Origin of the sequence: Citrobacter sp. Cpo074, assembly GCF_030332745.1 — a bacterium.
GTDB classification, from domain to species: Bacteria; Pseudomonadota; Gammaproteobacteria; order Enterobacterales; family Enterobacteriaceae; genus Citrobacter; species Citrobacter portucalensis.
This window is the reverse complement of the sequence record NZ_JAOWHG010000027.1, coordinates 1,495,895-1,553,565: the sequence shown is the minus strand read 5'-3', so window position 1 is coordinate 1,553,565 and position 57,671 is coordinate 1,495,895. Positions and strand designations below refer to the sequence as shown.

Genomic DNA, 57,671 nt, shown 5'->3' with positions numbered 1-57,671 from the left:
GTCCGCACCCGGCACCGCCAGCAGTACACCGGTCATGCCGCCGACTGAGAAGGTGACGATAAAGCCAATCGTCCACAGCATTGCTGAGTGGAATACGATACGGCCCTGATACATGGTGAACAGCCAGTTGAAGATCTTCACCCCGGTCGGGATGGCGATAATCATGGTGGTTATACCGAAGAAGGCGTTTACGTTAGCGCCTGCACCCATGGTGAAGAAGTGGTGCAGCCAAACAACGAACGACAGAACGGTGATACACACGGTTGCCCACACCAGCGAGGTGTAACCAAACAGACGTTTACGTGAGAAGGTTGCCGCGATTTCGGAGAACACACCGAAGACTGGCAGAACCAGAATGTACACTTCCGGATGGCCCCAGGCCCAAATCAGGTTGATGTACATCATCATGTTGCCGCCCATATCGTTGGTAAAGAAATGGGTGCCCAGATAGCGATCCAGGGTCAGCAACGCGACGGTAACCGTCAGGATTGGGAAAGAAGCGATAATCAGGATGTTTGCACACAGAGATGCCCAGCTAAACACCGGCATCTTGAACATGGTCATTCCTGGTGCACGCATCTTAATGATGGTCACAAAGAAGTTGATACCGGTTAGGGTTGTACCAATACCGGACAACTGGACTGCCCATATCCAATAGTCGACCCCGACGCTTGGACTGTACTCTATTCCCGAAAGTGGCGGATACGCCAGCCAACCGGTCTGCGCGAATTCACCCACGCCCAGAGAAAGGTTAACCAGAATTACGCCGACAACGGTGAACCAGAAGCTCAGGTTGTTCAGGAACGGGAATGCAACGTCACGTGCGCCGATCTGCAGTGGAACCACCAGGTTCATCAGACCGATAACAAATGGCATTGCCACGAAGAAGATCATAATCACGCCGTGGGCCGTGAAGATCTGGTCGTAGTGGTGAGGAGGCAGGAAGCCTGCTTCACCTGCAGAAGCCAGCGCTTGCTGACTACGCATCATGATGGCGTCGGCAAAGCCACGAATCAACATGACGATTGCGACGATGACATACATGATGCCAAGGCGTTTGTGGTCAACCGAGGTTAGCCACTCTTTCCACAGGTAGGTCCACTTACCGAAGTAAGTGATAAGGCCCAGTAAGGCCGCACCACCGATGATAATGGCAGCAATCGTAACCATGACAATAGGTTCATGGAACGGAACTGCATCCAGCGTCAATTTTCCGAACATCGTATTCTTCCTCGGCCCCTTAGTGAGCGGATTCCGCGTGGCTCATGTCCATGCCTTCCATTCCTTCGTGTGCGCTGTGCTCACCTTCGGGTTGGGTCATGTCCATGCTCTTACCGTGAGCCATAAATTTGTTAATAACGTCTTTAAACAAATCCGGTTTCACGTTGGAGAAGTATTCCACCTGGTTGTATTCGCTTGGCGCAGCCACTTTCTCGAACGCTGCCATGTCGCTCATGGTGTTCGTGGACTGTTTAGCTTTAGCAACCCATTGGTCGAATTCGGCGCGGTCCTTTGTTGCGATAGCCTTGAACTTCATACCGGAGAAGCCTGGTCCGCTATAACTTGCGGAGATACCATCATAAGTACCGACTTCGTTGGCGATCAGATGCAGTCGAGTCTGCATACCGGCCATGGCATAAATCTGGCTACCCAGACGCGGGATAAAGAAGGAGTTCATCACGGAGTTGGAAGTCACTTTGAATTCAACCGGAGTATTCGCCGGGAAGGCGATTTCATTCACGGTAGCGATACCCTGTTCCGGATAGATGAAGAACCATTTCCAGTCCATGGAAACCACTTCGATGGTAATGGGCTTCTCGTCATGCGCCAGCGGTTTGCTTGGCTCAAGAGCGTGAGTGGTTTTCCAGGTCAGAACGGCAAGGAAAATGATGATTAAGATCGGCACCGTCCAGACCACAGCTTCCACTTTATTGGAGTGTGACCAGTTCGGGCTGTACTTCGCATCTTTATTGCTTGCACGATACTTCCAGGCAAAACCAACAGCCATCAAGATGGCGGGAATAACGACAATCAACATCAGGCCAAATGCCGTCAGTATCAATGACCGTTGTTCCAGTCCAATCTGTCCTTTAGGGTCAAGCAGCGCAGAATTACAGCCACTGAGTAATGCAGTGCCTGCAATTAATGACAACCATCCCAAACTTTTATTGTATTTCCTGAGTCTCATTTAACGACCTCAATTCCACGGGACCGGGTGGCGTTTAAAGTGTGAGGGCATTTTACGGGAAGGTTACATTACTGTAAACATCTCTAGATCTGTGTTACTGGGTTCTGCCGTGCATGTCACATATGTTGCAATATATGTCGCTTTGGCTTTAAGAACCTGTTGCAACATCACGTTATAACGAAAGCGGGCAGGTGGGGGGCGTACTGAGGGCAATTGGTATAACCAATACGAAAATAAAACAATTGCTTAACAATTGATTATCAATAAAAGGACAATTGAGGAACAAAAAATAAATCTTTCTTGGCTGAATCGAGTAAGGAAAATAGTATATATAAAAGGCGTCAATAATTTCCAAATTCTTTGGCGCACAAAATAACAAATATTATTTTTAGCAGTTGTTGCTTATTTCGCCGTTATAATTACGCAGGGTGATTACAACGGCGATATTAATGCGGTTTTTTTACGCCAGACGCGTTTTTCGCAGTGCCAGATAATCCAGCAATCCACCAAAAACGACCCCGCAGACCGCGACTACCACTGAGACTTCAAGCAGTTCCGGCAGGAAGGAGAAGTTGGCGTAATCCAGCGCGTTCATGGTTAACAGCAGCAGCCAAACCAGCAGCAGGCAGCAGCCCGCAACTAGCGTCATTAATGCCAGACTGTATGCTCCACGAAATTCCGTGCGCGGAATGAAGCTTTCATTTTGCCAGCTATGTTCCAGGGTCTGGCGACATACCAGCAGCAGTATCAGGCCGGGGATCGCGGCAAATACGGAGAACAGATAAAACGTCGGCCAGCCGTGTGCTTCGACAAACCAACCCGCTACCGGGCCAACGTAAACGCGACCAACGGCTGAAAGCGCGGAGAGCAGGGCGAACTGGGTCGCTGAGAAGGACTTATTGCACAGCGTCATTAATAAAGCGACAAATGCCGCTGTGCCCATTCCGCCGCACAGGTTTTCAAAGAAGACGGCCGCCGCCATGCTGAACATGTGTTTGTCAGTGATGGACAGTAGCCAGTAGCCCGCATTCGACGCCCCTTGCAGGATGCCGAAAATAAGCAATGCGCGGAACAGAGAGAGGCGCTGCATCAGGATCCCACCGTACAGCGCGCCAACAATGGTCGCCAGTAGCCCCAGCGTCTTATTCACCACGCCAACTTCACCCGCATCAAACCCAACGCCGCGGATTAAAAAGGTGGTGGTCAGGCTCATGGCGAAAGCATCCCCGAGCTTATACAGCACAATAAGCAGCAGGATCAGCCATGCGTTGTTACGACCAAAGAAGTCTCGCAGCGGAGCCGCAACTGCCTGTTCCAGCGTTTTAGGCACCGGAATGGTGTCAGTTGGTTCAGGTGCTAACAGAGTGGCGATGATACAGGGAATCAACAGTGCAGCCATCAGCCAGTACATCCCTTGCCAGCCCAGCCAGCGATCGGCCATCCACAAGGCCAATCCGCCTGAAACCAGCATCCCTAATCGATAGCCCAGCACGCTGATAGCCGCGCCGGTGCCGCGGTCTTCTGCGGGCAATACGTCGGTTTTCCAGGCATCAAAGACGATATCCTGCGATGCCGAGCAAAAAGCGATCACTACTGCGAGTGCGGCCATCCAGCGTAACTGTGTGCCAGGCTCCAGAAAGCCCATCGCAGCGATAGAAATTAACAACAGCACCTGGGTCGCCAGCAGCCAGCCGCGACGTCGACCTAAAAACGGTGGCGTGTAACGGTCCATCAACGGGGACCAGAGAAATTTAAATACGTAGGCCTGACCGACCAGGGAAAAGAAACCGATGGTTTTAAGATCGATATTCTCGACTGTCATCCACGCCTGAAGCGTACCGGAGGTGAGTGCGAGCGGTAAACCGGAGGCGAACCCCAGAATGAGCAGGATAGCTGAACGTGGTTGCTGAAAAATACGTAAGTATTGACTGGACATGGGCTTCTATAGGCCCGACGAACGCCGGGCCATATGGGCAGAAATTAACGAGCGTTCTGCTTGATGAAATCGTGAACGCTGGTGTCCTGAGACATATCAGCGATGGTGTCGGTCAGCACGCTGTTAACGGCATCAGCGATATTTTTGTTAGAGGCTTGCAGTGCACCTTCAACAGAATAGCTTGCGCGGTAGTTTTTGGTCATCTTGTTGCCGTTGGCGGCGGTAGCAATGATGGCGATGTCTGCTTTGGTGGCGATGTTATAGCGCACGCTACCCTGAGACACGTCAGCATACAGCTGGCTAACAATGATTTGCAGGTTGACTGCACCGTTCGGTCCAATCATATAACCGCGTGCGGTCATCTGTTTTTCCAGTACTTCTTGCAGCAGGAAACGCAGGTCGCGGGATGCGGTCAGGGTCACCAACTGGTTGTCGCGGGTGACTTTTGCCAGCGCTTGATCCTGGCGCTGGTCGGCTCCGTTGATGCTAACGGTCACACCCATCAGGCTTGGGTCCTGCTGCGGCAGGGTAATTTTCGGGGAGACTTCAATAGTGGTCGGCGGTGTTGCGCATCCAGCTAACATAAACAGCGCGACAAACGGGACGAGGATTTTTTTAAACATGCCAGGGCTCTCAGCGAATCTAAATTGTATGGTTAGAGAAAATTCCCGCCATCATAACATCGCCAACGATGAGGGGAAGTGGGTAACGCATGTAAATTCATTGTGTTGTCCGTTTTATGACTTTGTGGAGACTATAAACGGACTTTTTGCAATAAATTGGAGTGAGGAATCAGTGAACTTCATCCGTTTGAATGAGAAAATCAGACAAGCGCTAATTTTTTGTTGCTAAGGTGTAATGAAAACGGTAAAAGCGGCTAGTATTTAAAGGGATGGGTGACATCTCAGCGTTGTCGGAGGAAAAATTTCATGATGATTCGTGAGCAAATAGAAGAAAAATTAAGGGCAGCGTTCGAACCCGTGTTCCTCGAAGTTGTGGATGAAAGCTATCGTCACAATGTCCCGGCTGGTTCTGAAAGCCACTTTAAGGTTGTACTGGTTAGCGATCGCTTTACAGGTGAACGTTTTCTTAATCGTCATCGGATGATTTACAGCACGTTAACGGCGGAGCTTTCCACAACCGTTCATGCGCTTGCCCTGCATACCTACACTATTAAGGAGTGGGAAGCGTTGCAGGATACGATTTTTGCATCGCCTCCGTGTCGTGGGGCGGGAAGCATCGCGTAAAAACGGATTTGCAACAACCGACGCTTTTCCAGTATGTTGCTACAGATTATGTGAAAACGGCCTGCGGGCCGTTTTGTTTTGTCTGAATTCTGGGGCAGTCGTACAGTATTCAGACAAAAATTAGCCGGGAATTGTGAAAAAAGCCGCAGCAACGCGCGATAACCGTTCTCGACTCATAAAAGTGATGCCGCTATAATGCGCGTCTTATTTTTCGGAATGTCTTCGGGATGATTCTGACGACAGGGAATGTGATTGCTTATGAGAACATCCCAGTTCCGCGAAGCCAACAACCTGTGCTTGCGGAGAAGAGTTGACCGAGCACTGTGATTTTTTGAGGTAACAAGATGCAAGTTTCAGTTGAAACCACTCAAGGCCTTGGCCGCCGTGTAACGATTACTATCGCTGCTGACAGCATCGAGACCGCTGTGAAAAGCGAGCTGGTCAACGTAGCGAAGAAAGTGCGTATTGACGGTTTCCGCAAAGGAAAAGTACCGATGAATGTTGTTGCTCAGCGTTATGGCGCGTCTGTTCGCCAGGACGTTCTGGGTGACCTGATGAGCCGCAACTTCGTTGACGCGATCATCAAAGAAAAAATCAATCCGGCTGGCGCACCGAACTACGTTCCGGGCGAATACAAACTGGGTGAAGATTTTACTTACGCGGTAGAGTTTGAAGTTTACCCGGAAGTTGAGCTGACTGGCCTGGAAGCAATCGAAGTTGAAAAACCGGTTGTTGAAGTTACCGACGCTGACGTTGACGTAATGCTGGACACCCTGCGCAAGCAGCAGGCTACCTGGAAAGACAAAGACGGCGCTGCTGATGCAGAAGACCGTGTAACCATCGACTTCACCGGTTCTGTAGACGGCGAAGAGTTCGAAGGCGGCAAAGCGTCTGACTTCGTACTGGCGATGGGCCAGGGTCGTATGATCCCGGGCTTTGAAGAAGGCGTTAAAGGCCACAAAGCTGGCGAAGAGTTCACTATCGACGTGACCTTCCCGGAAGAATACCACGCTGAAAACCTGAAAGGTAAAGCTGCGAAGTTCGTTATCAACCTGAAGAAAGTTGAAGAACGCGAACTGCCGGAACTGACTGAAGAATTCATCAAACGTTTCGGCGTTGAAGATGGTTCCGTAGCAGGTCTGCGCGCTGAAGTCCGTAAAAACATGGAACGCGAGCTGAAAGGCGCTGTGCGTAACCGCGTTAAGTCTCAGGCGATCGAAGGTCTGGTAAAAGCTAACGACATCGACGTTCCGGCTGCTCTGATCGACAGCGAAATCGACGTTCTGCGTCGTCAGGCTGCACAACGTTTCGGCGGCAACGAGAAACAAGCTCTGGAACTGCCGCGTGAATTGTTCGAAGAACAGGCTAAGCGTCGCGTAGTTGTTGGTCTGCTGCTGGGCGAAGTGATTCGTACCAACGAACTGAAAGCTGACGAAGATCGCGTTAAAGGCCTGATCGAAGAGATGGCTTCTGCTTACGAAGATCCGAAAGAAGTTGTTGAGTTCTACAGCAAAAACAAAGAGCTGATGGACAACATGCGTAACGTCGCTCTGGAAGAGCAGGCTGTTGAAGCCGTTCTGGCGAAAGCGAAAGTGACTGAAAAAGCCACTTCCTTCAACGAACTGATGAACCAGCAGGCGTAATTCGTCGCTTTTTTAGCTCGAATTTCGTACGCAAGCCCGTCACCTTTTGGTGGCGGGTTTTTTTTTGTCACGCATTTTGCATGGGAAGAGTGCGAAAACAGCGTTTCAGTGTTAGCGTTACAACAAAAGATTGTTATGCTTGAATTATGGCGATGTCGTACCCATTACTGAGGGACTAGCTGATAATCCGTCCATAAGGTTACAATCAGCACAGCAGGTTTTTTCAAATTTTATCCAGGAGACGGAAATGTCATACAGCGGCGAACGAGATAACTTTGCACCCCATATGGCGCTGGTGCCGATGGTCATTGAACAGACCTCACGTGGTGAGCGCTCTTTTGATATCTATTCTCGTCTACTTAAGGAACGCGTCATTTTTCTGACCGGCCAGGTCGAAGACCATATGGCTAACCTGATCGTGGCGCAGATGCTGTTCCTGGAAGCAGAAAACCCAGAAAAAGATATCTACCTGTACATCAACTCCCCTGGTGGAGTGATCACTGCCGGGATGTCTATCTATGACACCATGCAGTTTATTAAGCCGGACGTCAGCACCATTTGTATGGGCCAGGCGGCCTCAATGGGTGCGTTCCTGCTGACCGCCGGGGCGAAAGGCAAACGTTTTTGCCTGCCTAACTCTCGCGTCATGATCCACCAGCCTCTGGGCGGTTACCAGGGCCAGGCAACGGATATTGAAATTCATGCTCGTGAAATCCTGAAGGTAAAAGGGCGCATGAACGAACTTATGGCGCATCATACGGGTCAATCTCTTGAGCAGATTGAACGTGATACCGAGCGCGATCGCTTCCTCTCCGCTTCTGAAGCGGTAGAGTACGGTCTGGTCGACTCGATTTTGACCCATCGTAATTAATGCCCAGTGCGCAGGTGTGCCGCTATAATTACCTGGAGCGGCACAACGCTGACTAGCGTCTTGCGCCTGAGAATGGCATTTGCGTCGTCGTGTGCGGCACAAAGAACAAAGAAGAGGTTTTGACCCATGACAGATAAACGCAAAGATGGCTCGGGCAAATTGTTGTACTGCTCTTTTTGCGGCAAAAGCCAGCATGAAGTGCGTAAGCTGATTGCCGGTCCATCCGTGTATATCTGCGACGAATGTGTTGATTTATGCAACGACATCATTCGCGAAGAGATTAAGGAAGTAGCACCGCACCGTGAACGCAGTGCGCTGCCGACGCCACATGAAATTCGCAACCACCTGGACGACTACGTTATCGGTCAGGAGCAGGCGAAGAAAGTGCTGGCGGTCGCGGTATACAACCATTACAAACGTCTGCGCAACGGCGACACCAGCAATGGCGTCGAGTTGGGCAAAAGTAACATCCTGCTGATTGGCCCGACGGGTTCCGGTAAAACGCTGCTGGCTGAAACGCTGGCGCGCCTGCTGGACGTTCCGTTCACCATGGCTGATGCCACCACGCTGACCGAAGCCGGTTATGTGGGTGAAGATGTTGAAAATATTATTCAGAAGCTGTTGCAGAAGTGCGATTACGACGTGCAGAAAGCACAGCGTGGGATCGTCTATATCGATGAGATCGACAAGATTTCTCGTAAGTCTGATAACCCATCTATTACCCGTGACGTTTCCGGCGAAGGCGTACAGCAGGCGCTGTTGAAACTGATCGAAGGGACGGTTGCTGCCGTTCCGCCACAGGGTGGTCGTAAACATCCTCAGCAGGAATTCCTGCAGGTTGATACCTCCAAGATCCTGTTTATCTGCGGTGGTGCATTTGCCGGTCTGGATAAAGTCATTGCTAACCGTGTTGAAACCGGCTCCGGCATTGGTTTTGGCGCAACGGTAAAAGCACAGTCTGATAAAGCCAGCGAAGGTGAACTGCTGTCGCAGGTCGAACCGGAAGATCTGATCAAATTTGGTCTGATCCCTGAGTTCATCGGTCGTCTGCCGGTTGTGGCAACGCTGAGCGAGCTGAGCGAAGAAGCGTTGATCCAGATCCTCAAAGAGCCGAAAAATGCCCTGACCAAGCAGTACCAGGCGCTGTTCAATCTTGAAGGTGTCGATCTGGAATTCCGTGAAGAAGCGCTGGATGCTATCGCCAAGAAAGCGATGGCGCGTAAAACCGGTGCTCGTGGCCTGCGTTCTATCGTCGAAGCCGCGCTGCTCGACACCATGTACGATCTGCCTTCTATGGAAGACGTCGAAAAAGTGGTGATCGATGAGTCGGTGATTGGCGGTCAGAGCAAGCCATTGCTGATTTACGGTAAGCCGGAAGCGCAGCAGGCATCTGGCGAATAATTCATCAATTCATACAGACATTTAATTAAAAAGGGGGGATTTTATCTCCCCTTTTATTTTTCCGTAAACATGGCGTTGAATGTGTGGGAAACATCCCCATATACTGACATACATGTTAAAGGTGGTGTGAAGCACAGTCGTACCACCTGATTACCTGGCGGAAACTAAACTAAGAGAGAGCTCTATGAATCCTGAGCGTTCTGAACGCATTGAAATCCCCGTATTGCCGTTGCGCGATGTGGTGGTTTATCCGCACATGGTCATACCCTTATTTGTAGGGCGGGAAAAATCTATCCGTTGTCTGGAAGCGGCTATGGACCATGATAAAAAAATCATGCTGGTCGCACAGAAAGAAGCGTCAACGGATGAGCCGGGTGTAAACGATCTTTTCACCGTCGGGACCGTGGCCTCAATTTTGCAGATGCTGAAACTGCCTGACGGCACCGTAAAAGTGCTGGTCGAGGGGTTACAGCGTGCGCGTATTTCTGCGCTGTCTGACAACGGCGAGCATTTCTCTGCGAAAGCAGAGTACCTTGACTCGCCTGCTATTGATGAGCGCGAACAGGAAGTGCTGGTGCGTACCGCTATCAGCCAGTTCGAAGGCTATATCAAGCTGAACAAGAAAATCCCACCAGAAGTGCTGACGTCGCTGAACAGCATTGACGATCCTGCACGTCTGGCGGATACCATCGCTGCACACATGCCGCTGAAGCTGGCTGACAAGCAGTCCGTGCTGGAGATGTCCGACGTTAACGAACGTCTGGAATATCTGATGGCGATGATGGAGTCTGAAATCGATCTGCTGCAGGTTGAGAAACGCATTCGCAACCGTGTGAAAAAGCAGATGGAAAAATCTCAGCGCGAGTACTATCTGAACGAGCAGATGAAAGCTATTCAGAAAGAACTCGGTGAGATGGACGATGCACCGGACGAAAACGAAGCGTTGAAGCGTAAAATCGACGCGGCGAAAATGCCGAAAGAGGCAAAAGAGAAAGCGGAAGCAGAACTGCAGAAGCTGAAAATGATGTCTCCTATGTCGGCGGAAGCGACCGTGGTGCGTGGCTACATCGACTGGATGGTACAGGTGCCGTGGAATGCGCGTAGCAAGGTCAAAAAAGACCTGCGTCAGGCGCAGGAAATCCTCGATACCGACCATTATGGTCTGGAGCGCGTCAAAGACCGTATCCTTGAGTATCTCGCGGTTCAAAGTCGTGTAAATAAAATCAAGGGGCCGATCCTGTGTCTGGTTGGACCGCCGGGGGTAGGTAAAACCTCTCTGGGGCAGTCCATCGCTAAGGCAACTGGGCGTAAATACATCCGTATGGCGCTGGGCGGCGTGCGTGATGAAGCCGAAATTCGTGGTCACCGCCGGACCTATATCGGTTCTATGCCGGGTAAACTGATCCAGAAAATGGCCAAAGTGGGCGTTAAAAACCCGCTGTTCCTGCTTGATGAGATCGACAAAATGTCTTCCGACATGCGTGGCGATCCGGCTTCCGCACTGCTTGAGGTGCTGGATCCAGAGCAGAACGTGGCGTTCAGCGATCACTACCTGGAAGTGGACTACGATCTCAGCGACGTGATGTTTGTTGCGACCTCTAACTCCATGAATATTCCAGCACCGTTGCTGGATCGTATGGAAGTGATCCGTCTGTCCGGTTATACCGAAGACGAAAAGCTGAACATTGCCAAACGTCACCTGTTGCCGAAACAGATTGAGCGTAATGCGCTGAAAAAAGGTGAGCTGACGGTCGACGATAGCGCCATTGTGGGCATTATTCGTTACTACACCCGTGAAGCAGGCGTGCGTAGTCTGGAACGTGAAATCTCTAAACTGTGCCGTAAAGCGGTGAAACAGCTGCTGCTGGATAAATCGCTGAAACATATTGAGATCAATGGCGACAACCTGCACGACTATCTGGGTGTACAGCGCTTTGACTATGGCCGCGCGGACAACGAAAACCGCGTTGGTCAGGTGACGGGTCTGGCGTGGACGGAAGTGGGCGGCGATCTGCTGACTATCGAAACCGCCTGCGTACCGGGTAAAGGTAAGTTGACCTACACCGGTTCTCTGGGTGAAGTCATGCAGGAGTCGATTCAGGCTGCGCTGACCGTGGTGCGTGCGCGTGCGGAAAAACTGGGTATTAACCCGGACTTTTACGAAAAACGCGACATCCACGTTCACGTACCTGAAGGGGCTACGCCGAAAGACGGTCCAAGTGCGGGTATTGCTATGTGTACTGCGCTGGTTTCTTGTCTTACCGGTAACCCAGTTCGCGCCGACGTGGCGATGACGGGTGAGATCACCCTGCGTGGTCAGGTTCTGCCTATCGGTGGTTTGAAAGAAAAACTGCTGGCGGCACACCGTGGCGGCATTAAGACGGTCTTAATTCCCGATGAGAACAAACGTGACCTGGAAGAGATTCCGGACAACGTAATTGCCGATCTTAATATTCACCCGGTGAAACGTATTGAGGAAGTTCTGACTCTTGCATTGCAAAATGAACCCTCTGGAATGCAGGTTGTGACGGCAAAATAGTGACCTCGCGCAAAGAGCATTAATAAAAACAGGGCTGGCAGGCCATTTCGGGCTTGCCAGCCTTTTTTTGTATAGCTAATTTAGATAACGGATTAGGCTTGCCATCATTAACGGGTGTTGTAAGGGCATGGCAGGCCTGATATAACTGCTGCGCGGTCGCACTTTGAAGGATTCAGGTGCGATATAAATTATAAAGAGGAAGAGAAGAGTGAATAAATCTCAACTGATCGACAAAATTGCTGCAGGGGCTGATATCTCTAAAGCTGCGGCTGGACGTGCGTTAGATGCAATTATTGCTTCTGTTACCGAATCTCTGAAAGAAGGTGATGACGTAGCGCTGGTAGGTTTTGGTACTTTTGCCGTTAAAGAGCGTGCTGCCCGTACTGGTCGCAACCCGCAAACAGGTAAAGAGATCACCATCGCCGCGGCTAAAGTACCGGGCTTCCGTGCAGGTAAAGCACTGAAAGACGCGGTAAACTAAGTGATTTCCCCTTTGGGGATGTGACGAAGTACAAGGGCGCATCGACTGATGTGCCTTTTTTATTTGTAATTCCGGTACTTTCTACGCGTTGTGGGCTGACAATTGCCCCTGTTTCTTGTCACAATAGACCTTTGTGCGCAGCGTTCAGGAAACGCTATGCTGCGTGAAGCATATATACTCAAAATCCTTGTTGCCGTTGTTGTCATCAACGCGGGGGCAGCAGAGAGGATTACGCGTATAGTCATCTACAGCGGAGTGTGGTTACACCATGATGGACAGCTTACGCACGGCTGCTAACAGTCTCGTGCTCAAGATTATTTTCGGTATCATTATCGTGTCGTTCATTTTGACCGGCGTGAGTGGTTACCTGATTGGCGGAGGCAATAACTTCGCCGCCAAAGTGAATGGCCAGGAGATCAGCCGCGGGCAGTTCGAGAATGCGTTCAACAGCGAACGTAACCGCATGCAGCAACAGCTGGGCGATCAATACTCCGAGCTGGCCGCGAACGAAGGTTATATGAAAACGCTGCGTCAGCAGGTGCTGAATCGTCTTGTTGACGAAGCACTGCTGGATCAGTATTCCCGCGAGCTTAAGCTCAACATCAGCGACGATCAGGTTAAACAGGCCATTTTCGCCACGCCTGCGTTCCAGGTGGACGGCAAGTTTGATAACAACCGCTACAACGCGATTGTGAATCAAATGGGAATGACTGCAGACCAGTATGCTCAGGCATTACGTAATCAGCTTACGACACAGCAGCTGATTAACGGTGTTGCCGGTACGGACTTCATGCTGAAAGGTGAAACGGACGAACTGGCGGCGCTGGTCGCACAGCAGCGTATCGTGCGCGAGGCGACGATTGACGTTAACGCACTGGCCGCGAAGCAGTCTGTTACCGAGCAGGAAGTTGCCAGCTACTACGAGCAGAATAAAAACAACTTTATGACGCCGGAACAGTTCCGCGTGAGCTACATCAAGCTGGACGCCGCTGCTATGCAGGAGACGGCCAGCGATGCTGATATTCAGTCTTACTATGACCAGCATCAGGATCAGTTCACTCAGCCGCAGCGTAACCGCTACAGCATCATTCAGACCAAAACGGAAGATGAAGCCAAAGCGGTACTGGACGAGCTGAACAAAGGCGGTGATTTTGCTGCGCTGGCGAAAGAAAAATCTGCCGATATCATCTCTGCCCGTAAAGGCGGCGATATGGGATGGCTGGAAGATTCCACCACCCCGGATGAGCTGAAAAATGCTGGTCTGAAAGAAAAAGGCCAACTGTCTGGCGTAATTAAGTCTTCCGTTGGTTTCCTCGTTGCGCGTCTTGACGACGTACAGCCTGCGCAAGTTAAACCGCTGAGCGAAGCCCGTGACGAGATTGCGGCAAAAGTGAAGCAGGAAAAAGCGCTGGATGCGTACTATGCGCTGCAGCAGAAAGTCAGCGACGCGGCCAGCAATGATAACGAATCTCTGGCGGGTGCAGAGCAGGCTGCGGGTATGAAAGCGGTTGAAACGGGCTGGTTTAGCCGTGACAGCTTGCCGGAAGAACTGAATTTCAAACCAGTCGCTGACATCATTTTCAATGGTGGTCTGGTTGGTGAGAACGGTACGCCTGGCAGTAACTCCGATATCATCACCGTGGACGGCGATCGTGCGTTCGTGCTGCGTATTGCAGAGCACAAAGCCGAAGCCGTGAAGCCACTGGCTGAAGTGAAAGAGCAGGTAACTGCGCTCGTTAAGCACAATAAAGCAGAGCAGCAGGCGAAGCTTGATGCCGATAAACTGCTGGCGGATCTGAAAGCCGGTAAAGGCGATGAAGCGATGAAAGCGGCGGGTCTGAGCTTTGGCGAGGCGAAAACGCTGAGCCGTACGGGTCAGGATCCGCTGAGCCAGGCTGCCTTTGGTCTGAGCCTGCCGGCGAAAGACAAACCGAGCTACGGCGTCGCGAACGACATGCAGGGTAACGTTGTTCTGTTGGCGTTGGACGAGGTGAAAGCCGGTTCTATGCCTGAAGCGCAGAAGAAAGCGATGGTTCAGGGGATCACTCAGAACAACGCGCAGATTGTCTTCGAAGCGCTGATGAGCAACCTGCGTAAAGCCGCAAAAATTAAAATCGGGGATGCGCTGGAACAGCAGCAATAACCGAGGCAGTTCGCAAAAAATTGCAAAAAGTTGTATCTACCAAAGGCCGCTTTCGCGGCCTTTTCCATTTCTGATATTTGCCGTTTGTCTGCCGTTCTGCACCTCGCTATCGTGATTCCACTGTTAACAAACAAGGAGAAAACAGTATGAAACATGGAATCAAAGCTCTGCTTATCACTCTTTCATTGACCTGCGCTGGTATGGCCCAAACCGCATTGGCGGCTGAGCCTGTCGCCAAAAGCCAGGCGACTCAAACCAAAGCGGAAAACCCAGGGGCGGCACAAAGCAAAGCCACACAGCCCGCTAAAGCAAGCGACGATGAGGGCACCAGGGTAAGCATCAACAGCGCTTCTGCGGAGGATTTAGCGCGAGTTATGAATGGCGTGGGTCTAAAGAAAGCGCAGGCGATTGTGAGCTATCGTGAGGAGTACGGGCCGTTTAAAACGGTGGACGATTTAAAGCAGGTGCCGGGCATGGGCAGTTCACTGGTTGAGCGTAACCTGGCAGTTTTAACACTTTAATAACTTGCAGAGCGCTGAAAGTTTGCCAGACTGTAGAGGTCATACCAGTTATGACCTCTTTACCCAAAAATCTGTTCCTATAAAAACAACGTAAGGCTCCTGCGCTATGCAAACACAAATCAAAGTTCGTGGTTTTCATCTTGATGTCTATCAGCACGTTAACAATGCCCGCTATCTGGAGTTTCTGGAAGAGGCCCGCTGGGATGGTCTGGAAAACAGCGACAGCTTTCAGTGGATGACAGCACACAACATCGCTTTTGTGGTCGTGAATATTAATATCAACTACCGACGACCTGCGGTGCTGAGCGACCTGCTGACTATCACCAGTCAGGTTCAACAGTTAAATGGCAAAAGTGGTGTGTTAAATCAGACCATTACTCTGGAGCCGGAAGGGCAGGTGGTGGCAGACGCGCTGATTACGTTCGTCTGTATTGATTTGAAAACGCAAAAAGCGTTGCCGCTGGAAGGGGAGTTGCGCGAAAAACTGGAGCAGATGGTGCAGTAGTGGCTGCGACTGCCGGAAGGCGACGCTCAAGCGTCTTATCCGGCCTACAAGAGTTGCTGCAACTGCATGTAGGCCGGATACGCAAAGCGCCATCCGGCAATACAATCATTTTAACCCGGTTTTCTGTTTCATTGCCGCCATCACTGCCGGTTTATCCGCCAGATAATGGTTCAGGCCGTTGGCACGCAGATTACACGCCGCACAGTGACCGCAACCGTCACCTTTGATGCCGTTATAGCAGGTCAGCGTTTCTTCGCGTACCAGGTCCAGCTTGCCCCAATAATCGGCCAGTGCCCAGGTTTCGGCTTTATCGATCCACATCAGTGGGGTTTCAAAGCGAATATCTTTCGCCATCCCCAAGCTTACAGCATGGTTCAGGGCTTTAACGAACTCATCGCGACAGTCCGGATAGCCGGAGAAATCGGTCTCACAAACGCCGGTAATGACCGCCTCTGCCTGCACCTGGTACGCGTAAATTGCTGCCAGCGTTAAGAACAGAATATTGCGTCCAGGCACAAAGGTATTGGGAATGCCGTTCGCATCCGGTTCGTAATCGGGTACCGGAATGTTATCGCGGGTCAGGCTGCTGACAGCCAGTTCACTGAGCAATGTGACATCAAGCACTTTGTGCGCGCGCGCGCCAAGTTTTAAGGCCAGGTCTCGTGCGACATCAATCTCAGCGCGATGGCGCTGACCATAATCAAAGGTCACGCAGTGCACTTCATCATACTGATGCAGCGCTTGCGCCAGACAAGTCGTGGAGTCCTGACCTCCACTGAATACAACAACGGCACGTTTCATGGCTTTTCCTGACAAAATAACGAAGCCCTTATGGTAGCGCCTGGGCGTGCCGTCGACCAGCTTCTTCACGCGGAAGGAGGTGGCAGCCAGGCTTCGGTAAACTCGAACCAGCCACGAGGATTCAGGCGTACGCCGTTCACGCCCGGTGGCGCGCTGATGCGATAGTGATAATTGAACAGTGGCGTCAGGGTAGCGTCATGCATTAGCGTGGCGAAAACTTGTTGTAAAGCCGCGTGGCGATCGTCCTCATCGGTCTGGATTTGTAGGGCATCCAGGGTCGTTTGCAAATGTGTGTATGCTGGCGCATTCAATACATGTGACCAGAGCTGATCGCAGCGCAACCACTGTTCGAGAGTATATTCAGGTGCCTCACCAATCAGCCTGTCGCCCATCATCAGGTCGGCCTGGGCTAAGGGATGATCGCCATCCCAGTTTTTAGCATTATGAAAAATAAGCGTTAATTCACAGCCGAGCAACGCCAACGCCTGGCGAAGCTGTTCAGCCATAGCGTGAAGTTCTACCGGCAGGTGATAAGCCAGCGTCAGCTTTTCCGGTAATGCTACCTCGTCGAGTTCATCCCATTGCGGGATAGTCCATCCGGGGAGCAGTGCATTGCTTGGCGTGATCAGATTTTCATCCACTTCAAGCGTTTGTAGCAGGGAAGAACGGTGGATGATATTGATCAGTCTAAGGGCCTGCTGCGTATTCAGGCGCGCACTTTTTCTGAGCGTGAGATAGCAAAAACCAAGACTGATCCCGCTGCTTACCTGGCTTAGCATAGGCAACTCTTCGGGTTTACCAATCGCAATTTGCACCGGATGGCGACAGCTGGTGCCCAAATCCTGGGAGAAGAGCTGCGGGGTTATCCAGTATTCAATGGCTTTTAGCAGCGGATGACTCAGATGGTAGTGATCGTGGCTCTCGATACGCACCAGCTCAGGAGTAAACAGCGTCAGCCGGAACGGGCCGGTACCCACAAACGGGTGCTCAGGATGCGCCAGGTGACTGCTGTAGCTTGCCAGACGGTGCGCCAACCAGAAGTCGGGACGGTGCAGAATAAAGGTCAGACACTGGGGATGCGTCACCTCAATGCGCTTTACGCTGATAAACAGCTTATTCAGCGCGGGGAGTTCTAACAGCTTCAGCAACTGCTGATGTAGCTGTGTGCTGCTGACCGCATCGCCGTTATGCCAGTACAGGGTGGAACGAATATAGAAATCCCAGCGCAGGCCGTCAGCGGAGATATTCCAGTGGTGGGCTAAGTCTCCACAGGGACGTTGCGTAGTGCTGTCAAACCGGGTCAGGCCAGAGAAAACTTGTCCAGCGAGGTGTTGCTCTGCGCGACCGGGGAGAAATCCGGGGTGCAAGGGGTCGAGCGGGCGGTAATAGGGAATACGTAGGGTTGGCGTGTCGTTTTGCCACTGACCGCCCATAAACGGTTGTAACAGTGTTCTTAATTCACCCGGCGCCAGCTGAGCCAGTTCCAGTACGCCAAGCTGCTCTCCCTTTTGCAGCGCCTGTTCCATCATGGTGTTGCGCAGTGAATCTGGCGTCACTAGAAACCGCAGCTGCCCGCGTTTCCCGCGCCCCGACTGGGCATGCCACTCCAGCCAGCCTGCATCCTGCGCTTGCTTTAGCAGGGTACGCACATGGCGTTCGCTACAAAAACAGCGTTCGGCCAGTTCCCCGACGGTCACCGACTGCGGTTCGCCGTTCGAGGGCAGCCACAGGCGTTGGTACTGGTTCAGGCGATTAAGCAGACGCATTGATACTTTTTCCTTCAGGATGTTCGTTAACGGTTTATGCGTAGAGAAACCCGGAACAATTCATTTTATCTATTCACTATTACTTCCGTATATCTCAGGTGATACTGGATCACAAGTTAACCGCGTCACAGTGTGGAGAAAGAAATGGCTCGTCTGGCTGCATTTGATATGGATGGCACCCTTTTGATGCCGAATCACCATTTAGGTGACGAAACGCTTTCAACGCTGTCGCGCCTGCGTGAACGCGATATTACTCTGACATTTGCCACCGGTCGCCATGTGCTTGAGATGCGCCATATTTTAGGCTCGATCTCACTGGACGCCTTTTTGATCACGGGTAATGGCACGCGCATTCACTCTCTTGAGGGCGATGTGTTACACCGTCAGGATCTGGATCCGAATGTCGCGGACATTGTGTTGCATCAGAAGTGGGACACTACCGCCAGCATGCATGTCTTTAATGACAATGGCTGGTTCACCGGACAAGAGATCCCCTCGCTGCTGCAGGCGCATGTATATAGCGGATTTCGCTATCAGATCGTCGATGTGAAACGTATTCCGGCGCATCAGGTCACCAAAGTCTGCTTCTGCGGCGATCATGACTCTCTTATCCAATTGCGCATTCAACTGAATGAAGCGCTGGGTGAACAGGCGAATCTCTGTTTTTCCGCGTTTGATTGCCTTGAGGTGCTGCCGCTGGGCTGTAATAAAGGATCGGCATTGGCGGTGTTGAGCGACCATTTAGGTTATTCAATGGCCGAGTGTATGGCGTTTGGCGATGCCATGAACGATCGCGAAATGTTAGGCAGCGTTGGGCGCGGCCTGATTATGGGTAACGCGATGCCGCAACTGATTGCTGAACTGCCTCATTTATCGGTGATTGGGCATTGCCGTAATCAGGCAGTGTCACACTTTTTGACGCATTGGCTGGACAATCCACATCTACCTTATTCCCCCGAATGAGAGATCCCTTCCAGCAAGCCAGACTTCGCGTCTGGCTTTTTTTTATCCCATTAATGGGTGTTCAGTAGTTGGGCAAGCTCCGCTTTCCACGGCGTTAAATCACCGATGTGCGCGTCGACCCACTGTGGGTTGTAGTAGGTTTCCAGATAGCGTTCGCCGCTGTCACACAACAGTGTCACCAGCGAACCGGTAACGCCTGCATCGCGCATACGGGCGGCAAGTTGTAGCGTTCCCCACATGTTTGTGCCGGTAGAGGCGCCGACCTTGCGGCCCAACTGCGTTTCCAGCCAGTGTGCGGTGGCCACGCTTGCGGCATCCGGCACGCGCAGCATTTCATCGACCACGTCAGGAATGAAAGACGGTTCGACACGCGGGCGGCCAATGCCTTCAATTTTACTTCCTACCGGACTGCGTAACGTGGCATCGCGATCCTGCCAGAAGGGCAGAAAGACCGAGTTTTCCGGGTCTACCACCATCAGTTGAGTATCGTAGCCCTGACAGCGAATATAGCGGCCAATGGTTGCTGAGGTGCCACCGGTTCCGGCGCTCATCACAATATGGCGGGGAACGGGGTTGGGCTCGCACTGCATCTGACGAAAGATGCTGTCGGCGATATTATTATTGCCGCGCCAGTCGGTGGCGCGCTCAGCGTAAGTGAACTGGTCCATGTAATGACCGTTCAGCTCACGCGCCAGTTGCTCAGAGGCCGCATAGATTTCGCAGGCGCTTTCCACGAAATGACAGCGACCGCCGTAAAATTCAATCTGTTCAACTTTACGTTTTGCCGTACAGGAAGGCATAACGGCAATAAATGGCAACCCTAACAGTCGAGCGAAATAAGCCTCAGAGACCGCCGTTGAACCGGACGATGATTCAATGATGGTGGTGCCTTCTTTGATCCAGCCATTGCACAATCCGTACAGAAACAGTGAGCGCGCCAGACGATGCTTCAGACTCCCGGTCGGATGCGTGCTCTCATCTTTTAAATAGAGCTGAATGCCCGGGAACGCCGGTAGCGACAGGCGAATGAGATGCGTATCCGCAGAACGCTGATAATCCGCGTTGATTTCATTGATGGCGTTTTTAACCCAGGAGCTATTCATCATTAATAGATATCCATTTGTCATTTTGTGCCCAGAATAGCGAAAAGCACGGAAAAAATTGTTGCCATTTAGCCTTTAAAATAGAATGTAAGGAGAAAATTCTTCTCTGTGGAGTGGATATGTTAGACAAAATTGACCGCAAGCTACTCGGCTTACTGCAACAGGACTGCACCCTTTCTTTGCAGGCATTAGCAGATGCCGTTAATCTGACTACCACCCCTTGCTGGAAACGTCTCAAACGACTTGAGGATGACGGTATCCTGCTGGGCAGAGTCGCCCTTTTGGATCCAGAAAAACTGGGGCTGGGACTCACCGCGTTTGTGCTGATCAAAACTCAGCATCACAGCAGCGAATGGTATTGCCGCTTTGTCACTGAAGTGACCGGAATGCCCGAGGTTCTGGGGTTTTGGCGTATGGCAGGGGAGTATGACTACCTGATGCGAGTGCAGGTTGCTGATATGAAAAGCTATGATGAATTCTATAAGCGCCTGGTGAACAGCGTACCGGGCCTGTCTGACGTCACCTCCAGCTTTGCCATGGAACAGATTAAATACACAACTGCTCTACCTATTGAATAATTCTCCCGGCGCTTATTGCCGGAAATCTTGTCAGGATATAACGCGTGCGATTATTTGCTCAATTAAGCTGGTACTTCCGCCGGGAGTGGCGTCGCTACCTCGGGGCAGTGGCCTTGCTTATCATCATCGCTATCCTTCAGCTTATTCCGCCGAAAGTGGTCGGGATCATTGTGGATGGCGTGACGACTCAACGCTTCACCACCGAGCGGCTGCTGATGTGGGTGGGGACAATTGCCCTGATTGCCGTGGTGGTTTATTTGCTGCGTTATGTCTGGCGCGTGCTGCTCTTTGGCGCATCCTACCAACTGGCGGTTGAGCTGCGGGAAGATTATTACCGTCAGTTGAGTCGCCAGCATCCAGAATTTTATCTGCGGCACCGTACGGGCGATCTGATGGCGCGTGCCACCAACGATGTCGATCGCGTCGTATTTGCCGCCGGAGAAGGGGTGCTGACGCTGGTAGATTCGCTGGTTATGGGGTGTGCGGTGCTGATCGTGATGTCAACGCAGATAAGTTGGCAACTGACGCTCATTGCGCTGCTGCCGATGCCGGTGATGGCGTTGATGATCAAACGTTACGGCGATCGACTCCATAACCGTTTTAAGCTGGCGCAGGCGGCGTTTTCCAGTCTCAACGATCGTACTCAGGAAAGCCTGACCAGTATTCGTATGATCAAGGCCTTTGGGCTGGAGGATCGGCAGTCGGCATTATTTGCCGCTGATGCTGAAGATACCGGTAAGAAAAACCTGCGTGTGGCGCGCATTGACGCCCGCTTTGATCCTACGATTTATATCGCCATTGGTATGGCTAACCTGCTGGCGATTGCCGGGGGAAGCTGGATGGTGGTTCACGGCTCGCTGACGCTCGGGCAGCTCACCAGCTTTATGATGTATCTCGGTCTGATGATTTGGCCGATGCTGGCGCTGGCCTGGATGTTTAATATCGTCGAACGCGGCAGCGCCGCGTATAGCCGAATTCGCGCCATGCTGGCAGAAGCGCCGGTAGTGGATGACGGTACTGAACCGGTGCCGGAAGGACGCGGCGAGCTGGCGGTGGCGATTCGCGAATTTTGTTACCCTCAAACCACCCACCCGGCGCTGGAAAATGTGAATTTCCAGCTCAAACCTGGACAGATGCTGGGCATCTGTGGTCCGACCGGAGCGGGAAAAAGTACGGTACTGTCGCTGATCCAGCGTCATTTTGATATCACCCAGGGCGATGTGCGCTTTCATGATATCCCATTAACGCGCTTACAGCTGGATAGCTGGCGCAGCCGACTGGCGGTTGTCAGCCAGACGCCATTCCTGTTTTCCGATACCGTCGGTAATAACATCGCCTTAGGACGCCCGCAGGCCACGCAGGAAGAGATCGAGCATGTGGCGCGCCTTGCCAGCGTTCATGAGGATATTTTACGTCTTCCTCAGGGCTACGACACCGAAGTGGGCGAACGCGGGGTGATGCTGTCTGGCGGGCAAAAACAGCGTATTTCTATCGCTCGAGCGTTACTGCTGAACGCTGAAATTCTGATTCTGGATGATGCGCTGTCGGCGGTGGATGGTCGTACCGAACATCAGATCCTACATAACCTGCGCCAGTGGGGCGAAGGCAGAACCGTGATTATCAGCGCACACCGTTTATCGGCTCTGACGGAAGCCAGCGAGATTATCGTGATGCAGCATGGGCATATTGCTCAGCGCGGTGAGCATGAATCTTTAGTGCAACAGCCCGGTTGGTATCGCGACATGTACCGCTATCAGCAACTTGAAGCGGCGCTGTCTGATGCACCAGAGATAAACGAGGAGGCGGCTAATGCGTAGTTTCGGGCAATTATGGCCAACTCTGAAAAGACTGCTGGCGTATGGTTCCCCATGGCGAAAACAGCTGGTGATTGCGGTAGTTATGCTGTGGGTGGCGGCTGCGGCGGAAGTCAGCGGTCCGCTGCTGATTAGCTATTTTATCGATAACATGGTGGCGAAGAACAATCTGCCATTGGCGATGGTTGCCGGGCTGGTTGCGGCCTATGTCGGTCTGCAACTGCTGGCGGCAGGTCTGCATTACGCTCAGTCATTGCTGTTTAACCAGGCGGCGGTTGGCGTAGTACAACAGTTACGCACCGACGTAATGGACGCTGCGCTGCGTCAGCCGCTCAGCGCTTTTGATACTCAGCCCGTCGGGCAGCTTATCTCCCGCGTGACCAATGATACTGAAGTTATTCGCGACCTGTACGTGACGGTGGTCGCAACGGTCCTGCGCAGCGCGGCCTTAATCGGCGCGATGTTAGTGGCAATGTTCAGCCTGGAATGGCGCATGGCGCTGGTGGCAATGGCCATTTTCCCGGCCGTGCTGGTGGTGATGGTGATTTACCAACGCTACAGCACCCCGATTGTGCGTCGGGTGCGCGCTTATCTGGCGGATATTAACGATGGCTTTAACGAAGTCATCAACGGCATGAGCGTTATCCAGCAGTTCCGCCAGCAGGCAAGGTTTGGCGAGAGAATGGGCGAGGCCAGCCGCTCGCACTATATGGCGCGTATGCAAACCCTGCGACTGGATGGTTTTTTGCTGCGTCCGCTGTTGAGCCTGTTCTCGGCACTGATCCTCTGCGGTTTGCTGATGCTGTTCAGTTTTACCTCTGGCACCTCCATCGAGGTTGGCGTGCTGTACGCGTTCATCAGCTACCTCGGCCGTTTGAACGAACCGCTGATCGAGCTGACCACCCAGCAATCAATGCTGCAGCAGGCGGTTGTCGCTGGTGAGCGAGTGTTCGAACTGATGGATGGGCCTCGTCAGCGCTATGGTGAAGACGATCGCCCGCTCAAAAGCGGAGACATTGAGGTGGATAACGTGTCATTTGCCTATCGCGACGACAACCTGGTGCTGCAAAACATCAGTCTGTCCGTGCCTTCGCGCAGCTTTGTGGCTTTGGTCGGACACACAGGCAGCGGCAAAAGCACGCTGGCAAGCCTGCTGATGGGATATTACCCGCTGACGCAGGGGGAAATCCGCCTTGACGGACGTCCGTTGTCTTCTCTGAGCCACGGTGCGTTACGTCAGGGCATCGCGATGGTGCAGCAGGATCCGGTGGTGATGGCGGATACCTTCCTGGCAAACGTCACGCTGGGTCGCGATATCTCAGAAGAGCGGGTCTGGCAGGCTCTGGAGACCGTGCAACTGGCAGAACTGGCTCGGGGTTTGAGCGAGGGGATTCATACCCGGCTGGGCGAGCAGGGCAATAATCTCTCCGTTGGGCAGAAACAGTTGCTGGCGCTGGCGCGGGTATTGGTTGAAACACCGCAGGTGCTGATTCTCGATGAAGCCACGGCCAGTATTGATTCCGGTACTGAACAGGCCATTCAGCACGCGCTGGCGGCGGTCCGTGAACACACTACGCTGGTGGTGATTGCGCATCGGTTATCGACGATTGTCGATGCGGATACCATTCTGGTGCTGCATCGCGGTCAGGCGGTTGAGCGTGGTACGCACCAGCAATTACTGGCGGCGCAAGGCCGTTACTGGCAGATGTATCAGCTGCAACTGGCGGGCGAAGAGTTAGCCGCCAGCACACAAGAGGATTCTGTTATCGCCTGACGGCGCAGTGCTTATCCGGCCACGCGGTATCGTAGGCCGGGTAAGGCGTTTACGCCGCCATCCGGCAATCAACAATCTGGTGCAAAAATGTAACGCACTATGCACCGTTATAGTGCGTTTTTTCTTTTTCTCTCCCGGCAGTACCCGGCGAACCTGAATCATTCCGCGTTTTTCATTCCTGGCACACCCCTTGCAATATTCCTCTCGTGTATCTGCAGCCACTACTGAATTCTGACTGGAGGGGATCTATGAAGCTGGTTACCGTGGTAATCAAACCGTTCAAACTGGAAGACGTCCGTGAAGCACTGTCGTCTATTGGTATTCAGGGGCTGACCGTCACCGAAGTGAAGGGGTTTGGCCGACAGAAAGGTCATGCTGAGCTGTACCGTGGGGCTGAATATAGCGTCAATTTTCTGCCAAAGGTGAAGATTGATGTGGCGATTGCCGACGACCAACTGGATGGCGTGATTGATGTCATCAGTAAGGCGGCATACACCGGAAAAATTGGCGACGGCAAAATCTTCGTCGCCGAGCTGCAACGTGTGATTCGTATTCGTACCGGCGAAGCCGACGAAGCCGCACTGTAACTTCTGGCACACAGTGATAGGAAACCAAAAAATGAAGATAGCAACGATGAAAACGGGTATTGCTTCACTGGCGCTACTGCCGGGACTGGCAATGGCGGCACCGGCGGTTGCGGATAAAGCAGATAACGCTTTTATGATGATCTGTACCGCGCTGGTGCTGTTTATGACTATCCCTGGCATTGCGTTGTTCTACGGCGGTTTGATTCGCGGTAAGAACGTGCTGTCGATGCTGACTCAGGTGACGGTGACATTCGCTCTGGTTTGTATTCTATGGGTGGTTTATGGCTACTCACTGGCCTTTGGCGAAGGGAATAATTTCTTCGGCAACTTCAACTGGGTATTGCTGAAGAACATCGCGCTGACGGCGGTCACGGGGAGCTTCTACCAGTACATTCACGTTGCTTTTCAGGGATCTTTTGCCTGCATCACCGTTGGGCTGATTGTCGGGGCGCTGGCTGAGCGTATTCGTTTCTCTGCGGTGCTGATTTTTGTGGTGGTGTGGTTAACGCTGTCGTACATCCCCATTGCACATATGGTCTGGGGCGGTGGATTGCTGGCTTCTCACGGCGCACTGGATTTTGCGGGCGGGACGGTCGTGCACATCAACGCAGCGATTGCCGGTCTGGTTGGCGCGTATCTGATTGGCAAACGCGTCGGTTTTGGCAAAGAAGCCTTTAAACCGCATAACCTGCCGATGGTCTTCACCGGTACCGCTATTCTCTACATTGGTTGGTTTGGCTTTAACGCCGGTTCAGCGGGAACGGCGAATGAAATTGCTGCACTGGCCTTCGTCAATACCGTGGTCGCCACCGCTGCCGCCATCCTCGGATGGATCTTCGGTGAATGGGCGCTGCGTGGTAAACCGTCTCTGCTGGGCGCCTGTTCCGGTGCTATTGCAGGTCTGGTGGGCGTAACACCTGCATGTGGCTACATCGGTGTCGGCGGGGCGCTGATTATCGGTGTAGTTGCGGGGTTGGCTGGTCTGTGGGGCGTAACCATGCTGAAGCGTTTTCTGCGCGTGGACGATCCGTGTGACGTGTTTGGCGTGCACGGCGTGTGCGGTATTGTTGGCTGCATCCTGACCGGGGTTTTCGCTGCCAGCTCTCTGGGCGGCGTGGGATTTGCTGAGGGCGTTACCATGGGGCATCAGCTGCTGGTGCAACTGGAAAGCGTGGCGATCACCATCGTCTGGTCCGGCGTGGTGGCCTTCATTGGCTATAAGCTGGCGGATATGACGGTGGGTCTGCGCGTACCGGAAGAGCAGGAACGCGAAGGTCTGGATGTGAACAGTCACGGCGAGAACGCTTACAACGCTTGATGTTTCAATCTGCCGGATGGTAACGCTTTTGCGCCACCATCCGGTAATTCTCAATTGCGATTACGCATTACCCCTTCCTGCACGGTAGAGGCGACCAGCACGCCGTCCTGCGTATAAAACTCCCCGCGTACAAAACCTCTGGCACCGGAGGCCGAAGTACTCTCGACGTTATACAACAGCCACTCATTAATATTGAACGGACGGTGGAACCACATTGAATGGTCAATGGTGGCGATCTGAATCCCTTTTTCCAGAAAACCAATCCCGTACGGTTGCAGCGCTACAGGCAGGAAGTTCAGGTCTGAGGCATAACCCAGCAGATATTGATGGACGCGCAGATCGTCCTGCAGCTCGCCGTTTGCACGGATCCATACCTGGCGCGCCGGAGGTGCGACGTGACCTTTTAAGGGGTTATGAAATTCAACCGGGCGCACTTCCAACGGACGATCGTTGATAAATTTTTCTTTCAACAGCGGCGGCAGTAAATGCGCCACTGAGCGGGCAATTTCTGTTTCTGATTTCAGCTCATCGGGACCCGGCGCATCCGGCATGGTTTTCTGATGTTCAAATCCGTCTTCCGGTGCCTGGAAAGAGGCGGTCATGTAAAAAATGGGTTTACCATTCTGAATTGCGGCAACGCGGCGCGCGCTGAAGCTGTTACCATCACGCAAGACTTCTACATCATAGATGATGGGTTTTTGGCTATCGCCGGGGCGTAAAAAGTAGCTGTGGAAGGAGTGCACCAGACGCTCTTCCGGTACGGTTTCTTTGGCGGCATACAGCGCCTGACCGACAACTTGTCCCCCAAAAACCTGACGTAACCCTAAGTCTTCACTTTGGCCCCGAAAGAGTCCTTCTTCAATTTTTTCCAGATTTAACAATGTCAGCAAATTTTTCAGCGCCAGACTCATACGTGCTCTCCAGGTTATATCGATCTCGCAGCGAGGTAGGCAGAGTATAACGCAATTTTGAAAGTGGTCCGATGGGTGCAATTGTCTGAATTAAAGGCCTATTACAGGCAAAAACAGCTGTCTTGTGCCACACTTAGTCACGTTATGTTTTTGTTAACCACTCTTCTGGCGAGGAAAGTTCTCGCTGGTGCATAGATGATAAGGAGAATTTAATGAAACTCGTGCACATGGTAAGTGGTTTAGCGGTTGCGGTCGCTCTGGCGGCCTGTGCTGATAAAAGTGCAGATATTCAGACACCTGCGCCAAGCCCTAATACGTCAATTGCTGACACACAGTCTAAAATTCAACAGCCAAATGTTTCTGGTACGGTATGGATCCGCCAGAAAGTGGCCTTGCCACCCGATGCGGTGCTGACCGTCACGCTGTCAGATGCGTCGCTGGCCGATGCACCGTCAAAAGTGCTGTCGCAAAAAGCAGTCCGTACTGAAGGTAAGCAGGCGCCATTCAGCTTTGTATTACCATTTAACCCGGCAGATATTCAGCCTAACGCCCGTATTCTGCTGAGTGCGGCAATTACGGTTAATGACAAACTGGTCTTTATTACTGATACCGTTCAGACGGTCATTAATCAGGGTGGTACGAAAGCCGATCTGACGCTGGTTCCTGTACAGCAAACAGCAGTACCGGTTCAGGCAAGCGGTGGGGCAGCCACCACGGTGCCGTCAACGTCACCAACCCAGGTGAATCCTTCTTCTGCCGTTCCTGCTCCCACGCAGTACTAAGGCAGTCGTAACCCTCTCCGCCTGGAGAGGGTTAGTACACCCAGCGATAGCGCTGTAAATCGATCTGCCCGCTTCCTGAAACCACTATTCCTTCTGCCAGCAACGCCTGACGCTGCCGTTGTAAGTCGGGGCCGGTCAGCGAAATGGCACCATGACGATTAACCACCCGATGCCAGGGCAAAGTGCTGCCTTCGGGGAGACGCTTAAGCACGCCGCCGACCTGGCGCGCAGCGCGCGGCGAACCGGCAAGCCTGGCAACATCGCCATACGTGGTGACGAAACCTTCGGGGATTGACGCGACGATATGCCAGACGCGTTGGGGGAAAGTGTCTTGTATATCCATTATTTATTCCTGCGCTAATCCTCCAGCATAATGCCGAATGGCGAGGGAGTGAAGCCGCATTGCACAAGAAAACAGCATCCGATGCTGGATGGGTTGCAATTACAGGGTGCAGCAGTGATAATGCGCCTGCGCGTTGGTTAACAACGCTCTCAATGGGGGCTCTGTTGGTTCTCCCGCAACACTACTCTGTTTACCAGGTCAGGTCCGGAAGGAAGCAGCCAAGGCAGATGACGTGTGTGCCGGGATGTAGCTGGCAGGGCCCCCACCCAATTCTGCCGTCCGGCAATTTCCCTTCTTCTTATCTTCTTTTCTTTGTCATCGTATTGTCATTTTATTGTCATCAAATGCTGTCAATGTGTTTCGGGGATGTTATTTGTTGCTTTTGCCGCCGCCATCGCGCTGTAACGACAGGGTCTTACATCCGGTGTGTTTTGGCTGACCACAAGGATTTTCTACGATGTCGACCGCTGTATTGAATGTCAAAATTGATGAGGCGCTAAAAGAAAAGCTTCGCCATTACGCTGAAGTGCATAACGAAAATTTAAGTGTTGCGACGGAAAAACTGCTGCTGATTGCGTTTACCGCCGTTGAAGAGGCAGGAGTCTCCGCTGAGGATATCGATAGCCAGCATACGGAAGAGTCCGTAGTTGAAGCACTGACTCCTAAAGAAATCAAAGCATTGCGCAGACTACTGAAGAAGAAAAAATGAAACAACAACCGCTCTCAACCGCCAGTAATTACGGCGAAGCTTGTGATTTACTACGCTCCGGTTATGTGAAACATGTCCGCCTGAGCTGGAATGTCGGCAGCGACGAGTTCTTCCGAATTGCCTCCGACTGGTGTGATGCTGGGGCAAAAATTAAGAAAGACGGTGAAAATTTCGTGATTTCACTGAAGGGTTTTCCGGTTCCCCCTCAGCGGTAATATCACCGGGACTCTCTCATCCATCCCGGCTTCTAAGGGCGAGTCCTTTGACTCGTCGCTTAGATTATTTTGCGTACTTTCCCGCTGCTGGCCTGCAAACGCAGGTTATCCCAAATGGGTTGTAACACCCTGAAGGCGGCACGCGCTGTGTCATCCGGCAACGTGAAAGGCATACGCAAAAAACGATCGAATGCGCCATCAAGCCCAAACCGCGTACCGGTTCCTAATTGAATGCCTACGCTTTCGGCGCGCGTAGCGAATAGCGTTGCCAGCGTATCGGGCAGTTCAACCCAAAAAGAGAGTCCTCCCTGTGGCTGGGTAAACTGCCACTCCGGGAAATGTGCGTTCATCAGGCTCGAGCACAGATCGCGCTGCGATGTGAGTAGCCGTCTTCTGTCAGGAAGAAAGTCGGCGGCGTTATCCAGCAGCCAGCTGGTGGCAAGTTGTTCAAGCACCGGGGAGCCTAAATCGAAGGTGTCGCGGGTTTGTACCAGCGCCGCAATGGTTCGCGCCGACGCCCGGATCCAGCCCAGACGTAATCCCCCCCAAAAGCTTTTCCCGGCTGAACCCAATAGAATGATCGGCGCGTCGCGATTGAATGCGGCAAGCGGCGGCGGCGGCGGGGCGTCATACCACAGGTTCACCATCGTCTCATCGACCACCAGGGTAGTGCGGGTTCGTTCGGCAATATCCGCCACGACCTGGCGAGTTGCAGCGTCCATGCAACGCCCGGTCGGATTGTGAAAGTCCGGCATCAGGTAGGCCATTCTCGGTGCGGTTTGCGCGATGGTGGCGACCAGACCCGCGGTATCCCAACCGTGCTCGGGTAGCGACACGCCGACGGGGCGACAGGATGCGCCTTGAATCGCGGCAATCGCCAGCGGATAAGTGGGGTGATCAACCACTACGCGATCGCCGGGGCCGGTGAGCAAACGCAGGATCAGCGCCAGGCCACTGACTGCACCATTCACGACCATGATTTCATCGGGCTGCGTCGGGAGCCCGCGATCGCAATAATGCTGAGCGATGGACTCACGCAATACCGACAGCCCCTGCGGCAAATACCCGGAGCTCAGCAAATGCTGTGGCATAGCAAACAGCGCCTGCTGGTAAGCCTGATGAATTTCGGGACCGGCACTTAGCGCCGCCGTGGACAAATCAAGCGCTGTGCCGGTGCTGGTCCGGGTTGGCACATGGCGAATATGTTCCGGCAGGATCACCCGTGAGCCGCTACCATGACGGCTTTCCAGATATCCCTCTTCACGCAGTTGCGCCATAGCGCTGGCGACGGTAGTTCGACTTACTTGCAGGACGACGGCGAGCTCGCGTTCACCCGGTAAGCGGCTATCCAGCGCCAGCCGACCATCGAGAATAAGCAGACGTAACGCTTCTGCCAGCTGTCGCCAGATGGGCGTTCGCGAGGGGCTTTCCAGCCAGTGTCCGAGCAGGCGTTGCAAAGACTGACTTCCATAACGGCGAGATGACATAACAGTCCACTTTTTGAAAACTGGACATTAATCATAGTGCCAATTGCGGTGAAGATGAAAGTTATCCGAGAGTGGGAGGGAAATGCATGCTGCGTCGTTTACTTCAGTTATATATCGGGCTGGCGCTGTACGGTGTATCGACGGCCATGTTTGTCCGTGCTGATTTAGGGGCCGATCCGTGGAACGTGTTTCACCTGGGTGTAGCCAATTTATTGTCAATGAATATCGGCGTGGTGATTATTGCCGTGGGCGTGTTGGTGCTGCTGGCGTGGATACCGCTGCGCCAGCGACCAGGCTTTGGCACACTGAGCAACGTGATTATGATCGGGCTGGCGGCAGATGCCGCGCTGCTGGTGATTCCTGGATTTGAATCCCTGCTGGCGCGCAGTGGGCTGCTGGTGTCAGCGGTAATATTGAATGCGTTAGCAACCAGCCTGTACATTGGCGCAGGTTTTGGCGCCGGTCCGCGTGATGGTCTGATGACCGGTATCCACGCGCGTACCGGCTGGCCAGTACGACGAATTCGAACCGCAATCGAAGTGTCGGTGCTGCTTATCGGTTGGCTGCTGGGGGGAACCGTGGGGGTTGGTACGGTGCTGTATGCCTTGGCTATCGGACCGTTGATTCAGCTTTGCCTGCCGTGGTTTCGGCATCAGCCGCAGTCACGTACGCGTATCAGGAATGCACCTGGGGCGCGATCGCCTACTGGCGACTAAACTTAACCTCGACTGACGCGGCCGGAATCGGCTTGCCGCGCAGTACACTTCGGAGGTTTTTCTCATGAAGTATGTTGATGGCTTTGTGGTTGCCGTACCCGCTGAAAACAAGGAGGCGTACATTGCGATGGCGGCAAAAGCAGCTCCGCTTTTCAAGGAGTTCGGTGCATTGCGCGTAGTGGAGTGCTGGGCAGATGATGTCCCCGACGGCAAACTGACCGATTTTCGCATGGCTGTGAAAGCACAGGAGCATGAAGAAGTGGTATTCAGCTGGATTGAATACCCTTCCAAAGAGGTCCGCGATGCGGCGAATCAGAAGATGATGTCCGATCCCCGTATGAAGGAGTTCGGTGAATCTATGCCATTTGATGGCAAGCGAATGATCTACGGTGGATTTGCGCCCATTATGGAAGAGTGATGTGACTGGCTGTGCGGCGTGCCGCCAGCCATCTCAACATCAACAGCAATGTTAAAGCCGTTTTTCTGCCCACAGAATAAATTCCGCCTTCGGCAGCGCTTTGCTGTAAAGCCAGCCCTGACCGTACTGCACGCCATGCTGGCGTAGCCAGGCTTCCTGATTCTCGGTTTCGATACCTTCCGCCACCATCTCCAGCTTCAACGTTTTCGCTATCTCGATAATATGTGGAGTCACGTTGTTGTACTCCAGTGCATCAACGAACGATTTGTCTATCTTCAGGATGTCGACATCCAGATCCTGTAAATAGCTCAGGCTGGAATAGCCGGTGCCAAAATCATCGATATAGATCGAGTGGCCTGCCTGACGGTATTTAGCAATAAACGGCGCGCTGTTTTTCGGGTCGGCAAACTCGCGTTCGGTTAGTTCCAGCGCGATTTGCGTAGGCTTAAGTTGCCAGTGGTTCACTTTCTGACTTAACAGAGCAGGAAGCGTTTCGGAGGCCAGATCGGCTGACTCAAGATTGATGGATATATGCTGCTCCGGATGCTGACGCAGCCATTTGCCTAAATCTTCAAATACGCTTTCAATAATCAATCGTGTGAGAGGCTCTGTCAGCCCGGTCTCTTGCGCCAGCGCGACGAAAATTTCTGGCGACAGATAGCTTCCGTCAGCCTGTTGCCAGCGAGCCAGTGCTTCAGCCCCGACGACTTTTCCCGTTTTGAGCGAGATAATTGGTTGGTAGTAGACCTTGATATCCCGATGCTGGATAGCGTCCTGTAACTGGTGATGGGGCGACTGTAAGCGGCGCAAAATGCGCAAAACAAAGGCGGCGGTGAGCAAGCCGATAAGGATGCCTGCCGGAAGCCAGATCAGCGCCTGTCGGTGCCAGGTTTTTTGTAACGGCAGGGTAGATGCCCAGGTTACGATCGTGATACCCAGTTCCGGGAAGGGGCGAGCGTTAAAAATATTGCCATCCTTCTGAAAATGGGTAATCGAGCTCTCTTGTTTTACATGCTGTAAAACGTCCGATGGCAGGTTGGCGCTACTGGCAACGACTATGTTGCGCACGGTTCCAATGATAGTGACTTCAATCGGCCATGAGCCAAACGGGATGACGTCAATAAAAGAGCCCGGATCGACCATCACAACATAATGTTCGCTCCCTAATGCCGCCATAAAACGCTTGATACCTAAATCGTTTTGCGTAGTAAGCCATGCGCGATATCCATCAGGTGTGACTTTCATCGCTGATGGAAACGCGGCGGCCTTACTTCTTTTTTCCAGGGATGAGCATTGTGGAACATTATCTTTGAGGTACAGCACTTCCTGAATATAGCGATAGCTATAGGACAAACGACGCATTTCCAGCAAATGCTCGTCACTGCAAGGCACTCCCTGAAAAGCTTCAATATTGCGTAATGCTTTTTTCGCCTGCTCGCCTACGCGTTCCGTACGTAATGCGACTCGAGTTGAGAACATGTCGAGTTCATCGATAAATTTCGTTTCGACCTGACGATGTGCCAGCCACAGGCTTAAACCTACAGGCGCGAGGATGGAAAGGAACAGTACCCCAGTCACCAGGCTTATCAGATGTCGTGTTGTCACAGTGATATCCTTATTTACACAGCGTAGGGAAAGTATATCCGAAACCCCAAAAAGCTATTCGATTGGCATCATATATTTACGGCCATTTATCATCCCGTTTGACTCCCTGTAGCGTAAATCAGGTTGTGGTTTGTACAAGAGTGGTGTATTTTTATGGTTATGTTATAACGTATCAAATTGAGGTTGCTATGAAACCGGATATTCATCCTTTTTATCGTACCGTGGTGTTTCACGATACCAGTGCCAATGAATTCTTTAAGGTCGGTTCGACCATCAAGACTGAGCGTGAAATTGAGTTTGAGGGGAAAATGTACCCGTACGTGACCCTCGATATCTCTTCTAAATCACATCCGTACTATACCGGGAAACAAAAAACCTTTGATAATGAAGGTAGTGCAGCACGTTTCCAAAAACGTTTTGGTCATTTTATTGGCGTTAAGCGGGGTTAAAATGCAGGTACTCAATTCACTTCGCAGCGCAAAACAGCGCCATCCTGACTGCCAGATAGTAAAACGCAAAGGGCGTTTGTACGTTATCTGCAAAACGAATCCGCGCTTTAAAGCAGTACAGGGGCGTAAAAAAAGACGTTAGTTTCTTTGCCAGCATTTCAGGGATTAAAGTGCGTTACCTTCGCAGGAACGCACTTTTTTTATCTGTGCTGAGATGCCGTTACTGGCTGGTCTGGGCGCGGGTAAGCGTAAAGACATCGTAAAACGAGAGTTCGCCTTTGCGCGATATCATCTTTTGCAGCTGTGCTTTATGTTCGCTATCCACGGACGGTGAGTGCAGGATAGTATCGATGAGAGAGGAGGGGACAAAGCGAGTGTTGTACCATTCTCCGTTATAGCAAACTCTAAAATCCAGAACGTCGATATCTTCAAAGCGGTATCGTGGCGCAACGTCGAAAAAGAAAAAGCCGTTGAGTACAACGAACAGCACCACCAGCAGCCATACTGAATCGACTAACGTTTCTGACTGTAGCATCACCGCCAACGTGGCAAACCACGCAACATACATGCCGATAAACAGCCCTGGGTGTTTGCGAATAAAGCTGATGCTAAAGCGCGGTTTGTTATCGCGCTTCTCGCGAATATTTAAGTCGTCGATTGTTTCAGTAAGCAGGCGCTGTATTTCTGTCATCTCTTGCCTTCGTGATATCTGCAAAATTCAGGAGGGATCGCCCTATTTTAAAAGGGGATACCCTTTGAAGAAAGTAACAGATTAACCGCAATTTAGCATAACAGTTACATTTAAGATCACAGCGTTTTGATGATCCTTGCGGGATTGCCCCCAACCACGGTGTTTGCCGGAACGCTTTTAGTGACCACTGCGCCTGATGCCACAACCACGTTATCGCCCAGCGTGACGCCGGGATTGATCACTGCACGGCCACCTATCCAGACATTATTGCCGATAGTCACGGGCTTTCCGAACTCCAGGCCACTGTTGCGCTCGGTAGCATCCAGCGGATGGGTCGCGGTATAGATATGAACGCCTGGTGCCAGCATGCAGTTGTCGCCAATATGAATTGGACAGACGTCGAGCATAACGCAGTCGAAGTTGGCGTAAAAGTCTTTACCAAGATAGATGTTATAACCGTAATCACAACGGAAAGAGGGTTCAATATAGGCTCCCTCACTCTGACCTAACAGATCGTGCAGGATTGCCTGACGCTCATTTTTTTCATCGGGAGCGGTGAGATTGTAGCGATGGATCAACTGACGAGCGCGTAGTCGGTCACTGCGCAGCATTTCATCTGCCGGGCGATAGTATTCGCCGGCGATCATTTTTTGCTTTTCATTACGCATTACGAATTCCCTGTGTACTGAAGGTTATTTCAGCACAGTAAAACGTAATGCAAACAAGGGGAACGTTCCCGCTCCTTTGCTGTGATCATAGTCACGCGATTTGAATTAAATAACCATTGTAAATACGAAAATGGTCAGCCAGACAACGGTACCGCTATACCTGACTTAACCTTGAGTGCAATTAGCGAATGAATTTCCAAACAGAAGTTGGAATCTTGTCGTAAAGCTTATTCATGGTCAATTCAGCAAGGCGATGATCTGCTGCTGAGTAAAATACAGCCAGTTCGTTGTCGGACAATTCATATTTATTTTTTTCAATAACGCGCTCTAGCGTATCAATTGTCTGGCAACGTCGCAGGCGCATCAAATAATCTGTTTTAGTTAATGGTTTATCGGACATAACTCTTACCTATGATTGTAATAATTTTTAACAAGACAAACTAACAGGATTAGCCCTGGTGGCATTGACAAAACAGCGAAACAGTCGATTACCTGACTTCCGCCATTTCTGCAGATCCTGCGTATTAATACCATAACTGCTGAACAACATAAAAGTGTCATCCAAGTATTCATCTATCTGCGCGATCAGCTTATTGTCCTCATTGTACTTAATTTTATAATTAAGTGCGAAGGTTGCAATATGCTCTATCAGTTCATTGAGCTGCAAGCTGGTTGCAGAGGTAGGGTCATTAACCCAGCCATGGTTACTTTGTTCAAGGTTTGCAAGACAGTCATGATACAGAGTTTCGCAGAGAAATTTAAGCTGCGCGATATCATGTCTTTTGGGTGAGTATTCATCCATAACGCATCCCCTTCTTAGTGGCTTAAACTAACCGAACACCTTTCGGGATGGATACAACAACTACCTGGAACTTGCCCGCGACTCCTGATGATTTAACTATAATCTACTCTAAAAAAGATTTCATCGTCATATCACGAAAAATTACAATTATGTAAAATTATGATGCTACGTCATTTTTACATTTTAACAGATAAATGCCGCTATTCGAAATGGGACAATTTCTTTATTCTTCGGGCAATCATCGGGTTATCTTGTTTAGGTTTAGCAACGAAAGGCAACAACCGACAATGTGAACCAGTGGATAGGATTAATCTTAATATTTATTAAAGTAAATAAGAACTCTCGCTGTTTTTTTAAGAATAGCCTTTAAGGCTGCAAGGATTATATCGCTTATTTATCCGATAGAAAATAAACGGAATGGCAATAAGTGATTTTTATGATTTTTCCAGAAAAAAGGCCGCTTGCGCGGCCTTATCTTCAGAGATGTATCAATGATGCTCTACTGAGTGGCTATGCTCAATATCTTCATTTTTGCGGCTAAAGCGGCGGCGTACCACCACAAAGAACACCGGAACAAAGAAGATCGCCAACACGGTTGCCGTCACCATCCCGCCCATTACGCCAGTACCAACGGCGTTCTGTGCACCGGAACCTGCGCCGGAGCTGATGACCAGCGGCATTACGCCCAGAATAAAGGCCAGTGACGTCATCAGGATTGGACGTAAACGCATGCGTACTGCGTCCAGCGTCGCCTCTATCAGACCTTTACCTTCTTTATCCATCAAGTCTTTGGCGAATTCGACGATAAGTATCGCGTTCTTCGCCGACAACCCAATGGTTGTGAGCAGGCCTACCTGGAAGTAAACGTCGTTGGTCAGGCCGCGGAACGTTGCTGCCAGCAATGCACCGATAACACCCAGCGGTACAACCAGCATTACGGAGAACGGAATTGACCAGCTCTCGTACAGCGCTGCCAGACACAAGAACACGACGATCAGTGAAATGGCATACAGGGCAGGGGCCTGGTTGCCGGACAGTCGTTCCTGGTAGGACATACCGGTCCAGTCATAACCGATACCGGATGGCAGTTTGCTGGCCAGTTGCTCCATCATGGCCATGGCTTCACCGGTACTTTTACCCGGAGCGGCCTGGCCTAAGATTTCCATGGACGGCAGACCGTTATAGCGTTCCAGACGCGGTGAACCGTATTCCCAACGTGAGGTAGAGAAGGCGGAGAACGGTACCATCTGTCCATCGCTGCCGCGGACATACCAGTTTCCAATATCTTCCGGCAACATACGGTATTTCGCTTCAGACATGACGTAAACTTTCTTCACACGACCACGGTCGATGAAGTCATTCACGTAGCTTCCGCCCCATGCTGCACCCAGCGTTGTATTAATATCACTAATGGAAACGCCCAGAGCCTGCGCTTTTTCCTGATCGATATCGATCTTGAACTGCGGCGTATCTTCCAGACCGTTAGGACGAACACCGACCAACAGATCAGGATGCTTCGCGACTTCACCAAACAGTTGGTTACGCGCCTGAGTCAGCTTCTCATGGCCCAGACCTGCCTGGTCAATCAACTGGAAGTCAAAACCGGTTGCGGTCCCTAACTCCACAATCGCTGGCAGGTTAAAGGCAAAGACCATCGCGTCTTTGATCTGCGAGAATGCGCCCATTGCACGTTGAGTAATCGCTTCAACTTTGTTCTCTTTACCTGGACGTTCACTCCAGTCTTTCAAAGAGACGAATGCGATACCGGTGTTCTGACCACGACCTGCAAAACCGAAGCCGTTAACGGCAAACACCGATTCAACGTTCGCTTTTTCTTTGGTCAGATAGTAATCCGTCATTTCGTCCAGTACCTTCTGGGTACGCTCTTGCGTTGCACCCGCTGGCAGCTGAGCCATAGACAGGAATACCCCCTGATCTTCATCTGGCAGGAACGAACTTGGCAGACGAACGAACAGATAGGCCATGCCCACAACGATGATCAGATACAGCGCCAGATAACGACCGGTGCTGCGCAGAATACCGCCTACGCTATCGGTGTAATGGTGCGTACTCTTATCGAACATGCGGTTAAACCAGCCGAAGAAGCCTTTTTTGCCTTCTCCGTGATCGCCTTTAGCAATCGGTTTGAGCATGGTCGCACACAGGGCAGGGGTCAGAATCAATGCCACCAGTACAGACAACGCCATCGCGGAAACAATGGTGATGGAGAACTGACGGTAAATTGCACCGGTAGACCCCCCGAAGAACGCCATTGGGATAAATACCGCTGACAGTACCATCGCGATACCCACCAGTGCGCCCTGAATCTGGCCCATTGATTTACGCGTTGCTTCCTTCGGCGGTAGTCCTTCCTCAGCCATTACACGTTCAACGTTCTCGACCACAACGATGGCGTCATCCACCAGCAGGCCGATGGCGAGCACCATCCCGAACATCGTCAGGGTGTTTATCGAGAAGCCGAAAATCGCAAGGACGGCAAACGTACCCAAGAGCACCACCGGCACGGCGATAGTCGGAATCAGCGTCGCGCGGAAGTTCTGCAGGAACAGATACATTACCAGGAACACGAGGATGATTGCTTCCGCCAGCGTTTTCACTACTTCGTGAATAGATATTTTCACGAACGGCGTGGTGTCATACGGGTAAACGATCTTCAGACCTGACGGGAAGAACGGTTCCATCTTCTTCAGTTCATCGCGGATAGCGTTTGCTGTATCCAGGGCGTTAGCACCTGTCGCCAGCTTGATACCCAGACCGGATGCCGGTTTACCGTTGAACTTCGCAATGATGTCGTAGTTCTCACCGCCCAGTTCCACTTTCGCCACGTCACGCAGACGAACCTGGGAACCATCCTGATTCACTTTCAGCAGAATTTTGCTGAACTCATCAGCAGAGGTCAGACGGGTTTGCGCGATGATTGACGCGTTAAGCTGCTGGCCTTTCACCGGTGGTGTACCACCTAACTGACCGGCTGCAACCTGGGCGTTCTGCGCTTTGATGGCGCTGATTACATCAACCGGCGTCAGCTGGAAGTTGTTCAGTTTGTTCGGATCCATCCAGATACGCATCGCGTACTGAGAACCGAACAGCTGAACATCACCCACACCTGAAGTACGGCTGATGGCATCCTTCATGTTGGCGCCAACGTAGTCGGAAATATCCTCCTGCGTCATGGTGCCGTTGGTGTTGATAACACCGACAACCATCAGGAAGCTGCTGGATGACTTCTCAACGCTAACCCCTTGTTGCTGTACTTCCTGAGGCAGCAACGGCATGGCCAGCTGCAGTTTGTTCTGCACCTGTACCTGCGCGATATCCGCATCAGTACCAGACTGGAAGGTTAGGGTGATCTGCACGGTACCCGTGGAGTCACTGTTAGAGGACATGTACATCAGGTTATCGATACCGTTCATGTTCTGTTCGATAACCTGCGTAACAGTATCCTGTACTGTTTTGGCATCAGCGCCAGGGTAGGTCGCGGAGATCGTCACTGCTGGCGGTGCAATAGTTGGATATTGCGCTACCGGCAATTTGAGGATCGCGAGCCCCCCTGCCAACATGATGATAATGGCGATCACCCACGCAAATATTGGGCGATCGATAAAGAAATTAGGCATGTCTTAACGGCTCCTGTTTAAGTTAAGACTTGGACTGTTCAGGCTGGCTACCGCTTTGGCCTTGCTGGTTGTTATCAGCGGTGATTTCCTGCGCTTTTACCTGCGCGCCAGGACGTACTTTCTGCAGTCCAGTAACAATCACGCGGTCGCCCGGCTTAAGTCCATCAGTGACTAACCATTTATCGCCAATCGCTTGTGCCGCGACAATTTGACGAGTTTCCACTTTGTTGTCTGCACCGATAACCAATGCACTGGCTTCGCCACGCGGTGTACGGGTAACGCCTTGCTGCGGAACCAGTAATGCCGTTGGGTTAATCCCTTCTTCCAGACGTGCGCGGACGAACATACCCGGCAGTAAGGTGTGATCCGGGTTAGGGAAGATGGCGCGTAACGTAATCGACCCGGTGGTTTGATCAACCGTCACATCAGAAAATTCCAGCGTACCGGACTGCGGGTATTTAATGCCGTCGTTGGTCACCAGTTCGACTTTCGCTTTGCCGTTCTCTTGCTTCAGCGTGCCGTTGGCCAGCTCTTGTTTCAGGCGCAGGAAGTCGTTGCTTGACTGCGTCACGTCCACGTAGATCGGGTCCAACTGTTGAACGGTCGCCAGTGCGGTCGCTTGACCGTTTTGCACCAGAGCACCTTCCGTAACGGATGATTTACCAATGCGGCCGCTGATCGGCGACGTCACTTTGGTATAGGCCAGATTGATGCGTGCAGTTTCTACCGCGGCTTTCGCGGCGACAACGGCGGCGTTCGCCTGCTGTGCGTCTGCCTGCGCGCTATCGTAATCCTGTTGACTGATGTACTTAGTACCCAACAGTTTCTGATAACGTTTAACCGTCAGTTGAGCGATATTTGCTGCGGCTTGTGCTTTGGCCAGATCGCCTTTTGCGCTTTCATAAGCGGCCTGGTAAGTTGCAGGATCAATCTGATAGAGAGATACACCCGCTTCGATATCGCCACCTTCCGTGAAATTACGCTTCAGGATAATACCGCTAACCTGAGGACGAACTTCTGCAATGCGAAACGCACTGGTGCGACCCGGAAGCTCAGTTGTTATCTGTAGAGGTTCAGTTTTGAGCGTAACAACTCCAACCTCTGGCATCTGCTGGCCCCCTTGTTGGGCCTGTTTGTCGTCACATCCTGTTAGCGCTAAGCTGCCTGAGAGCATCAGAACGACTGCCAGAGGCGTTAACCCTCTGTTTTTGTTCATATGTAAACCTCGAGTGTCCGATTTCAAATTGATCAATGGCTTAAAGCCCATAAACCCATTGCTGCGTTTATATTATCGTCGTGCTATGGTACATACATTCACAAATGTATGTAAATCTAACGCCTGTAAATTCACTGACATATGGCACGAAAAACCAAACAACAAGCACAGGAAACACGACAGCATATTCTCGATGTTGCTCTGCATTTGTTTTCGCAACAAGGGGTATCATCCACCTCGCTTGCGGAGATCGCAAAAGCCGCTGGTGTCACGCGCGGTGCAATCTATTGGCATTTCAAAAACAAGTCGGATTTATTCAGTGAAATCTGGGAGCTAGCAAAACCTAACATTGATGAGTTAGAGACTGAGTATCAGGCAAAATTCCCCGACGATCCACTATCAGTATTAAGAGAAATTTTAATTTACGTTCTTGAAGCTACCGTGACAGAAGAACGCCGACGTTTGTTGCTGGAAATTATATTCCACAAATGCGAATTTGTCGGGGAAATGGCCTCTGTTCAGTTAGCTCAACGCCATCTTTGTATTGAAAATTACGATCGTATCGAACAAACATTGCGACACTGTATGGATGCCAATATGCTGCCGGAAAACCTGAACACCCGTCGCGTGGCGGTCCTGTTGCGCAGCTATATTACCGGAATCATAGAAAACTGGTTATTTGCCCCCGAATCGTTTGATCTGAAAAAAGAAGCTCGGGAATACGTCGCTGTGCTGCTGGAGATGTGCCTTATGTGCCCAACTCTGCGGCTTGGCGTGGCGGAAATCCACTAAACGTTTTGGGCCTGTACCAGGAATTCTCCTGGTCGTTTTGCCTGCTGCTATTCTGCCGGTCACAGCCGTGATATTCTTGCCGCTTGACTATTTTCGGTCACTTTTCCGGTTCAGAAACGTTCATTCTCATGACTATGTTGCAGCTCTATAAACGTTCACAGCATCTTATTGCTATTACCATTCTTTTCTTCATTCTCTTGCTATCTTGCCAGTCGTCTGCTTTTGCGCGGGCGCAACAGAGTGGTGAACTGCCGACGAAAGCGGATATTCAGAGCCAACTGGACGCGCTGAGTAAACAAAAAGATCTCTCCGCGCAGGATAAGCTGGTCCAACAGGATCTCATCGATACCATCGCCACGTTGGATAAAATCGATCGCGTGAAAGATGAGACCGTACAGCTTCGCCAGAAAGTTGCCCAGGCACCGGAGAAAATGCGTCAGGCGACGGATGCGTTAAATTCGCTCAGCGATGTCGATAACGACGATGAAACGCGAAAAACGCTGAGTACACTCTCCTTGCGACAGCTTGAGTCGCGCGTGGCACAGGTTTTGGATGACCTGCAAAGTGCGCAAAACGATCTTGCCGCTTACAACAGCCAACTGGTGTCGCTCCAGACGCAGCCAGAGCGTGTGCAGAATGCGATGTACACCGCGTCGCAGCAAATGCAGCAAATTCGTAATCGACTCGATGGCAACAATGTGGGAGAGGCTGCGTTACGCCCCAGCCAGCAGGTGTTGCTGCAGGCACAGCAGGCGCTGCTGAGTGCGCAGATCGACCAACAGCGTAAGAGCCTCGAAGGTAATACTGTTTTGCAGGATACCTTGCAAAAACAACGTGATTACGTAACAGCTAACAGTAACCGGCTTGAACATCAGCTCCAGCTTCTGCAAGAAGCGGTGAACAGCAAACGACTGACGTTAACCGAAAAGACAGCTCAGGAAGCGGTAACGCCGGATGAAGCCGAGCGTATTCAGTCAAATCCGTTAGTGAAGCAGGAACTGGACGTTAACCATCAGCTAAGTCAGCGTCTGATTGCCGCGACCGAAAACGGCAACAACCTGATGCAGCAGAATATCAAAGTCAAAAACTGGCTTGACCGCGCGCTGCAATCCGAACGCAACATTAAAGAACAGATTGCCGTCCTGAAAGGCAGCCTGCTGCTGTCGCGTATTCTGTATCAGCAACAACAAACGCTGCCGTCGGCGGATGAACTTGCCGATATGACCAACCGGATCGCCGATTTGCGTCTGGAACAGTTTGAGATAAACCAGCAGCGTGATGCGCTATTCCAGAACGATGCGTTTGTCGCCAAACTGGAAGAAGGGCACAGCAACGAAGTGAATGGTGAAGTCCATGATGCCCTGCTGCAGGTTGTGGATATGCGCCGTGAACTGTTGGATCAGCTGAACAAGCAGCTGGGCAACCAGTTGATGATGGCGATTAACCTGCAAATCAATCAACAGCAGCTAATGAGCGTGTCGAAGAACCTGAAAGGGATCCTCACGCAGCAAATATTCTGGGTAAATAGTAACCGTCCGATGGACTGGGACTGGATCAAAGCCTTCCCACAAACGTTAAAAGACCAGTTTAAGTCGATGAAAATCACGGTGAACTGGGAAAAAGCCTGGCCCGCCGTCTTTATTGCGTTCCTGGCGGGGCTGCCACTGCTGCTTATTGCCGGGTTAATCCGCTGGCGTTTGAAATGGTTGAAAGAGTATCAGGCGAAATTAGCCGCCGCAGTAGGGAATCTGCGTAATGACAGTCAGCTCAATACACCAAAAGCGATTCTGATCGATCTGATCCGAGCGTTACCTGCGTGCCTGATTATCCTCGCCTTGGGCCTGATTCTGCTTACCATGCAGTTGAATATCAGCGACCTGCTGTGGGCGTTCAGTAAGAAGATGACAGTCTTCTGGCTGGTGTTTGGTCTGTGCTGGAAGGTGCTGGAAAAAGATGGCGTGGCAATTCGTCATTTTGGTATGCCAGCGAAACAGACAAGCCACTGGCGCCGCCAGATCGTGCGTATTAGCCTGGCGCTGTTACCGCTCAACTTCTGGTCGGTCATTGCTGAGCTGTCGCCGCTTAATTTGATGGATGATGTGCTGGGTCAGGTAGTTATTTTCCTCAACCTGCTGCTGATCGCCTTCCTGGTATGGCCAATGTGTCGTGAAAGCTGGCGTGACAAAGAGTCGCATGGCTTGCGTCTGGTTACCATTACTGTCCTCTCAATTATCCCGATTGCATTAATGGTGCTGACGGCGACAGGGTATTTCTACACCACGTTGCGCCTGGCCGGTCGTTGGATTGAAACGGTCTATCTGGTTATCCTTTGGAACCTGCTGTATCAGACGGTACTGCGTGGATTGAGCGTGGCGGCACGTCGTATCGCCTGGCGCCGTGCCTTAGCGCGTCGTCAGAACCTGGTGAAAGAAGGGGCGGAAGGAGCCGAGCCGCAGGAAGAACCGACCATTGCGCTTGAGCAGGTTAACCAGCAAACGCTGCGTATAACAATGCTGGTGATGGTTGCGCTGTTTGGTATTCTGTTCTGGGCAATTTGGTCCGATCTAATCACCGTGTTCAGTTATCTCGATAGCATTACGCTCTGGCATTACAACGGCACCGAAGCGGGAGCTGCGGTGGTGAAAGACGTCACCATGGGCAGCCTGCTGTTTGCGATTATTGCCTCAATGGTCGCGTGGGCGCTGATCCGTAACTTACCCGGCCTGCTGGAAGTGCTGGTGCTGTCGCGACTGAAGATGCGTCAGGGCGCTTCGTATGCGATCACCACGATCCTTAACTACGCGATCATCGCCATCGGCGCGATGACGGTCTTCGGATCGCTCGGTGTTTCATGGGATAAGCTACAGTGGCTGGCAGCAGCCCTGTCGGTTGGTCTTGGTTTTGGCTTGCAGGAAATCTTCGGTAACTTTGTTTCGGGTCTGATTATTCTGTTTGAACGCCCGGTCCGCATCGGCGATACCGTGACTATCGGTACGTTCTCAGGAACGGTCAGCAAGATCCGTATCCGTGCCACCACTATTACCGACTTCGATCGCAAAGAGGTGATCATCCCGAACAAAGCATTTGTGACGGAGCGTTTGATCAACTGGTCGCTTTCCGATACCACCACGCGTCTGGTGATCCGCATCGGCGTGGCCTACGGTTCGGATCTGGATAAAGTGAAGAAAGTGCTGCTGCAGGCGGCGATGGAACACCCGAAAGTGATGCACGATCCAGAGCCTGCGGTGTTCTTTACCGCCTTCGGTGCCAGCACGCTGGATCATGAACTGCGTTTATACGTGCGTGAACTGCGCGATCGTAGCCACACGGTTGATGAACTGAACCGTGCGGTCGATCGTTTGTGCCGTGAAAACGACATTGATATCGCCTTTAACCAGCTCGAAGTGCATCTGCATAACGCGAAAGGTGATACCGTGACCGAGGTTAAGCGTGACATCATTAAAGGTGATGATCCGACGCCTTCGGTAGGTTAAGTTGCAATCAGGGCGGCATATTTGCCGCCCTGATTGCATTTAGTGCGCCAGCGCGACCAGTTCTTCCTGCGTCAGGCCTGTAAGGTGCGTAATCAGCTCCAGTTCCAGGCCGCGGGCGAGCATTTTTTGTGCGATATTACGCGCTTCAACCTGCCGACCTTCTTCTAACCCTTTTTCCAGCCCTTGTTGTATGCCTTCCACTCTGCCTTTTTCTTCCAACCATTCGGCAATCGTCATCAGCTGTTCCTTGTACTGTGGCGCACTCTGCGCCAGATGGCGGACAAGTACGCCGGGTTCCGTGGTATTTCCTGCTTTAAGCATGTAATTAATCAAAACGTCGATTTGATATTCTGTCAGATGCTCTTGTGTTAAGAGTGTGACCAGTTGATCCAATAGCTCACTCAGATCCCGTCGACGAATATGTTTTTGCAGGAGTTCCAGCATCGCTACCCGTTGATGCTGCAAGATCTGATTATCTGGCATTACGGTCAGGTCTACCAGTGTAAATTCATTGCCGTAAAGCGCTTTCGCAAGCTTTGGTTCGCTCAACAGGTGATGCCAGTTAAGGGTATAAGGCCACGGACTTTCCATACCATGGTAAAACAGGATAGGAACGACCAGAGGTAATGTCTTATGCCCGGCGTTAAGATGGTGTTGCATGGCGGCAATTGCGTAGCGCATCAGGCGAAAGGCCATGAATTTATCGGGCTTACTCTGATGTTCAATCAGTGCGTAAACGTAGCTGGGTCCATGTGTTGTTTGCAGGGAATAGAGGATATCTGAATAGCTGGTATGTAAATCGTCCTCAATAAAGCTGCCTGATTCCAGCGTTAATGTATCCATATCGCATATATTGAGAAATGCTTCAGGCAAATGGATCTGCAAAAAATCTCGGGCAACCTCCTTTTGCGTCAGCATTTGCCGAAAGACCGCGTCGTGGGGTGTTGTGGGGAGTCGTTCCATGATCTGTCCGTTATCGTCGTGATGTTGCGACGACTCTGACACCGAAGCCAATGGCAGACCAGAGGGCAATTAATCAGTTTGCGAGGTGCCTTCCGCAGTTTTAAGTTTGTTTTCATAATCACGCATGACGATCTCCAGCGCGCGTAGCACCGTTCGTGCTGGTAGCTGATTTTCCTCAAGTAAAACAATCAAATCGACGGCCAGTTTGACCTCGTCCGGGGCGTTCTCTAATGACATAAATTCTCCGGGGATTAGCGGGTTAAACGCGCCAGCACGTTTTCTATTCTTGCCAGAGCATGGCGACAGCGCGCCAGTCGCGCCTCGAATGCTTCTACTTCACGATGCAGTTTTTGCTGTTCTTCAAAGCCGGTAGCCTGAGCCAGACGCTCTTTGCGTTCACGCGTCATTTCAACCAGACGGCGTTCAAATTCCTGATGTTGGACCCGCTTGCGCTGCCAGCGCGCCAGACCTGGAGAAGCGCTGTCCCACTCTCGAAGGGACCAACTGGCGGTTTCACGTGAAATCGCCTCTAACTGTGAGGCAAGGTGTTCCGCAAGCCAGGTGATTTGTGGGAGTTGTTGCTGCTCAACGGCGCGACGCAGGGCAGTAAGATTATCGTCAGCCTCATCCAGACAGGCCTGCAGCAACGTGCTGCGCGTGTGAAACAGATGCCTGTCAAAGCGGGCGCTAAGCGTTGTGTGGTGCGCCAGCGGGGCGCAGTGTTGTCGCAAGCGGTTAAGCTGGTTTTCGAGCGTCTGTAACAGCATGGCGGTTTTCACAACAACACTCCGATGAAAATGAGAACCGTTATGCTAAAGTAGCGATTCTCTGTGTTAAGTACTCATATTATGCAACGCATTATTCTAATCATCATTGGCTGGATAGCGGTAGTGCTAGGTACGCTGGGCGTTGTATTGCCTCTGTTGCCGACGACGCCGTTTATACTGCTGGCTGCCTGGTGTTTTGCCCGCTCATCGCCGCGTTTTCACGACTGGTTGCTTTACCGTTCGTGGTTCGGCGGGTATTTGCGCCACTGGCAAAAACACCGTGCGATGCCGCCGGGAGCAAAACCGCGCGCTATTTTGTTGATCCTGGTGACGTTTGGTATTTCACTTTGGCTGGTCAATATGATGTGGGTACGCGGCCTGCTGCTGGTTATTCTCGCCTGTTTACTGATTTTTATGTGGCGGATCCCGGTGATTGATGAAAAACAACAAAAGCAGTAAAGCGCAATAATCGCTGTTGCAATTGTCTCTCACAGCCAGTAAATTCGACCGTTTTCGAGCACAGGCGCAGGTGGTCAAAGGTTAAGCAAGTGTAACCTTGACTCTTACATAGACACAAAATCATTCAAGATACGTCGAGGATGAAGTGTATAGTGCGCCGTGAAGTAATACTGTATTAATCAGGCACAAACTTATGACCGCGACAGCACAGCAGCTTGAGTTTCTCAAAAATAGCATCAAAAGCATCCACGACTACCCAAAACCGGGCATTCTCTTTCGTGATGTCACCAGTTTACTGGAAGACCCGAAAGCCTACGCCCTCAGCATTGAATTGCTGGTTGAACGCTACAAAAATGCGGGTATCACTAAAGTGGTTGGCACCGAAGCGCGTGGCTTCCTGTTTGGCGCGCCGGTAGCGTTGGGGCTGGGTGTCGGCTTTGTTCCGGTACGCAAACCCCGTAAGCTTCCGCGTGAAGTTATTGCTGAGACCTATGAGCTGGAATACGGCACCGATCAGCTGGAAATCCACGTTGATGCCATCAAACCTGGCGATAAAGTGCTGGTTGTGGACGACCTGCTGGCAACTGGCGGCACGATTGAAGCGACCGTGAAGCTGATCCGCCGTCTGGGTGGTGAAGTTACCGATGCTGCTTTTATCATTAACCTGTTTGATCTGGGCGGCGAACAGCGTCTGGAAAAACAGGGGCTGACTTGTTATAGCCTGGTTTCATTCCCGGGCCACTAATTTAGGGCTATCTTTTTTGCCATTTTGGCCCCGGTCAGTGCTCGAAATCCTCACGTACTGCGTGTACGCTCCGGTTTCTGTGCGCTGCCCGAAACCAAACTGACTGCAACGATAACGCCCGAATATAACGTGTCAACCTCGCCGTCGCTGCGAGGTTGTGTTAGCATTATCCCCCTGTGAATCCACCCTCCAGCCTTTCAGAGCCTGCCAATGAGTTATCAGGTCTTAGCCCGAAAATGGCGCCCACAAACCTTTGCTGACGTCGTCGGCCAGGAACATGTGCTGACGGCACTGGCGAACGGCTTGTCGTTAGGGCGTATTCATCATGCTTATTTGTTTTCCGGCACCCGTGGCGTCGGGAAAACCTCTATCGCCCGTTTGCTGGCGAAGGGATTGAACTGTGAAACCGGCATCACCGCCACGCCGTGCGGCGTGTGCGATAATTGCCGGGAAATCGAGCAGGGGCGTTTTGTCGATCTGATTGAAATCGATGCCGCCTCACGCACCAAAGTCGAAGACACCCGTGACCTACTGGATAACGTCCAGTATGCGCCTGCGCGTGGTCGCTTTAAGGTCTACTTGATCGACGAAGTGCACATGCTGTCGCGCCACAGTTTTAACGCCTTGCTGAAAACGCTCGAAGAGCCGCCCGCGCACGTTAAGTTCCTGCTGGCGACTACCGATCCGCAGAAGCTGCCGGTGACTATCCTGTCGCGCTGTCTGCAATTCCATCTTAAAGCGTTGGATGTCGAACAGATTCGCCATCAGCTTGAGCATATCCTCAAAGAAGAGCATATCGTCCATGAACCACGTGCACTGCAACTGCTGGCTCGCGCCGCGGACGGCAGCCTGCGTGATGCGCTGAGCCTGACCGATCAGGCGATCGCCAGCGGCGATGGTCAGGTCTCGACCGAGGCGGTCAGCACTATGCTCGGCACGCTGGACGACGACCAGGCGCTCTCGCTCGTTGAAGCGGTTGTGGCTGCGGACGGCGAACGCGTTATGGCGCTGGTAAACGACGCTGCCGCGCGCGGTATCGAATGGGAAGCGCTACTGATTGAGATGTCGGCTTTGCTGCATCGTATTGCCATGGTTCAGCTTTCGCCTGCCGCGCTCGGCAGCGATATGGCCGCCATTGAACAGCGTATGCGTGAACTGGCGCGAATTGTTCCGCCAACTGATGTGCAGCTTTACTACCAAACTTTGTTAATCGGGCGCAAAGAACTGCCGTATGCGCCGGACAGGCGAATGGGCGTCGAAATGACGCTGCTGCGTGCGCTGGCTTTTCATCCGCGCATGCCGCTCCCGGAACCTGAAGTTCCACGACAGTCGTTTGCCCCGGTCGCACCCACGGCGGTGATGACCCCGACGCAGGTGCAGCAGCAGCCTGCGCCTGCCCAACAGCAACAGAATGTGCCGCTCTCCGATGCCACCAGTCAGGTGTTGGCGGCGCGTAGCCAGTTGCAACGTGCTCAGGGAGCAACCAAAGCAAAAAAGAGTGAACCGGCAGCCGCTTCCCGCGCGCGGCCGGTGAATAATGCTGCGCTGGAAAGACTGGCTTCGGTGTCGGAACGTGTTCAGGCGCGTCCGGCGGTCTCTGCGCTGGAAAAAGCACCGGCGAAGAAAGAAGCGTATCGCTGGAAAGCGACCAATCCTGTTGCAGAAGTTAAAGAAGTCGTTGCCACGCCGAAAGCGCTGAAAAAAGCGCTTGAGCATGAAAAAACGCCGGAACTGGCGGCAAAGCTTGCGGCTGAAGCCATTGAACGCGACCCGTGGGCCGCCCAGGTGAGTCAGCTCTCGCTGCCTAAACTGGTGGAGCAGGTGGCGCTTAATGCCTGGAAAGAAGAGAATGGCAACGTAGTTTGCCTGCACCTGCGTTCCACGCAGCGACACCTAAATTCCAGCGGCGCGCAGCAAAAACTGGCTGAAGCACTGAGTTCCTTAACGGGGTCAACGGTTGAATTGACCATCGTTGAAGATGATAATCCAGCGGTGCGTACGCCGCTGGAGTGGCGTCAGGCCATTTATGAAGAGAAACTCGCGCAGGCGCGTGAGTCGATTATTGCGGATAATAACATCCAGACGCTGCGTCGTTTTTTCGATGCGGAGCTGGACGAAGAGAGTATTCGCCCCATTTGATCGTGAGCCTATTGGTTTGACGGTCGTCATCCCTTAACGTGATTGAGAGAGAAGCCTATGTTTGGTAAAGGCGGTCTGGGTAACCTGATGAAACAGGCCCAGCAGATGCAAGAAAAAATGCAGCAGATGCAGGAAGAAGTCGCCAAGCTGGAAGTGACCGGCGAATCTGGCGCGGGTCTGGTAAAAGTGACCATTAACGGCGCGCACAACTGCCGTCGCGTGGAGATCGATCCAAGCCTGCTGGAAGACGACAAAGAGATGCTGGAAGATCTGGTTGCTGCGGCATTCAACGACGCGGCGCGTCGCATTGAAGAGACGCAGAAAGAGAAGATGGCCTCTGTTTCCTCCGGAATGCAGCTGCCGCCTGGCTTTAAGATGCCATTCTGATGCAAACCAGCCCGCTGTTAACTCAGCTTATGGAAGCACTGCGCTGTCTGCCGGGCGTTGGCCCGAAGTCGGCGCAGCGCATGGCGTTCACGCTACTTCAGCGCGATCGCAGCGGCGGGATGCGTCTGGCACAGGCGTTAACGAAGGCAATGTCGGAAATCGGCCATTGTGCCGATTGCCGCACCTTCACAGAGCAAGACGTCTGCAACATTTGCTCGAACCCGCGTCGGCAGGAAAACGGTCAGATTTGTGTGGTGGAGAGTCCGGCGGACATCTACGCCATTGAGCAAACCGGGCAGTTTTCCGGACGTTACTTCGTGCTGATGGGACACCTGTCGCCGCTGGACGGTATTGGCCCTGATGATATCGGGCTGGATCGTCTCGAACAGCGACTGGCGTCTGAGCAAATCAACGAACTGATCCTGGCGACCAATCCCACGGTCGAAGGAGAGGCGACCGCCAACTATATTGCTGAGCTTTGCATGCAATATGGCGTTGAAGCCAGCCGTATCGCCCATGGCGTTCCGGTAGGCGGCGAGCTGGAAATGGTCGATGGCACCACGCTGTCGCACTCTCTGGCAGGGCGACACAAGATTAAATTCTGAACAAACGGAGGCCGCGACGGCGGCTTCCGCTTGAAATCCTTCCCGCTTGTCCCCATTTCACCCTCAACGTGTTTTTACCATTGAAAATGGCATTGTTGAGGTAGATCTACATGAAAGGACAAGAAACTCGTGGTTTTCAGTCAGAAGTAAAACAACTTCTGCACCTGATGATCCATTCTCTGTATTCCAATAAAGAAATCTTCCTGCGTGAGCTTATCTCTAACGCCTCGGATGCGGCAGACAAGCTGCGTTTCCGCGCCCTGTCTAACCCGGACCTGTATGAAGGCGACGGTGAGCTGCGTGTACGTGTTTCCTTCGATAAAGATAAGCGTACGTTGACCATTGCCGATAACGGCGTGGGGATGAACCGTGATGACGTTATCGATCATCTGGGGACCATTGCGAAATCCGGTACTAAATCTTTCCTCGAATCCATGGGATCCGATCAGGCGAAAGACAGCCAGTTGATCGGCCAGTTCGGGGTGGGTTTCTACTCTGCGTTCATCGTGGCGGACAAAGTCACCGTGCGTACCCGCGCTGCGGGCGATAAGCCGGAAAACGGCGTGTTCTGGGAATCTGCGGGCGAAGGTGAGTACACCGTTGCCGACATCACCAAAGACGATCGCGGCACCGAAATCACCCTGCATCTGCGTGAAGGCGAAGATGAGTTCCTTGATGACTGGCGCGTACGTTCCATCATCAGCAAATATTCCGACCATATCGCGCTGCCGGTAGAGATCGAAAAATCCGAAGAAAAAGACGGCGAGACCGTGGTTTCCTGGGAAAAGATCAACAAAGCGCAGGCGCTGTGGACCCGTAACAAGTCGGAAATCAAAGACGACGAATACAACGAGTTCTACAAGCACATCGCCCACGACTTCACTGACCCGCTGACCTGGAGCCACAACCGTGTGGAAGGTAAGCAGGAGTACACCAGCCTGCTGTACATCCCGTCCCAGGCTCCGTGGGATATGTGGAACCGCGATCACAAGCATGGTCTGAAACTGTACGTCCAGCGTGTGTTTATTATGGACGACGCCGAGCAGTTCATGCCGAACTACCTGCGCTTTGTGCGCGGTCTGATAGATTCCAACGATCTGCCGCTGAACGTTTCCCGTGAGATCCTGCAGGACAGCACCGTCACCCGTAACCTGCGCAGCGCGCTGACCAAACGCGTACTGCAGATGCTGGAAAAACTGGCGAAAGACGACGCGGAAAAATACCAGACCTTCTGGAAACAGTTCGGCCTGGTACTGAAAGAAGGCCCGGCGGAAGATCACGCCAACCAGGAAACGATCGCTAAGCTGATGCGCTTCGCGTCTACGCACACTGACTCCTCCGCACAGACCGTGTCGCTGGAAGACTACGTGTCGCGGATGAAAGAAGGGCAGGAGAAAATCTACTACATCACCGCAGACAGCTATGCGGCAGCGAAGAGCAGCCCGCACCTGGAACTGCTGCGTAAGAAAGGCATCGAAGTGCTGCTGCTTTCTGACCGCATCGATGAGTGGATGATGAACTACCTGACCGAGTTCGACGGTAAGGCATTCCAGTCTGTTGCCAAAGCTGACGAGTCCATCGACAAGCTGGCGGATGAAGTTGATGAATCGGCAAAAGAAGCGGAAAAAGCGCTGACGCCGTTCGTTGAGCGCGTGAAAACCCTGCTGGGCGACCGCGTGAAAGAAGTGCGTCTGACTCACCGTCTGACCGACACGCCAGCCATCGTCACCACCGATGCGGATGAAATGAGTACCCAGATGGCGAAACTGTTTGCCGCTGCGGGCCAGGCCGTACCGGAAGTGAAATATATCTTTGAACTGAACCCGGACCACGTGCTGGTAAAACGCACGGCGGATACCCAGGACGAAGCGCAGTTCAAAGAATGGGTCGAACTGCTGCTGGATCAGGCGCTGTTTGCTGAGCGCGGCACGCTGGAAGATCCGAACCAGTTCATCCGTCGTATGAACCAGTTGCTGGTGTCCTGATACCCGTAATGTAATGCCGGATGGCGTTAACGCTTATCCGGCCTACAGCATCTCGTAATAGTATGCCGGATACGGTGTTTCCACCGCCATCCGGCATTTTCTCGCCTTATTTTTAATTTTCCCACCGTTAACCGTTTCAGCGTCGGGCGTCTTTCTTGAGCCAATTGCGTGATGGTGGTATCGTTTAGCGCTTTTTAAAAAATATCGACAACCTTTAAGGGGATTTTCGTAATGCGTATCATTCTGCTTGGCGCTCCGGGCGCGGGTAAAGGAACTCAGGCTCAGTTCATCATGGAGAAGTATGGTATTCCGCAAATCTCCACCGGTGATATGCTGCGTGCCGCCGTGAAATCTGGCTCCGAGCTGGGCAAACAAGCGAAAGACATCATGGACGCCGGTAAGCTGGTGACTGATGAGCTGGTGATCGCGCTGGTAAAAGAGCGTATTGCTCAGGAAGACTGCCGTAATGGTTTCCTGCTGGATGGCTTCCCGCGTACTATTCCGCAGGCAGACGCCATGAAAGAAGCGGGCATCAACGTGGACTACGTTCTGGAGTTCGATGTTCCTGACGAACTGATCGTTGACCGTATCGTGGGTCGTCGCGTACACGCTGCTTCTGGCCGCGTTTACCACATCAAATTCAACCCGCCTAAGGTTGAAGGTAAAGACGACGTGACCGGCGAAGAGCTGACCACCCGTAAAGACGATCAGGAAGAAACTGTACGTAAGCGCCTGGTGGAATACCATCAGATGACCGCTCCGCTGATCGGCTACTACTCTAAAGAAGCGCAGGCGGGTAACACCAAATACGCGAAAGTTGATGGCACTCAGGCCGTTGCTGACGTGCGCGCAGCGCTGGAAAAAATCCTCGGCTAATTTTTTCGCGTAATAAACCTCTTATCAGGCCTGCCATTATCGCGTAGGCCTGATAAGCGTAGCACCATCAGGCAAATTCTCGTCTTACCTCTCACAGCAATTAGTTCTTCTTTATCGCTTTTCCGCTACAATTATCAACAATTTGAATCGATAAGAGGCGGTAATGCGTCAGACGAAAACCGGTATCCTGCTGGCAAACCTCGGCACTCCCGATGCCCCAACCCCCGAAGCCGTTAAGCGCTACCTGCGCCAGTTTTTAAGCGATCCACGCGTAGTTGATACGTCACCTGCACTGTGGTGGCCGCTTCTGCGCGGGGTGATTTTACCGTTGCGTGCGCCACGCGTAGCCAAGCTGTACCAGTCAATCTGGATGGAAGACGGTTCCCCGCTGATGGTTTATAGCAAGGCACAACAGCGTGCGCTGGCAGAGCGCCTACCAAATACCCCTGTTGCGCTGGGAATGAGCTACGGTTCGCCGTCGCTTGAAAGCGCGGTCGATGAACTGTTGGCAAGCGGGGTTGAACACATGGTAGTGTTACCGCTGTACCCGCAATATTCCTGTTCGACGGTGGCGGCAGTCTGGGACGAGCTGGCGCGTATCTTAGCGCGTAAACGCGGTATTCCTGGCGTTTCATTTATTCGTGATTACGCCGATGACAGCAGCTACATCGATGCGCTGGCGAAGAGTGCCCGGGATTCATTTGCTCAACACGGTGAACCTGATTTGCTGCTGCTCTCCTATCACGGCATTCCGCAGCGTTACGCCGATGAAGGCGATGACTACCCGCAGCGCTGTCGCGATACCACCCGAGAGCTGGTTTCAGCGCTTGGCCTGCCGCCAGAAAAAGTAATGATGACCTTCCAGTCTCGCTTTGGTCGCGAACCGTGGCTGACGCCGTATACCGACGAAACGTTAAAAATGCTGGCGGAGAAAGGGACACAACATATCCAGGTTATGTGTCCGGGCTTCTCGGCAGATTGCCTCGAAACGCTGGAAGAGATAGCGGTACAAAACCGGGAGATTTTCCTCGAAGCTGGCGGTAAACAATATGAGTATATTCCGGCGCTTAATGCCGCACCGGAACATATCGAAATGATGGTTAAACTGACCGACGCTTACCGTTAAAGCTGGGCTCTGAAGTAACGAGCGCCTTCCCGTAATGCATCGTCGGCGGTTTTCATCATTCGCGAATAGTGCAGGAAGGCGTGCAGCGTACCGGGGTACATTTTGTACTGGCAGGGCTGCTGATGCGCCTGCAACGTCTGGAATAGTAAGCGGCTATCGTCAATCAGCGGATCAAACTCAGCGCCAGCGATAAAACACGGTGGCACGTCACGCGTCAGATCGTTATTAAACAGGCAATAATACGGTGACTCGCGATCGTCAGCGCTACGCAGGTACGCGTTTTCGTACATCTGCAAGTCCTCGCGGGTTAACCCATCCCACGCTCCGCCCATCAGCCGTCGACTCAGTGAATCTTGCAGGCCGTAAAGCCCATACCACAACAGCACTCCAGCCACCTTGCCGGAGACAATGCGTTTATCCCGTAGCCACAGCGCGCTGGCAAGCGCCAGCATGGCTCCGGCGGAATCGCCCGCAAAACCGATATGATTCACATTAAGAGAATAGTCGCCAGCGTGCTGATGAAAATACTGGCAGACGGCGGCAATCTCTTCGATAGCTTGCGGGAAACGGGCTTCTGGCGCAAGCGAATAGTCGATACCAATTACCGTGCACTGCGTATAGCGCGCCAGCAGGCGCATAATACGGTCGTGGGTATCCAGATTACCGAGAATAAAACCGCCGCCGTGCAGATAATACAACGTTGCCAGGCTATGAGGCTGCGGTGAGTAAATACGTGTGGCCACGGGGCCGCATGCGGTAGAAATAACGCATTCGCGGGTATTCATCTCTGGGGCATCGGCATTCCACAGCTGCCGTTCATGAATGTAGTGTTGGCGCTGGGCCACGAAGTCATCTGCAGGGGGCCACGGCGGCAGATCGTCGCGATGAAAATTCACCACGCTTTTCATTTCATCCGAAATTCTGTCGAGTACGGGGATCTTGTTTTCCGGCTTCATAAAACGCTCCTTGTGAAGGTGAGTTATTGTAGAAATTAATCCCGTATAAACTGCGATCTCACCGTCTGATATTGAAACTTAGCGCCGCATCGCATGCGTGGCAGGGAATGTGCTACCATGCATCGCTCAGTTAACCACCCGTAAAATCGACCATGAAATTTCCCGGTAAACGCAAATCCAAACACTATTTTCCCGTCAGCGCGCGCGATCCGTTGCTGCAACAAATTCAGCCAGAAAATGAAACCAGCGCAGCCTGGGTGGTGGGCATCGACCAGACGCTGGTGGATATTGAAGCCAAAGTGGATGATGACTTTGTAAAACGTTATGGATTAAGCGCCGGGCATTCTCTGGTGATTGCCGATGATGTCGCAGAAGCGCTCTACCAGGAACTGGTACGTGAAAATTTGATCACCCATCAGTTTGCGGGCGGTACTATCGGTAACACGATGCACAACTACTCTGTGCTGGCGGATGACCGCTCGGTGCTGCTGGGCGTGATGTGCAGCAATATTGAGATTGGCAGCTATGCTTACCGCTATTTATGCAATACCTCCAGCCGTACCGACCTGAATTACCTGCAAGGCGTTAACGGACCGATTGGCCGCTGCTTTACACTGATTGGCGAGTCAGGTGAGCGTACCTTCGCAATCAGCCCTGGGCATATGAATAAGCTACGAGCTGATAGCATCCCTGAATCAGTGATTGCCGGAGCGTCCGCGCTGGTGCTGACGTCCTATCTGGTGCGCTGCGAACCGGGTGAGCCGATGCCGGAAGCGACCATGAAGGCGATTGAATATGCCAAAAAACACAATGTGCCGGTGGTTCTGACCCTGGGCACCAAATTCGTCATTGCCGATAACCCGCAGTGGTGGCAGGCATTCCTGAAAGAGCATGTCTCTATTCTGGCGATGAATGAAGAAGAGGCTGAAGCGCTGACCGGCGAGAACGATCCGCTGCTGGCATCTGACAAGGCGCTGGATTGGGTGGATCTGGTGCTGTGCACGGCGGGTCCGGCGGGTCTGTATATGGCGGGCTTTACGGAAGAAGAAGTGAAACGTAAAACCCAGCATCCGCTGCTGCCAGGTGCTATTGCCGAATTTAACCAGTACGAATTCAGCCGCGCCATGCGCCATAAAGACTGTACCAATCCGCTGCGCGTGTATTCGCACATCGCTCCGTATATGGGCGGGCCTGAGAAGATAATGAACACCAACGGCGCAGGTGACGGCGCGCTGGCGGCATTGCTGCATGATATTACCGCCAACAGCTATCACCGCAGCAACGTGCCTAACTCCAGCAAGCACAAGTTCACCTGGCTGACCTATTCGTCGTTAGCCCAGGTGTGTAAGTATGCTAATCGCGTGAGTTATCAGGTGCTGAACCAGCATTCACCGCGCCTGACGCGCGGTTTACCGGAACGTGAAGACAGTCTAGAAGAGTCGTACTGGGACCGTTAAATCTTGTATAGGCCGGATAAGCGATAACGCTATCCGGCATGGACATTAACTGGCCGTAGCAACTTCACCTGCAGGCGGTGTTTCAATCAGC

Annotated in this window: 54 protein-coding genes, 1 other RNA gene, 1 pseudogene and 1 other annotated feature (2 of these 57 running past the window's edge); of the genes and pseudogenes, 34 read left to right on the top strand and 22 right to left on the bottom strand. The window is 52.2% G+C overall.

Annotation, left to right across the window (positions count from 1 at the left end; genetic code table 11):
- The 4 genes from cyoB to OGX83_RS12045 form a co-directional block, all read right to left on the bottom strand.
- A protein-coding gene (gene cyoB / locus OGX83_RS12060) for a cytochrome o ubiquinol oxidase subunit I (protein WP_003831008.1) crosses the window boundary here: on the bottom strand, positions 1–1,221 show its 5' portion. It extends 771 nt beyond the left edge of the window; only the first 1,221 of its 1,992 coding nucleotides appear in the window; it begins with the start codon at positions 1,219–1,221; its stop codon lies off the left edge, out of view.
- Positions 1,222–1,240: 19 nt separating this feature from the next.
- Entirely contained in the window at positions 1,241–2,188 is a 948-nt protein-coding gene (gene cyoA, locus OGX83_RS12055) for a cytochrome o ubiquinol oxidase subunit II (RefSeq protein ID WP_032942534.1), read from the bottom strand.
- A gap of 460 nt (positions 2,189–2,648) precedes the next feature.
- A complete protein-coding gene (gene ampG / locus OGX83_RS12050) occupies positions 2,649–4,124 on the bottom strand; it encodes a muropeptide MFS transporter AmpG (RefSeq protein ID WP_286588097.1) in 1,476 nt (491 codons plus the stop codon).
- Between the two features lie 44 nt (positions 4,125–4,168).
- Complete coding sequence (locus OGX83_RS12045; RefSeq protein ID WP_016152050.1) at positions 4,169–4,747, bottom strand: lipoprotein; 579 nt, start codon at positions 4,745–4,747, stop codon at positions 4,169–4,171.
- 306 nt (positions 4,748–5,053) lie between these two features.
- On the opposite strand from OGX83_RS12045, the gene bolA reads away from it, so the two are divergent.
- The 9 genes from bolA (at position 5,054) to fadM (ending at position 15,475) form a co-directional block, all read left to right on the top strand.
- Positions 5,054–5,371, top strand: coding sequence for a transcriptional regulator BolA (bolA, locus tag OGX83_RS12040; RefSeq protein WP_003021619.1), 318 nt, complete (start codon positions 5,054–5,056; stop codon positions 5,369–5,371).
- Between the two features lie 344 nt (positions 5,372–5,715).
- A complete protein-coding gene (gene tig, locus OGX83_RS12035) occupies positions 5,716–7,014 on the top strand; it encodes a trigger factor (protein WP_003021622.1) in 1,299 nt (432 codons plus the stop codon).
- A 247-nt stretch (positions 7,015–7,261) separates the two neighbouring features.
- Positions 7,262–7,885, top strand: a complete 624-nt coding sequence (clpP, locus tag OGX83_RS12030) for an ATP-dependent Clp endopeptidase proteolytic subunit ClpP (RefSeq protein WP_003021624.1) — start codon at positions 7,262–7,264, stop codon at positions 7,883–7,885.
- 126 nt (positions 7,886–8,011) lie between these two features.
- Positions 8,012–9,286 carry an ATP-dependent protease ATP-binding subunit ClpX gene (clpX, locus tag OGX83_RS12025; RefSeq protein WP_003831013.1) on the top strand — a complete coding sequence of 425 codons (1,275 nt, stop codon included), beginning with the start codon at positions 8,012–8,014 and terminating at the stop codon, positions 9,284–9,286.
- A gap of 184 nt (positions 9,287–9,470) precedes the next feature.
- Positions 9,471–11,825, top strand: a complete 2,355-nt coding sequence (gene lon / locus OGX83_RS12020; protein WP_003831014.1) for an endopeptidase La — start codon at positions 9,471–9,473, stop codon at positions 11,823–11,825.
- A gap of 190 nt (positions 11,826–12,015) precedes the next feature.
- Complete coding sequence (gene hupB, locus OGX83_RS12015) at positions 12,016–12,306, top strand: nucleoid-associated protein HU-beta (protein WP_219352570.1); 291 nt, start codon at positions 12,016–12,018, stop codon at positions 12,304–12,306.
- Between the two features lie 268 nt (positions 12,307–12,574).
- Complete coding sequence (gene ppiD, locus OGX83_RS12010) at positions 12,575–14,449, top strand: peptidylprolyl isomerase (RefSeq protein ID WP_003831016.1); 1,875 nt, start codon at positions 12,575–12,577, stop codon at positions 14,447–14,449.
- A gap of 146 nt (positions 14,450–14,595) precedes the next feature.
- Positions 14,596–14,970, top strand: coding sequence for a helix-hairpin-helix domain-containing protein (locus tag OGX83_RS12005; RefSeq protein WP_079934848.1), 375 nt, complete (start codon positions 14,596–14,598; stop codon positions 14,968–14,970).
- A 106-nt stretch (positions 14,971–15,076) separates the two neighbouring features.
- Positions 15,077–15,475: a long-chain acyl-CoA thioesterase FadM gene (fadM, locus tag OGX83_RS12000; RefSeq protein WP_003021636.1), complete on the top strand. Its 399-nt coding sequence runs from the start codon at positions 15,077–15,079 to the stop codon at positions 15,473–15,475.
- A 105-nt stretch (positions 15,476–15,580) separates the two neighbouring features.
- On the opposite strand, the gene queC is transcribed toward fadM, so the two are convergent.
- Together queC and OGX83_RS11990 are read right to left on the bottom strand one after the other, a co-directional pair.
- Positions 15,581–16,276, bottom strand: a complete 696-nt coding sequence (queC, locus tag OGX83_RS11995) for a 7-cyano-7-deazaguanine synthase QueC (protein ID WP_003021638.1) — start codon at positions 16,274–16,276, stop codon at positions 15,581–15,583.
- A gap of 65 nt (positions 16,277–16,341) precedes the next feature.
- Complete coding sequence (locus OGX83_RS11990; RefSeq protein ID WP_286588094.1) at positions 16,342–18,042, bottom strand: SgrR family transcriptional regulator; 1,701 nt, start codon at positions 18,040–18,042, stop codon at positions 16,342–16,344.
- Positions 18,043–18,186: 144 nt separating this feature from the next.
- Here OGX83_RS11990 and cof point away from each other — a divergent pair, with 144 nt between their 5' ends.
- Complete coding sequence (gene cof, locus OGX83_RS11985) at positions 18,187–19,005, top strand: HMP-PP phosphatase (protein ID WP_048235970.1); 819 nt, start codon at positions 18,187–18,189, stop codon at positions 19,003–19,005.
- A 50-nt stretch (positions 19,006–19,055) separates the two neighbouring features.
- Here cof and OGX83_RS11980 read toward each other — a convergent pair whose 3' ends face one another.
- Positions 19,056–20,111, bottom strand: coding sequence for a PLP-dependent cysteine synthase family protein (locus OGX83_RS11980; RefSeq protein WP_220471131.1), 1,056 nt, complete (start codon positions 20,109–20,111; stop codon positions 19,056–19,058).
- A 116-nt stretch (positions 20,112–20,227) separates the two neighbouring features.
- Here OGX83_RS11980 and decR point away from each other — a divergent pair, with 116 nt between their 5' ends.
- From decR to amtB, 5 genes are all read left to right on the top strand, one after another.
- The gene (decR, locus tag OGX83_RS11975; RefSeq protein WP_003831023.1) at positions 20,228–20,686 is read left to right on the top strand and encodes a DNA-binding transcriptional regulator DecR; all 459 of its coding nucleotides are present in this window, start codon (positions 20,228–20,230) and stop codon (positions 20,684–20,686) included.
- Between the two features lie 44 nt (positions 20,687–20,730).
- A complete protein-coding gene (locus tag OGX83_RS11970; protein WP_020996575.1) occupies positions 20,731–22,503 on the top strand; it encodes a SmdA family multidrug ABC transporter permease/ATP-binding protein in 1,773 nt (590 codons plus the stop codon).
- A complete protein-coding gene (locus OGX83_RS11965; RefSeq protein WP_167820279.1) occupies positions 22,496–24,274 on the top strand; it encodes a SmdB family multidrug efflux ABC transporter permease/ATP-binding protein in 1,779 nt (592 codons plus the stop codon). Before OGX83_RS11970 ends, OGX83_RS11965 begins: the two co-directional genes overlap by 8 nt.
- Before the next feature lie 248 nt (positions 24,275–24,522).
- A complete protein-coding gene (gene glnK, locus OGX83_RS11960; RefSeq protein WP_003021657.1) occupies positions 24,523–24,861 on the top strand; it encodes a P-II family nitrogen regulator in 339 nt (112 codons plus the stop codon).
- A 31-nt stretch (positions 24,862–24,892) separates the two neighbouring features.
- A complete protein-coding gene (gene amtB, locus OGX83_RS11955; RefSeq protein WP_008783954.1) occupies positions 24,893–26,179 on the top strand; it encodes an ammonium transporter AmtB in 1,287 nt (428 codons plus the stop codon).
- A 50-nt stretch (positions 26,180–26,229) separates the two neighbouring features.
- Here amtB and tesB read toward each other — a convergent pair whose 3' ends face one another.
- On the bottom strand, positions 26,230–27,090 hold the full coding sequence (gene tesB / locus OGX83_RS11950; RefSeq protein WP_003831027.1) for an acyl-CoA thioesterase II: 861 nt from the start codon (positions 27,088–27,090) through the stop codon (positions 26,230–26,232).
- A gap of 212 nt (positions 27,091–27,302) precedes the next feature.
- Between tesB and OGX83_RS11945 the strand changes: the two genes are divergently transcribed.
- Positions 27,303–27,872: a YbaY family lipoprotein gene (locus OGX83_RS11945; protein WP_003021666.1), complete on the top strand. Its 570-nt coding sequence runs from the start codon at positions 27,303–27,305 to the stop codon at positions 27,870–27,872.
- A gap of 31 nt (positions 27,873–27,903) precedes the next feature.
- Here OGX83_RS11945 and OGX83_RS11940 read toward each other — a convergent pair.
- Positions 27,904–28,293: pseudogene (locus OGX83_RS11940) on the bottom strand (MGMT family protein).
- An 84-nt stretch (positions 28,294–28,377) separates the two neighbouring features.
- On the opposite strand from OGX83_RS11940, the gene ffs reads away from it, so the two are divergent.
- The 3 genes from ffs (at position 28,378) to OGX83_RS11925 (ending at position 29,139) form a co-directional block, all read left to right on the top strand.
- An RNA gene (gene ffs / locus OGX83_RS11935) (signal recognition particle sRNA small type) lies at positions 28,378–28,474 on the top strand.
- 198 nt (positions 28,475–28,672) lie between these two features.
- On the top strand, positions 28,673–28,924 hold the full coding sequence (locus OGX83_RS11930; protein ID WP_003831029.1) for a hypothetical protein: 252 nt from the start codon (positions 28,673–28,675) through the stop codon (positions 28,922–28,924).
- Positions 28,921–29,139 carry a hypothetical protein gene (locus OGX83_RS11925; RefSeq protein ID WP_008783956.1) on the top strand — a complete coding sequence of 73 codons (219 nt, stop codon included), beginning with the start codon at positions 28,921–28,923 and terminating at the stop codon, positions 29,137–29,139. The genes OGX83_RS11930 and OGX83_RS11925 overlap by 4 nt, the downstream gene beginning before the upstream one ends.
- Positions 29,140–29,198: 59 nt before the next feature.
- On the opposite strand, the gene yczR is transcribed toward OGX83_RS11925, so the two are convergent.
- Complete coding sequence (gene yczR, locus OGX83_RS11920) at positions 29,199–30,626, bottom strand: MocR-like transcription factor YczR (RefSeq protein WP_174770618.1); 1,428 nt, start codon at positions 30,624–30,626, stop codon at positions 29,199–29,201.
- An 86-nt stretch (positions 30,627–30,712) separates the two neighbouring features.
- On the opposite strand from yczR, the gene yczE reads away from it, so the two are divergent.
- Together yczE and OGX83_RS11910 are read left to right on the top strand one after the other, a co-directional pair.
- Entirely contained in the window at positions 30,713–31,342 is a 630-nt protein-coding gene (gene yczE / locus OGX83_RS11915; RefSeq protein WP_032942547.1) for a membrane protein YczE, read from the top strand.
- A gap of 64 nt (positions 31,343–31,406) precedes the next feature.
- On the top strand, positions 31,407–31,760 hold the full coding sequence (locus tag OGX83_RS11910) for a DUF1428 domain-containing protein (protein WP_008783959.1): 354 nt from the start codon (positions 31,407–31,409) through the stop codon (positions 31,758–31,760).
- 51 nt (positions 31,761–31,811) lie between these two features.
- On the opposite strand, the gene pdeB is transcribed toward OGX83_RS11910, so the two are convergent.
- Positions 31,812–33,365 (bottom strand): cyclic di-3',5'-guanosine monophosphate phosphodiesterase PdeB, encoded by a 1,554-nt coding sequence (pdeB, locus tag OGX83_RS11905; protein WP_103284816.1) that lies wholly within the window; start codon positions 33,363–33,365, stop codon positions 31,812–31,814.
- 188 nt (positions 33,366–33,553) lie between these two features.
- On the opposite strand from pdeB, the gene OGX83_RS11900 reads away from it, so the two are divergent.
- Together OGX83_RS11900 and ykgO are read left to right on the top strand one after the other, a co-directional pair.
- Positions 33,554–33,814: a type B 50S ribosomal protein L31 gene (locus OGX83_RS11900; RefSeq protein WP_008783961.1), complete on the top strand. Its 261-nt coding sequence runs from the start codon at positions 33,554–33,556 to the stop codon at positions 33,812–33,814.
- A gap of 1 nt (position 33,815) precedes the next feature.
- The gene (ykgO, locus tag OGX83_RS11895; protein ID WP_005125190.1) at positions 33,816–33,956 is read left to right on the top strand and encodes a type B 50S ribosomal protein L36; all 141 of its coding nucleotides are present in this window, start codon (positions 33,816–33,818) and stop codon (positions 33,954–33,956) included.
- Between the two features lie 78 nt (positions 33,957–34,034).
- On the opposite strand, the gene OGX83_RS11890 is transcribed toward ykgO, so the two are convergent.
- From OGX83_RS11890 to acrA, 6 genes are all read right to left on the bottom strand, one after another.
- The gene (locus OGX83_RS11890) at positions 34,035–34,505 is read right to left on the bottom strand and encodes a YlaC family protein (RefSeq protein WP_020996574.1); all 471 of its coding nucleotides are present in this window, start codon (positions 34,503–34,505) and stop codon (positions 34,035–34,037) included.
- Positions 34,506–34,621: 116 nt separating this feature from the next.
- The gene (gene maa / locus OGX83_RS11885; protein WP_008783963.1) at positions 34,622–35,173 is read right to left on the bottom strand and encodes a maltose O-acetyltransferase; all 552 of its coding nucleotides are present in this window, start codon (positions 35,171–35,173) and stop codon (positions 34,622–34,624) included.
- A gap of 181 nt (positions 35,174–35,354) precedes the next feature.
- Positions 35,355–35,573 (bottom strand): hemolysin expression-modulating protein Hha, encoded by a 219-nt coding sequence (gene hha, locus OGX83_RS11880; RefSeq protein WP_002892050.1) that lies wholly within the window; start codon positions 35,571–35,573, stop codon positions 35,355–35,357.
- Positions 35,574–35,600: 27 nt separating this feature from the next.
- Complete coding sequence (gene tomB, locus OGX83_RS11875) at positions 35,601–35,975, bottom strand: Hha toxicity modulator TomB (RefSeq protein WP_003021733.1); 375 nt, start codon at positions 35,973–35,975, stop codon at positions 35,601–35,603.
- Between the two features lie 488 nt (positions 35,976–36,463).
- Complete coding sequence (acrB, locus tag OGX83_RS11870) at positions 36,464–39,613, bottom strand: efflux RND transporter permease AcrB (protein WP_008783964.1); 3,150 nt, start codon at positions 39,611–39,613, stop codon at positions 36,464–36,466.
- 22 nt (positions 39,614–39,635) lie between these two features.
- A complete protein-coding gene (gene acrA, locus OGX83_RS11865; protein WP_286588087.1) occupies positions 39,636–40,829 on the bottom strand; it encodes a multidrug efflux RND transporter periplasmic adaptor subunit AcrA in 1,194 nt (397 codons plus the stop codon).
- Positions 40,830–40,970: 141 nt separating this feature from the next.
- Here acrA and acrR point away from each other — a divergent pair, with 141 nt between their 5' ends.
- A complete protein-coding gene (gene acrR / locus OGX83_RS11860; RefSeq protein WP_003831045.1) occupies positions 40,971–41,621 on the top strand; it encodes a multidrug efflux transporter transcriptional repressor AcrR in 651 nt (216 codons plus the stop codon).
- Between the two features lie 128 nt (positions 41,622–41,749).
- Positions 41,750–45,115: a mechanosensitive channel MscK gene (gene mscK / locus OGX83_RS11855; protein ID WP_048235963.1), complete on the top strand. Its 3,366-nt coding sequence runs from the start codon at positions 41,750–41,752 to the stop codon at positions 45,113–45,115.
- Positions 45,116–45,154: 39 nt separating this feature from the next.
- Here mscK and OGX83_RS11850 read toward each other — a convergent pair whose 3' ends face one another.
- The 3 genes from OGX83_RS11850 to priC form a co-directional block, all read right to left on the bottom strand.
- On the bottom strand, positions 45,155–46,078 hold the full coding sequence (locus OGX83_RS11850) for an Rpn family recombination-promoting nuclease/putative transposase (RefSeq protein WP_286588085.1): 924 nt from the start codon (positions 46,076–46,078) through the stop codon (positions 45,155–45,157).
- A 69-nt stretch (positions 46,079–46,147) separates the two neighbouring features.
- Positions 46,148–46,315: a pleiotropic regulatory protein RsmS gene (gene rsmS, locus OGX83_RS11845; RefSeq protein WP_065772037.1), complete on the bottom strand. Its 168-nt coding sequence runs from the start codon at positions 46,313–46,315 to the stop codon at positions 46,148–46,150.
- Between the two features lie 14 nt (positions 46,316–46,329).
- Positions 46,330–46,857 carry a primosomal replication protein N'' gene (priC, locus tag OGX83_RS11840; protein ID WP_008783968.1) on the bottom strand — a complete coding sequence of 176 codons (528 nt, stop codon included), beginning with the start codon at positions 46,855–46,857 and terminating at the stop codon, positions 46,330–46,332.
- A gap of 69 nt (positions 46,858–46,926) precedes the next feature.
- Between priC and OGX83_RS11835 the strand changes: the two genes are divergently transcribed.
- The 8 genes from OGX83_RS11835 to hemH all read left to right on the top strand — a co-directional run bounded on the left by OGX83_RS11835 (position 46,927) and on the right by hemH (position 55,167).
- Complete coding sequence (locus OGX83_RS11835; protein ID WP_008783969.1) at positions 46,927–47,304, top strand: DUF454 family protein; 378 nt, start codon at positions 46,927–46,929, stop codon at positions 47,302–47,304.
- Between the two features lie 193 nt (positions 47,305–47,497).
- A complete protein-coding gene (apt, locus tag OGX83_RS11830; RefSeq protein WP_286588083.1) occupies positions 47,498–48,049 on the top strand; it encodes an adenine phosphoribosyltransferase in 552 nt (183 codons plus the stop codon).
- 210 nt (positions 48,050–48,259) lie between these two features.
- Positions 48,260–50,188, top strand: coding sequence for a DNA polymerase III subunit gamma/tau (gene dnaX, locus OGX83_RS11825; protein WP_100272830.1), 1,929 nt, complete (start codon positions 48,260–48,262; stop codon positions 50,186–50,188).
- Positions 49,521–49,585: a sequence feature (DnaX frameshifting element), on the top strand. It overlaps the preceding gene by 65 nt.
- Positions 50,189–50,245: 57 nt before the next feature.
- Entirely contained in the window at positions 50,246–50,575 is a 330-nt protein-coding gene (locus tag OGX83_RS11820) for a YbaB/EbfC family nucleoid-associated protein (RefSeq protein WP_003021764.1), read from the top strand.
- Complete coding sequence (gene recR / locus OGX83_RS11815; protein WP_003021767.1) at positions 50,575–51,180, top strand: recombination mediator RecR; 606 nt, start codon at positions 50,575–50,577, stop codon at positions 51,178–51,180. The genes OGX83_RS11820 and recR overlap by 1 nt, the downstream gene beginning before the upstream one ends.
- 110 nt (positions 51,181–51,290) lie before the next feature.
- On the top strand, positions 51,291–53,165 hold the full coding sequence (gene htpG / locus OGX83_RS11810; protein ID WP_032942554.1) for a molecular chaperone HtpG: 1,875 nt from the start codon (positions 51,291–51,293) through the stop codon (positions 53,163–53,165).
- A gap of 231 nt (positions 53,166–53,396) precedes the next feature.
- Complete coding sequence (adk, locus tag OGX83_RS11805; protein ID WP_003021773.1) at positions 53,397–54,041, top strand: adenylate kinase; 645 nt, start codon at positions 53,397–53,399, stop codon at positions 54,039–54,041.
- Positions 54,042–54,204: 163 nt separating this feature from the next.
- Positions 54,205–55,167, top strand: a complete 963-nt coding sequence (hemH, locus tag OGX83_RS11800; protein WP_003831052.1) for a ferrochelatase — start codon at positions 54,205–54,207, stop codon at positions 55,165–55,167.
- On the opposite strand, the gene aes is transcribed toward hemH, so the two are convergent.
- A complete protein-coding gene (gene aes / locus OGX83_RS11795; protein ID WP_128612068.1) occupies positions 55,164–56,123 on the bottom strand; it encodes an acetyl esterase in 960 nt (319 codons plus the stop codon). The genes hemH and aes overlap by 4 nt on opposite strands.
- A gap of 152 nt (positions 56,124–56,275) precedes the next feature.
- On the opposite strand from aes, the gene gsk reads away from it, so the two are divergent.
- Positions 56,276–57,580: an inosine/guanosine kinase gene (gene gsk / locus OGX83_RS11790; RefSeq protein ID WP_003021781.1), complete on the top strand. Its 1,305-nt coding sequence runs from the start codon at positions 56,276–56,278 to the stop codon at positions 57,578–57,580.
- Between the two features lie 45 nt (positions 57,581–57,625).
- On the opposite strand, the gene ybaL is transcribed toward gsk, so the two are convergent.
- On the bottom strand, positions 57,626–57,671 hold the end of the coding sequence (gene ybaL, locus OGX83_RS11785) for a YbaL family putative K(+) efflux transporter (RefSeq protein WP_048214776.1). The gene runs 1,634 nt beyond the window's last position; 46 of the gene's 1,680 nt are visible here — the last part of the coding sequence; the start codon falls outside the window, past its right edge; it ends in the stop codon at positions 57,626–57,628.

Coding starts and splice junctions, on each gene's coding strand:
- OGX83_RS12045 (WP_016152050.1), bottom strand. CDS start 4,747: ATGTTTAAAAAAATCCTCGTCCCGTTTGTCGCGCTGTTTATGTTAGCT.
- OGX83_RS11850 (WP_286588085.1), bottom strand. CDS start 46,078: ATGGAACGACTCCCCACAACACCCCACGACGCGGTCTTTCGGCAAATG.
- OGX83_RS12005 (WP_079934848.1), top strand. CDS start 14,596: ATGAAACATGGAATCAAAGCTCTGCTTATCACTCTTTCATTGACCTGC.
- cyoA (WP_032942534.1), bottom strand. CDS start 2,188: ATGAGACTCAGGAAATACAATAAAAGTTTGGGATGGTTGTCATTAATT.
- OGX83_RS11890 (WP_020996574.1), bottom strand. CDS start 34,505: ATGACAGAAATACAGCGCCTGCTTACTGAAACAATCGACGACTTAAAT.
- OGX83_RS11945 (WP_003021666.1), top strand. CDS start 27,303: ATGAAACTCGTGCACATGGTAAGTGGTTTAGCGGTTGCGGTCGCTCTG.
- lon (WP_003831014.1), top strand. CDS start 9,471: ATGAATCCTGAGCGTTCTGAACGCATTGAAATCCCCGTATTGCCGTTG.
- maa (WP_008783963.1), bottom strand. CDS start 35,173: ATGCGTAATGAAAAGCAAAAAATGATCGCCGGCGAATACTATCGCCCG.
- queC (WP_003021638.1), bottom strand. CDS start 16,276: ATGAAACGTGCCGTTGTTGTATTCAGTGGAGGTCAGGACTCCACGACT.
- OGX83_RS11925 (WP_008783956.1), top strand. CDS start 28,921: ATGAAACAACAACCGCTCTCAACCGCCAGTAATTACGGCGAAGCTTGT.
- OGX83_RS11835 (WP_008783969.1), top strand. CDS start 46,927: ATGCAACGCATTATTCTAATCATCATTGGCTGGATAGCGGTAGTGCTA.
- hemH (WP_003831052.1), top strand. CDS start 54,205: ATGCGTCAGACGAAAACCGGTATCCTGCTGGCAAACCTCGGCACTCCC.
- OGX83_RS11910 (WP_008783959.1), top strand. CDS start 31,407: ATGAAGTATGTTGATGGCTTTGTGGTTGCCGTACCCGCTGAAAACAAG.
- recR (WP_003021767.1), top strand. CDS start 50,575: ATGCAAACCAGCCCGCTGTTAACTCAGCTTATGGAAGCACTGCGCTGT.
- yczR (WP_174770618.1), bottom strand. CDS start 30,626: ATGTCATCTCGCCGTTATGGAAGTCAGTCTTTGCAACGCCTGCTCGGA.
- gsk (WP_003021781.1), top strand. CDS start 56,276: ATGAAATTTCCCGGTAAACGCAAATCCAAACACTATTTTCCCGTCAGC.
- apt (WP_286588083.1), top strand. CDS start 47,498: ATGACCGCGACAGCACAGCAGCTTGAGTTTCTCAAAAATAGCATCAAA.
- ykgO (WP_005125190.1), top strand. CDS start 33,816: ATGCAGGTACTCAATTCACTTCGCAGCGCAAAACAGCGCCATCCTGAC.
- tesB (WP_003831027.1), bottom strand. CDS start 27,090: ATGAGTCTGGCGCTGAAAAATTTGCTGACATTGTTAAATCTGGAAAAA.
- OGX83_RS11990 (WP_286588094.1), bottom strand. CDS start 18,042: ATGCGTCTGCTTAATCGCCTGAACCAGTACCAACGCCTGTGGCTGCCC.
- OGX83_RS11965 (WP_167820279.1), top strand. CDS start 22,496: ATGCGTAGTTTCGGGCAATTATGGCCAACTCTGAAAAGACTGCTGGCG.
- htpG (WP_032942554.1), top strand. CDS start 51,291: ATGAAAGGACAAGAAACTCGTGGTTTTCAGTCAGAAGTAAAACAACTT.
- dnaX (WP_100272830.1), top strand. CDS start 48,260: ATGAGTTATCAGGTCTTAGCCCGAAAATGGCGCCCACAAACCTTTGCT.
- ppiD (WP_003831016.1), top strand. CDS start 12,575: ATGATGGACAGCTTACGCACGGCTGCTAACAGTCTCGTGCTCAAGATT.
- tomB (WP_003021733.1), bottom strand. CDS start 35,975: ATGGATGAATACTCACCCAAAAGACATGATATCGCGCAGCTTAAATTT.
- aes (WP_128612068.1), bottom strand. CDS start 56,123: ATGAAGCCGGAAAACAAGATCCCCGTACTCGACAGAATTTCGGATGAA.
- clpX (WP_003831013.1), top strand. CDS start 8,012: ATGACAGATAAACGCAAAGATGGCTCGGGCAAATTGTTGTACTGCTCT.
- adk (WP_003021773.1), top strand. CDS start 53,397: ATGCGTATCATTCTGCTTGGCGCTCCGGGCGCGGGTAAAGGAACTCAG.
- clpP (WP_003021624.1), top strand. CDS start 7,262: ATGTCATACAGCGGCGAACGAGATAACTTTGCACCCCATATGGCGCTG.
- acrA (WP_286588087.1), bottom strand. CDS start 40,829: ATGAACAAAAACAGAGGGTTAACGCCTCTGGCAGTCGTTCTGATGCTC.
- OGX83_RS11900 (WP_008783961.1), top strand. CDS start 33,554: ATGAAACCGGATATTCATCCTTTTTATCGTACCGTGGTGTTTCACGAT.
- fadM (WP_003021636.1), top strand. CDS start 15,077: ATGCAAACACAAATCAAAGTTCGTGGTTTTCATCTTGATGTCTATCAG.
- amtB (WP_008783954.1), top strand. CDS start 24,893: ATGAAGATAGCAACGATGAAAACGGGTATTGCTTCACTGGCGCTACTG.
- glnK (WP_003021657.1), top strand. CDS start 24,523: ATGAAGCTGGTTACCGTGGTAATCAAACCGTTCAAACTGGAAGACGTC.
- bolA (WP_003021619.1), top strand. CDS start 5,054: ATGATGATTCGTGAGCAAATAGAAGAAAAATTAAGGGCAGCGTTCGAA.
- acrR (WP_003831045.1), top strand. CDS start 40,971: ATGGCACGAAAAACCAAACAACAAGCACAGGAAACACGACAGCATATT.
- ampG (WP_286588097.1), bottom strand. CDS start 4,124: ATGTCCAGTCAATACTTACGTATTTTTCAGCAACCACGTTCAGCTATC.
- mscK (WP_048235963.1), top strand. CDS start 41,750: ATGACTATGTTGCAGCTCTATAAACGTTCACAGCATCTTATTGCTATT.
- hha (WP_002892050.1), bottom strand. CDS start 35,573: ATGTCCGATAAACCATTAACTAAAACAGATTATTTGATGCGCCTGCGA.
- tig (WP_003021622.1), top strand. CDS start 5,716: ATGCAAGTTTCAGTTGAAACCACTCAAGGCCTTGGCCGCCGTGTAACG.
- OGX83_RS11820 (WP_003021764.1), top strand. CDS start 50,246: ATGTTTGGTAAAGGCGGTCTGGGTAACCTGATGAAACAGGCCCAGCAG.
- cof (WP_048235970.1), top strand. CDS start 18,187: ATGGCTCGTCTGGCTGCATTTGATATGGATGGCACCCTTTTGATGCCG.
- OGX83_RS11930 (WP_003831029.1), top strand. CDS start 28,673: ATGTCGACCGCTGTATTGAATGTCAAAATTGATGAGGCGCTAAAAGAA.
- yczE (WP_032942547.1), top strand. CDS start 30,713: ATGCTGCGTCGTTTACTTCAGTTATATATCGGGCTGGCGCTGTACGGT.
- acrB (WP_008783964.1), bottom strand. CDS start 39,613: ATGCCTAATTTCTTTATCGATCGCCCAATATTTGCGTGGGTGATCGCC.
- OGX83_RS11980 (WP_220471131.1), bottom strand. CDS start 20,111: ATGATGAATAGCTCCTGGGTTAAAAACGCCATCAATGAAATCAACGCG.
- decR (WP_003831023.1), top strand. CDS start 20,228: ATGTTAGACAAAATTGACCGCAAGCTACTCGGCTTACTGCAACAGGAC.
- rsmS (WP_065772037.1), bottom strand. CDS start 46,315: ATGTCATTAGAGAACGCCCCGGACGAGGTCAAACTGGCCGTCGATTTG.